The organism is Marinobacter iranensis, assembly GCF_029207565.1.
In the GTDB taxonomy this organism is placed as follows: Bacteria; Pseudomonadota; Gammaproteobacteria; order Pseudomonadales; family Oleiphilaceae; genus Marinobacter; species Marinobacter iranensis.
Genome location: NZ_JANCMW010000005.1, coordinates 57672 through 115090 on the forward strand (window position 1 = coordinate 57672; position 57419 = coordinate 115090).

At 57.2% G+C, this 57419-nt stretch carries 52 protein-coding genes (2 of these 52 cut by a window edge); 20 read left to right on the forward strand and 32 right to left on the reverse strand.

All coding sequences use genetic code 11. The annotated features are described in order from the left end of the window. On the reverse strand, positions 1-1095 hold the 5' portion of the coding sequence (locus NLU14_RS09770) for an MFS transporter (protein WP_275706050.1). Its footprint begins 111 nt before the window's first position; 1095 of the gene's 1206 nt are visible here — the first part of the coding sequence; it begins with the start codon at positions 1093-1095; the stop codon falls past the left edge of the window. 42 nt (positions 1096-1137) lie between these two features. Beyond that, entirely contained in the window at positions 1138-2592 is a 1455-nt protein-coding gene (locus NLU14_RS09775; protein WP_420845056.1) for a TrkH family potassium uptake protein, read from the reverse strand. A gap of 427 nt (positions 2593-3019) precedes the next feature. Between NLU14_RS09775 and NLU14_RS09780 the strand changes: the two genes are divergently transcribed. Next, positions 3020-3985 (forward strand): ABC transporter substrate-binding protein, encoded by a 966-nt coding sequence (locus NLU14_RS09780; protein ID WP_275706052.1) that lies wholly within the window; start codon positions 3020-3022, stop codon positions 3983-3985. Positions 3986-4062: 77 nt separating this feature from the next. Beyond that, positions 4063-6066, forward strand: coding sequence for a methyl-accepting chemotaxis protein (locus tag NLU14_RS09785; protein ID WP_275706053.1), 2004 nt, complete (start codon positions 4063-4065; stop codon positions 6064-6066). 37 nt (positions 6067-6103) lie between these two features. On the opposite strand, the gene NLU14_RS09790 is transcribed toward NLU14_RS09785, so the two are convergent. Further along, positions 6104-7222: an ABC transporter substrate-binding protein gene (locus tag NLU14_RS09790; protein ID WP_275706054.1), complete on the reverse strand. Its 1119-nt coding sequence runs from the start codon at positions 7220-7222 to the stop codon at positions 6104-6106. Positions 7223-7466: 244 nt separating this feature from the next. Here NLU14_RS09790 and NLU14_RS09795 point away from each other — a divergent pair, with 244 nt between their 5' ends. Next, positions 7467-8285: a peptidoglycan-binding domain-containing protein gene (locus tag NLU14_RS09795; RefSeq protein WP_275706055.1), complete on the forward strand. Its 819-nt coding sequence runs from the start codon at positions 7467-7469 to the stop codon at positions 8283-8285. Between the two features lie 124 nt (positions 8286-8409). Beyond that, positions 8410-9645, forward strand: coding sequence for an MFS transporter (locus NLU14_RS09800; protein ID WP_275706056.1), 1236 nt, complete (start codon positions 8410-8412; stop codon positions 9643-9645). On the opposite strand, the gene NLU14_RS09805 is transcribed toward NLU14_RS09800, so the two are convergent. Continuing rightward, the gene (locus tag NLU14_RS09805) at positions 9646-10959 is read right to left on the reverse strand and encodes a tetratricopeptide repeat protein (protein ID WP_275706057.1); all 1314 of its coding nucleotides are present in this window, start codon (positions 10957-10959) and stop codon (positions 9646-9648) included. A 158-nt stretch (positions 10960-11117) separates the two neighbouring features. Here NLU14_RS09805 and NLU14_RS09810 point away from each other — a divergent pair, with 158 nt between their 5' ends. Further along, a complete protein-coding gene (locus NLU14_RS09810) occupies positions 11118-12077 on the forward strand; it encodes an AraC family transcriptional regulator (RefSeq protein WP_275706058.1) in 960 nt (319 codons plus the stop codon). 58 nt (positions 12078-12135) lie between these two features. On the opposite strand, the gene NLU14_RS09815 is transcribed toward NLU14_RS09810, so the two are convergent. The 4 genes from NLU14_RS09815 to dctP all read right to left on the reverse strand — a co-directional run bounded on the left by NLU14_RS09815 (position 12136) and on the right by dctP (position 16389). Beyond that, positions 12136-13407 carry a hydroxymethylglutaryl-CoA reductase, degradative gene (locus NLU14_RS09815; RefSeq protein WP_275706059.1) on the reverse strand — a complete coding sequence of 424 codons (1272 nt, stop codon included), beginning with the start codon at positions 13405-13407 and terminating at the stop codon, positions 12136-12138. Between the two features lie 23 nt (positions 13408-13430). Next, positions 13431-14753, reverse strand: a complete 1323-nt coding sequence (locus NLU14_RS09820) for a TRAP transporter large permease (protein ID WP_275706060.1) — start codon at positions 14751-14753, stop codon at positions 13431-13433. Next, positions 14750-15265: a TRAP transporter small permease subunit gene (locus NLU14_RS09825; protein WP_275706061.1), complete on the reverse strand. Its 516-nt coding sequence runs from the start codon at positions 15263-15265 to the stop codon at positions 14750-14752. Before NLU14_RS09825 ends, NLU14_RS09820 begins: the two co-directional genes overlap by 4 nt. Positions 15266-15333: 68 nt before the next feature. Further along, positions 15334-16389 (reverse strand): TRAP transporter substrate-binding protein DctP, encoded by a 1056-nt coding sequence (gene dctP, locus NLU14_RS09830; RefSeq protein ID WP_275706062.1) that lies wholly within the window; start codon positions 16387-16389, stop codon positions 15334-15336. A gap of 202 nt (positions 16390-16591) precedes the next feature. On the opposite strand from dctP, the gene NLU14_RS09835 reads away from it, so the two are divergent. Beyond that, entirely contained in the window at positions 16592-17974 is a 1383-nt protein-coding gene (locus NLU14_RS09835) for an aminotransferase-like domain-containing protein (RefSeq protein ID WP_275706063.1), read from the forward strand. Positions 17975-18286: 312 nt separating this feature from the next. Here NLU14_RS09835 and NLU14_RS09840 read toward each other — a convergent pair whose 3' ends face one another. Then, positions 18287-18541: an HP1242/YdcH family protein gene (locus NLU14_RS09840; RefSeq protein ID WP_275706064.1), complete on the reverse strand. Its 255-nt coding sequence runs from the start codon at positions 18539-18541 to the stop codon at positions 18287-18289. Between the two features lie 92 nt (positions 18542-18633). Beyond that, positions 18634-19416 carry a hypothetical protein gene (locus tag NLU14_RS09845; protein ID WP_275706065.1) on the reverse strand — a complete coding sequence of 261 codons (783 nt, stop codon included), beginning with the start codon at positions 19414-19416 and terminating at the stop codon, positions 18634-18636. Positions 19417-19604: 188 nt separating this feature from the next. Between NLU14_RS09845 and NLU14_RS09850 the strand changes: the two genes are divergently transcribed. From NLU14_RS09850 to NLU14_RS09860, 3 genes are all read left to right on the forward strand, one after another. Further along, a complete protein-coding gene (locus tag NLU14_RS09850) occupies positions 19605-20573 on the forward strand; it encodes a beta-ketoacyl-ACP synthase III (RefSeq protein WP_275706066.1) in 969 nt (322 codons plus the stop codon). Positions 20574-20717: 144 nt separating this feature from the next. Continuing rightward, a complete protein-coding gene (locus NLU14_RS09855) occupies positions 20718-21398 on the forward strand; it encodes a FadR/GntR family transcriptional regulator (RefSeq protein WP_275706067.1) in 681 nt (226 codons plus the stop codon). Further along, on the forward strand, positions 21395-22399 hold the full coding sequence (locus NLU14_RS09860; protein WP_275706068.1) for a bile acid:sodium symporter family protein: 1005 nt from the start codon (positions 21395-21397) through the stop codon (positions 22397-22399). The genes NLU14_RS09855 and NLU14_RS09860 overlap by 4 nt, the downstream gene beginning before the upstream one ends. Here NLU14_RS09860 and NLU14_RS09865 read toward each other — a convergent pair. Further along, positions 22370-23065 (reverse strand): J domain-containing protein, encoded by a 696-nt coding sequence (locus NLU14_RS09865; protein ID WP_275706069.1) that lies wholly within the window; start codon positions 23063-23065, stop codon positions 22370-22372. The two genes, NLU14_RS09860 and NLU14_RS09865, sit on opposite strands and share 30 nt — an antisense overlap. Positions 23066-23194: 129 nt before the next feature. Between NLU14_RS09865 and NLU14_RS09870 the strand changes: the two genes are divergently transcribed. Genes NLU14_RS09870 through NLU14_RS09880 form a run of 3 tightly spaced genes read left to right on the forward strand, consistent with a single transcriptional unit; the run spans position 23195 to position 28333 of the window. Then, the gene (locus tag NLU14_RS09870) at positions 23195-25381 is read left to right on the forward strand and encodes a TonB-dependent receptor plug domain-containing protein (RefSeq protein ID WP_275706070.1); all 2187 of its coding nucleotides are present in this window, start codon (positions 23195-23197) and stop codon (positions 25379-25381) included. Between the two features lie 35 nt (positions 25382-25416). Further along, entirely contained in the window at positions 25417-26397 is a 981-nt protein-coding gene (locus NLU14_RS09875; RefSeq protein WP_275706071.1) for an ABC transporter substrate-binding protein, read from the forward strand. Further along, positions 26390-28333 (forward strand): HAMP domain-containing hybrid sensor histidine kinase/response regulator, encoded by a 1944-nt coding sequence (locus tag NLU14_RS09880; protein WP_275706072.1) that lies wholly within the window; start codon positions 26390-26392, stop codon positions 28331-28333. Before NLU14_RS09875 ends, NLU14_RS09880 begins: the two co-directional genes overlap by 8 nt. A 25-nt stretch (positions 28334-28358) precedes the next feature. On the opposite strand, the gene gorA is transcribed toward NLU14_RS09880, so the two are convergent. The 11 genes from gorA to gspE all read right to left on the reverse strand — a co-directional run bounded on the left by gorA (position 28359) and on the right by gspE (position 38291). After that, positions 28359-29720 carry a glutathione-disulfide reductase gene (gorA, locus tag NLU14_RS09885; RefSeq protein ID WP_275706073.1) on the reverse strand — a complete coding sequence of 454 codons (1362 nt, stop codon included), beginning with the start codon at positions 29718-29720 and terminating at the stop codon, positions 28359-28361. 33 nt (positions 29721-29753) lie between these two features. Next, a complete protein-coding gene (locus NLU14_RS09890) occupies positions 29754-30419 on the reverse strand; it encodes a GNAT family N-acetyltransferase (RefSeq protein WP_275706074.1) in 666 nt (221 codons plus the stop codon). Positions 30420-30441: 22 nt separating this feature from the next. Next, positions 30442-30972, reverse strand: a complete 531-nt coding sequence (locus NLU14_RS09895) for a type II secretion system protein M (protein ID WP_275706075.1) — start codon at positions 30970-30972, stop codon at positions 30442-30444. A 4-nt stretch (positions 30973-30976) separates the two neighbouring features. Then, complete coding sequence (gene gspL / locus NLU14_RS09900) at positions 30977-32281, reverse strand: type II secretion system protein GspL (RefSeq protein WP_275706076.1); 1305 nt, start codon at positions 32279-32281, stop codon at positions 30977-30979. A 77-nt stretch (positions 32282-32358) separates the two neighbouring features. Further along, entirely contained in the window at positions 32359-33378 is a 1020-nt protein-coding gene (gene gspK, locus NLU14_RS09905; protein WP_275706077.1) for a type II secretion system minor pseudopilin GspK, read from the reverse strand. Further along, positions 33371-34159, reverse strand: a complete 789-nt coding sequence (gspJ, locus tag NLU14_RS09910; protein ID WP_275706078.1) for a type II secretion system minor pseudopilin GspJ — start codon at positions 34157-34159, stop codon at positions 33371-33373. Before gspJ ends, gspK begins: the two co-directional genes overlap by 8 nt. Further along, a complete protein-coding gene (gspI, locus tag NLU14_RS09915) occupies positions 34159-34533 on the reverse strand; it encodes a type II secretion system minor pseudopilin GspI (protein WP_275706079.1) in 375 nt (124 codons plus the stop codon). Before gspI ends, gspJ begins: the two co-directional genes overlap by 1 nt. Further along, the gene (gspH, locus tag NLU14_RS09920) at positions 34530-35069 is read right to left on the reverse strand and encodes a type II secretion system minor pseudopilin GspH (RefSeq protein ID WP_420845057.1); all 540 of its coding nucleotides are present in this window, start codon (positions 35067-35069) and stop codon (positions 34530-34532) included. Before gspH ends, gspI begins: the two co-directional genes overlap by 4 nt. Then, on the reverse strand, positions 35066-35503 hold the full coding sequence (gene gspG / locus NLU14_RS09925) for a type II secretion system major pseudopilin GspG (RefSeq protein WP_275706081.1): 438 nt from the start codon (positions 35501-35503) through the stop codon (positions 35066-35068). Before gspG ends, gspH begins: the two co-directional genes overlap by 4 nt. Positions 35504-35567: 64 nt before the next feature. Next, positions 35568-36779: a type II secretion system inner membrane protein GspF gene (gspF, locus tag NLU14_RS09930; protein WP_275706082.1), complete on the reverse strand. Its 1212-nt coding sequence runs from the start codon at positions 36777-36779 to the stop codon at positions 35568-35570. A gap of 3 nt (positions 36780-36782) precedes the next feature. After that, positions 36783-38291 (reverse strand): type II secretion system ATPase GspE, encoded by a 1509-nt coding sequence (gene gspE / locus NLU14_RS09935; protein WP_275706083.1) that lies wholly within the window; start codon positions 38289-38291, stop codon positions 36783-36785. 194 nt (positions 38292-38485) lie between these two features. Between gspE and NLU14_RS09940 the strand changes: the two genes are divergently transcribed. From NLU14_RS09940 to NLU14_RS09970, 7 genes are all read left to right on the forward strand, one after another. Continuing rightward, entirely contained in the window at positions 38486-39148 is a 663-nt protein-coding gene (locus tag NLU14_RS09940) for a type II secretion system protein N (RefSeq protein ID WP_275706084.1), read from the forward strand. Between the two features lie 8 nt (positions 39149-39156). Beyond that, entirely contained in the window at positions 39157-39819 is a 663-nt protein-coding gene (locus NLU14_RS09945; protein ID WP_275706085.1) for a transglutaminase-like cysteine peptidase, read from the forward strand. Between the two features lie 148 nt (positions 39820-39967). Beyond that, positions 39968-41563: an FAD-binding oxidoreductase gene (locus tag NLU14_RS09950; protein ID WP_275706086.1), complete on the forward strand. Its 1596-nt coding sequence runs from the start codon at positions 39968-39970 to the stop codon at positions 41561-41563. Beyond that, positions 41563-43164, forward strand: a complete 1602-nt coding sequence (locus NLU14_RS09955) for a glycerol-3-phosphate dehydrogenase/oxidase (protein WP_275706087.1) — start codon at positions 41563-41565, stop codon at positions 43162-43164. The genes NLU14_RS09950 and NLU14_RS09955 overlap by 1 nt, the downstream gene beginning before the upstream one ends. Then, positions 43161-44723 carry an FGGY-family carbohydrate kinase gene (locus NLU14_RS09960; RefSeq protein ID WP_275706088.1) on the forward strand — a complete coding sequence of 521 codons (1563 nt, stop codon included), beginning with the start codon at positions 43161-43163 and terminating at the stop codon, positions 44721-44723. Before NLU14_RS09955 ends, NLU14_RS09960 begins: the two co-directional genes overlap by 4 nt. Positions 44724-44829: 106 nt before the next feature. Continuing rightward, complete coding sequence (locus NLU14_RS09965; RefSeq protein WP_275706089.1) at positions 44830-45672, forward strand: cytochrome c oxidase assembly protein; 843 nt, start codon at positions 44830-44832, stop codon at positions 45670-45672. Continuing rightward, positions 45669-46292: an SCO family protein gene (locus NLU14_RS09970; protein ID WP_420845054.1), complete on the forward strand. Its 624-nt coding sequence runs from the start codon at positions 45669-45671 to the stop codon at positions 46290-46292. The genes NLU14_RS09965 and NLU14_RS09970 overlap by 4 nt, the downstream gene beginning before the upstream one ends. A gap of 18 nt (positions 46293-46310) precedes the next feature. Here NLU14_RS09970 and NLU14_RS09975 read toward each other — a convergent pair whose 3' ends face one another. The 7 genes from NLU14_RS09975 to NLU14_RS10005 form a co-directional block, all read right to left on the reverse strand. Continuing rightward, positions 46311-47615 carry a TRAP transporter large permease gene (locus tag NLU14_RS09975; protein WP_275706090.1) on the reverse strand — a complete coding sequence of 435 codons (1305 nt, stop codon included), beginning with the start codon at positions 47613-47615 and terminating at the stop codon, positions 46311-46313. A gap of 4 nt (positions 47616-47619) precedes the next feature. Beyond that, complete coding sequence (locus tag NLU14_RS09980; RefSeq protein ID WP_275706091.1) at positions 47620-48159, reverse strand: TRAP transporter small permease; 540 nt, start codon at positions 48157-48159, stop codon at positions 47620-47622. Between the two features lie 38 nt (positions 48160-48197). Then, complete coding sequence (locus NLU14_RS09985; protein WP_275706092.1) at positions 48198-49172, reverse strand: TRAP transporter substrate-binding protein; 975 nt, start codon at positions 49170-49172, stop codon at positions 48198-48200. A 232-nt stretch (positions 49173-49404) separates the two neighbouring features. After that, positions 49405-50031 (reverse strand): condensin complex protein MksE, encoded by a 627-nt coding sequence (locus tag NLU14_RS09990; protein ID WP_275706093.1) that lies wholly within the window; start codon positions 50029-50031, stop codon positions 49405-49407. Next, positions 50024-51451 (reverse strand): hypothetical protein, encoded by a 1428-nt coding sequence (locus NLU14_RS09995; protein ID WP_275706094.1) that lies wholly within the window; start codon positions 51449-51451, stop codon positions 50024-50026. Before NLU14_RS09995 ends, NLU14_RS09990 begins: the two co-directional genes overlap by 8 nt. Further along, a complete protein-coding gene (locus NLU14_RS10000; RefSeq protein WP_275706095.1) occupies positions 51444-54389 on the reverse strand; it encodes a coiled-coil domain-containing protein in 2946 nt (981 codons plus the stop codon). The genes NLU14_RS09995 and NLU14_RS10000 overlap by 8 nt, the downstream gene beginning before the upstream one ends. Next, positions 54382-54981 carry a hypothetical protein gene (locus NLU14_RS10005; protein ID WP_275706096.1) on the reverse strand — a complete coding sequence of 200 codons (600 nt, stop codon included), beginning with the start codon at positions 54979-54981 and terminating at the stop codon, positions 54382-54384. Before NLU14_RS10005 ends, NLU14_RS10000 begins: the two co-directional genes overlap by 8 nt. A gap of 3 nt (positions 54982-54984) precedes the next feature. Between NLU14_RS10005 and NLU14_RS10010 the strand changes: the two genes are divergently transcribed. Continuing rightward, entirely contained in the window at positions 54985-55107 is a 123-nt protein-coding gene (locus NLU14_RS10010; RefSeq protein ID WP_275706097.1) for a hypothetical protein, read from the forward strand. A gap of 149 nt (positions 55108-55256) precedes the next feature. Here the strand turns inward: NLU14_RS10010 and NLU14_RS10015 are convergent, their stop codons facing one another. The 3 genes in view from NLU14_RS10015 to NLU14_RS10025 are tightly spaced (at most 43 nt apart) and all read right to left on the reverse strand, a layout consistent with a single transcriptional unit that may run on beyond the window. After that, the gene (locus NLU14_RS10015; protein WP_275706098.1) at positions 55257-55874 is read right to left on the reverse strand and encodes a DUF2931 family protein; all 618 of its coding nucleotides are present in this window, start codon (positions 55872-55874) and stop codon (positions 55257-55259) included. A 43-nt stretch (positions 55875-55917) separates the two neighbouring features. Then, a complete protein-coding gene (locus NLU14_RS10020; protein ID WP_275706099.1) occupies positions 55918-56535 on the reverse strand; it encodes a DUF2931 family protein in 618 nt (205 codons plus the stop codon). A 15-nt stretch (positions 56536-56550) separates the two neighbouring features. After that, positions 56551-57419 carry the 3' end of a phospholipase effector Tle1 domain-containing protein gene (locus NLU14_RS10025; RefSeq protein WP_275706245.1) on the reverse strand. 1036 nt of this gene lie beyond the right edge of the window, so 869 of the gene's 1905 nt are visible here — the last part of the coding sequence; its start codon lies off the right edge, out of view; its stop codon occupies positions 56551-56553.

Sequence of the window (57419 nt, forward strand, 5' to 3'; positions counted from 1 at the left end):
GGTCCATAACAGGCCAGCCGTTGTGCTGGCCAGGAACAGGCTGATACCGCTTACGAGATTGAAGAAACCGAACGCAGTTCCCCGTAACGCCTTGGGTGCGGTATCGGCCACCATGGTGGCTAACAGCCCCTGGGTCATTCCCATGTGGACTCCCCAGATAGCCACGCCAACCAGTGTCCAGAGCCAGTGACTGGCGACCGCCAGAATGACGTCCGCCACGATCAGGACCAGCAAGCCCATGATCAGGAGCTGGCGGTGACCCATTTGATCGGAAAGCTTTCCAAAGGGATAGGCACAAAGCGCATAGGCGATATTCATGACCACCAGCACCAGTGGTAGCAAGGCGACTTCCAGACCTCCATCTTCAGCGCGCAACAACAGGAAAGCTTCGCTGAACCTTGCCAGGGTGAACAGTGCCCCGATCACCACGACCATCCAATAGGCCCTGTTAAGCTGTTTAAGGCTTTCCCGGCTGATGGGATTGGTTCGCCGCTCCGTAATCGGCGCTTCCGGCTCTCGAATTCCTACAACCAGCAGGGCAACGCCCAGAAACGCTGGTATCACCGCCACCCAGAATACAGCCTGGTAGTCATTGTCCCAGAGCAGCATCAGGCCAATGGCCAGGAGCGGCCCAAGGAAGGCGCCAACCGTATCAAGGGATTGCCTTAGCCCGTAGGCCGCACCTCTCAGCGAAGCAGGCGCAAGATCTGCTACCAGCGCATCACGAGGTGCTCCGCGGATGCCCTTGCCCACCCGGTCGGTAAGCCTGGCGGCAATAATCCACCCGATACCCGTAGCCAACGCAAAAACGGGTTTGGTCAGTGCGCCCAAACCATAGCCCAGAACGGCCAGCCCCTTGCGCTTTCCGAGGTAGTCGCTCAGAGCGCCGGAGAATACCTTCACAATCTGCGCCGTGGCTTCTGCGGCTCCTTCAATGAGGCCAACAAGAAGTGCGCTGGCGCCCAGTACCGAGACCAGGTAAACCGGTAACAGGCTATGAATGATTTCAGAAGAAACATCCATCAACAGGCTGACAAAGCCCAGTACCCAGATACCCGTGGGCAGCTGTTTTTTCAAAGCGGCGGAGGTAGTCAACGTAGTCCCTTACTCATTGATTTCAGGTGGAGCGGCTAAAACTCAGTTGCGCCAGAACTGGGGCGAAAACATCACAAACACACTCAGGAGCTCCAGCCGACCAAGCAACATGGCGACCATCAATACCCATTTCGCTGCGTCAGGTATTGGCTCGAAGTTTCCTGCCGGTCCGATGGTTTCACCCAACCCTGGTCCGACATTTGCCAACGCGGTCACTGCACCGGTCAGGCTCGTCACCAGGTCGAGCCCCAGCAATGCCAGAATCGCTGCGACAACCGCAAGGGTCGCCAGGAAAATGAAGGAAAACGCCACGCTGGAAGCAACAATTTCATCGCTGATAATGCGGCCATTGTAGTGACGGGCGACCACAGCATTGGGATGAAGCAATCGGAGCACCTGCTCTCTTAGCAACAACATCGATAATTGAAAACGGAAGATCTTCATACCACCACTGGTGGATCCGGAACAACCGCCTACAAACGTCAGGAAAAAGAACAAGACAACAACAAAGGGGCCCCACAGCGAGTAATCCTGGGAGGCATAGCCTGTAGTAGTAACAACCGAAGTCACATTGAATAAGGCATGCACGAAGGCATCCAACGGAAAAGTCCCTTCATTGACTACCCGATAAACGGCAATCACTACGGCCAGAATCAATAGAAAACGGAGAAAGAAGTGAACCTGCTGATCCCTCAACAAGGGCTGGGCATGACCATTAAGCAGTCTGACAAACAGGAAAAACGGTATGCCACCCAACATCATGAATATGGATGAAGCGAAAAGTATGGATAACTGGTCGAACTGTCCCATGGAACTGTCCGACGTGGAGTACCCCCCTGTCGAAACGGTGGTCAGTGCGTGGTTCACCGCGTTGAAAAGGTCCATACCCAGCACCCAGTACACGGTGATGCAGCCAAAGGTTAATGCGAGATAACTGAACACCAGGCCACGAGCCAAGCGGCTGGTGCGGGGAACAGCCTTTTCGGTCCATTCCGACGATTCCGTCGCAAACAGGCGCATGCCACCGATTCTCAGGAAAGGCAGGATAGCGACCGCCATGCCAATAATCCCGATGCCGCCCATCCACTGCATGACCGAGCGCCAGAGCAGGATATCGCCAGGCATATGATCGAGGCCTGCCATGACCGTTGAGCCTGTGGTCGTAACGCCTGAAATACTCTCAAAGAATGCATCCGTAACCGAGAGCCCCAGGCCACTCAGTAATAGCGGCAGGCTGGAGAAAAGCGGAATAACAACCCAGGCCGAAACAGTCAGGATAAACATCTGCCTCTGCTTTAATGCGTGCCGTTCTCGCCCCGCGCTCAGGAAGCATGCCAGCCCCACACCAAAACAAATACAGGCCGACTTCACGAATGCAAGCCAGTCCGGGGTATCCCCAAACATCAAAAGGTTCACGGGAAGTGTCATCATGAAGCTAAGGAGAATGAGCAGGAAGCCCAGAATCTGGATCACGGGCAGTAGATTGAAAAGTGGCATCATCAGTAACGCCCGGACCTCTCGAAAGGGTTTATGTCAGTGTTCCGCGTCGACGCGGGCTGATTAAACAGCGCCAATCTTAGCAGCCGAACGGGCGCGAGCGTAGTGACTTTCTTTATTGCCTTAGCGACTTAGTGGATCCACTGGGAAATGTCCCCCTTCGGTTATGTCCGATTAACAGGACGCACCTGTCCGTAATTTCAGACATTCCTGCTTCAAAACGGGGAATAGTGCCCTGAAAGCCAGACACTTACCCCTGACCTAACGTAATACGATCATTCGGGCGCTATTAATATACAAATAAAACAAAGACCTACGAAACTGGCATGGTTTCTGTAGGTAGACCCGTCATAAAAACAAAACCAGGCGTCACCGACAAGATAGAACGAGTGTATTTCTGTCGCTCAGATAACAATAAGGTACATCCATGCGCTTCTTCCTCCTGGCCCTTTTGCTGGCAAGTCCCCTCTGTTTTGCGAAAACCGTTGTTGTCATTCAAAGCTACCACCTCGGATACAAATGGGATGCGGATTACATCGATGCCATCCAGTCAGTGCTCGGCGATGATCACGAGATCCATATTTTCGAGCTGGACACCAAACGTTTACCCAAATCCGAATGGCCCCGGAAAGTCACCAGCATCGAGCAATCCATTTCCGAAATTCAGCCTGACATCGCCATTCTGGGCGACGACAATTCGTTTTCGCTGATGGCCAGCCGCCTGGTCGAAAGACAGATTCCTGTCGTCTTTCTGGGTGTCAATGGCGGGCCCATCCAGCACCCTACCCTCAACCATGAGCTGGTTGCCGGCATTCTCGAGCGCCCTTTCTTCGCTGAAAGCATTCGTCACCTGCAGAAGGTTCTCAGAGTGGATGAGCGCTTTCTGGTACTGATGGACGATTCTCCTACCATGCGTAATGCGGTCAATGAATACTTTGGCGAGAAAAGAAGCGCCGAGGTGTATGGCTCGCAACTGGACATTGTCCTCACTAACGACAAAGACACCTGGTTGAAGTCCGTTTTTAATGCCCATGAACGGTACGACGCCATCGTTGTTGGTACCCACCACACGATCCGCGATGCGGAGGAAAACTATGTCGAGCCAAAAGACCTTATAGGCGAGGCGTTTAGGCGCACCCAGGTTCCCATCTTCTCGTTCTGGGATATTTTCATCGGCAAGCAACAGGCTATCGGCGGCTTCACCATTTCCGCCCACCAGGAAGGCCTTACCGCAGCACGGCTAGCATCCATGATCCTGAAAGGTGTCAAGCCAAATCGCATTCCAAAAATGAATTCCCTGAGCGGCCACTATGTCTACAGCCAAAGCGGCATGGATCACTGGAATCTGGAGCTTTCACCCATGATTGCCAGCCAATCCAATTTTGTTGAATAAAAACGGGCGACCAGCTCCAGATTATACCTGGCCAGTCGTTAACCAAGACATCGCGCACGTTTTAAAGGGGCAGAACAGTGGCTGTAAACAACTTCGAATCCATCGAACGCAGGCTTGGCGTAAGCGGAAAGCTCCTTATTGCGCCTGTTTTCATCCTGCTGCTCTTTGCCCTTGTGACTTTCTACAGTATCAGGGAATTCCAGAGCCTTGATGCTCGGATGAACACCGTCGCAAGGGACCTGGCGCCGGAAACGGCCGTTGCAACGGGTGTCCTTATCAATCTTTACAACATGAGGTTGGGCGTGCTCGATTATTACGCCACCGGCAATAACGAGATTCTGCCTCGGTTTGAGCAGCTCGAATCGGAGTTCTTCAGTGAGCTATCAGATGCGCAGGAGGCCATCCATAGCGACGATCGCACGCAGCTTGTTGGTGAAATTGAGCAAGCCACTTTGCAATACGTGAACGTTTTCAAAAATGAGTTGGTGCCCGCCAAACAACAGGTAAAAAGTATCATTGCCAATGAACTCGACCTGTACGGACCGAAGGCCTCCGAAGCGCTACGAAGAGCTATTGATGGCATCACCAACAGGGAGCCGGACAGCCGCTTGCGGGTGGTCCTGGAGCAGTTGATCCACGACACGCTGATGATGCGCATGGCGGCGCAACGCTTCTTCGCTGATGGTGATGAATCGTCTGAAACGGCCCTGGGCTATGCCATGGAGGATGTGGCGGATGCCCTGGAATTCCTGGACATGGATTCCGTTCCGGATTATGTCAGGGGGTATTTCGATACGGCCATTGAGGCGCTGGAGAACTACCAAGTATCGGTAGAAGAGCTTTTGGCCCAGCAAAAAGCGATGATTCAGACAAAGCAGAGCAAGCTCGACGTGCTGGGGCCACAAATCACCGCCCTGGCCCGGGACCTTGAGCAAAAGGTGTTCGCTTCACTCGAAACCGTTGCCGACGAAGCAGAAGCGGAAACAGAGACGGCGCTCAATCTGACACTCGCGGCCTTCGCCACGTCTGTCGTTCTCGGCCTCGTGGTTGCATTCTTCATGAGCCGAATGATGGGAGCCAGCGTTAAACGTGCCCGCACAGAAATTCTGAATTACCTGGAAAACATCGGTAATAACGAAGGCGATGTTTCCACCCGGCTGACCAAAGGCCGCCCGGACGAAATCGGCGACTTCATTTCAGCGGTAAACGCGTTCCTGGAAACCCTGGAAGACATCATTTCCCGGATTGTCACCTCATCGCGGCGGCTTAGCACCGAATCCGAGTCCTTGTCCGGCATTACCAGCAGCACAACCGCCAATGCAGAGCAGCAAAGGGATCAGGTGACCCAGGTATCAGCGGCCATGCAGGAAATGGTGTCCACGTCTGACGAAATTGCTTCCAATACCAGTGACACGGATGAGTCTGCGCGCCAGGCAGCGGCGCTTGCAGGTACAGGACAAGAGACAGTTACAACCGCGGTCAAATCCGTAAACCGGCTTGCGGAACAGGTTGAAGAGGGCTCAAAGCGTATCCAGCGGCTTGAGCAGGAATCCGGTGAAATCGGTAATGTACTGGGTGTTATTCAGGCCATCGCAGAACAAACCAACCTGCTGGCCCTGAACGCCGCCATCGAGGCAGCTCGTGCAGGTGACGCCGGACGGGGTTTCTCGGTAGTTGCCGACGAGGTCCGCGGGCTCGCCAAACGTGTTCAGGATTCAACCGTTGATATCGAGCGGATTGTGTCCAATCTCCAGAGCGGTGCTGCCGGCGCCGTGGTCGATATGAGCAAGGCCAAGCAGATGGCCGGCGAGGCCAGCGAGGAAGCCGGCAAGTCAGGCGCAGCCCTGTCGGAAATCAGCGCCGCCGTGAACCGCATAGTGGACATGACAACACAAATCGCGAGCGCCACCGAGCAGCAACGGGCAACAGCCGCTGAAATGACCCAGAACGTAGAAGCAAGCAGCAGTGCTATCGATAAGCTGACCGACGATATCGGCCACGTGAACCAGTCGAGCAAATCACTGGCGGATATGGCTGACGATCTTAACAACCTGGTGCGTCGCTTTAAGACATCGTCGTAATATTATGATTTATAGATAGAACCTAGTTTGCCAATAACTATTCGGGGGCATCCCTTGCGACAACCAACTGGCTGATGAATTGATCCATCAGCTGGTTGGCGCTCAGGCGGTTGTTTCTTATTGCCGGATTGTAAACCGGGCTCAGCCGACGAAAGTCCACTGTCCGCCAGTTCTCCGGCTTGAGGACCTTCTTTATTTGCGTCAGGTTTTCACGGGATGCAATTTCAAACTGATATCTGAGGGAGTTGTCTGGGCTGCCGGCAAAATCGTAACCGTTGTGATAATCGTGAAGCAGTAACAGGGTAAGCCCTCCACCCATGAAGTGCCGGCCCAGACTGACAGACAGCTTTCCTTCATGGATCGCTTCCAGGGCTCTCGGCTCCCAGTCTATGCCACCAACGACTACGTCAACGCCGGGAGTCAATCCACCTTTCTCAAGGGCTTCAATGGCGCCCAGGGCCATGCCGTCGCTGGTGCTCCAGACAATATCAGGGTTCGAGTAACGCTTGATCAGTCGACGTGTTTTGTCAGCGGCTTCCTGCTCATTCCAGTTCGCATACACCAGTTGGTACAGTTGAAGGGTGTTGTCGGCCAGGGCATCCTCCAGCCCCAAATCCCGGTCCTTGGCTGCTGAGGAATCATGGGTTCCGGACAACGCGATGGCGCCCCACCGCTCCTTTGTGGCGTCCCTGGAAAGGCTCTTCGCTGCCGCAAGCAGGAAATCAGCAAGCTGTTTACCCGCCAACCGATTGTCCGGAGCAACGTGCCCGATCCAGTGAGGCATGGTCACCCGTGGGTCGCCCAAGGCATCGGATTCGCTCTCGGGAATGTCGGTGTTAAAGGTGAGTACCTTTACGCCGGCCTGGCCGGCCATTTGCAACATATTCCCGGTCACCATCTCCTTGGCCATGAATATCACGTAGTCGGGCTTGTCGTCTCTGGCCAATACACTGGCAAGAAGCGTTCGATAACTGAAGCGGTTTCTCTTGTGATCGGTGTGGACGGTCAGTTCGATGCCCAGATCATCGGCAACGGCCTCCGAAAACCCTGCCACCATTTGCCAGAACTTCGAGTCATCGGGGGACAGCAGGGCTACTTTGATAGCAGCGCCATGGATAGAAGCACCATGCACATGATGCGGAAAAGAAAGCAGCACGAACAACATCAACAGCGGAAAACAACAGGTTCGAGAGCGATACATACAGGTCCAGTAGCCAGGGCGCGTTCGGGTAAGGCAACGGGCAATCTATCCGATGCCGCCACACCGGTAAAGCCGAATATTCGAGTAACCGGGTCAGATCATTTTCGCTTGTGTTAACTGCGTCATAGGCGACATGTTCAATTACTGATACTTTCAATACTCAACAAAAATGCGACGAGTATCAGGGAGCGATTCACCCATGAGCCATTCACGCTTTACCAGGATGTCAGGCCCTCTCGTAGTGGCTGTAGCATCCTTTTGTGCAGTTGCTCAAGCCGGCCCGGTGGAGACCATCTACGCCGCGGAAAACGCCCTGTACGGTGCGGGCTACAACATCGGCAAAGCCGATGGGTGGATGGACAACACCCTTCGCACCGCAATCCGAGAGTATCAATCCAGCAATGATAAGTTGCAGGCCACCGGTCGTCTTGACCCTCAAACACTCTCAGCACTGGGAATTGCCGTCACGGACAACGGCACTGTCAGTGACAATGTCGTGCCCAATCGCGAGGCCGCCATGGCCGCTTTGGGTATGGACGAACAGCGTATTGGTTCAGCCACTGCCCGGCGCCCCGTTGCGGAAGCACCCGAGCCGGAGGCACTGTCAGACCCGGAGCCAGAGCCAGAGCCAGTACAGGTTTCACAGGAAGAAGCTGAAGTCGAAATGGCCGTAGCAGATTCCCAAGTGCCCCCTGCCAGTGAGCCTGCCACGGAAAATCAGGAAACCGGCTCACCCACGGAAGATGAGGTGATTGTGGTGGAGGCGGAAGAGCCAGCCCCGGATCCGGTCGCGAATGAGGCAGCCGAACCGACGCCGAAGCCTGAACCGCAGCAGGCAACAACGTCTGAAGACGCCCCCGTCGAAATCGCCACCTTTGAGGAACCTGCGGAGGAGCCGGAACCCGCTCAGGTGGTCAGTTCCTCAACTCAAACTACCTCTGAGCCCAGCGCAGGCACAAAGAGCAGTGGTGGCTTTTTCAGTTCAATATTTGATTTCCTGTTCGGCTGGCTGATCTGACCATCAGTTGGTCATTCCCCGATTATTAATCGGGACAACCTCTTATTCCGAAATGTATCAGAATAGCTCACACTGGGCGGCCTTGTTTCAAATTCATTGACGTGTCACCAAGGCCAGCCATCCCATGCCCGCTCAAACGCAGGAAGCTCCCTACTCTCCCACCAGGATCATGCTGATCGTATTTTCCCTTGCCATGGGCGGATTCGGTATTGGCACGGGAGAGTTCGCCATCATGGGGCTGATGCCCGGTGTTGCGCAGGATCTGGGCGTTACCGAACCGCAGGTGGGTCACCTTATCAGTGCCTATGCGCTGGGCGTTGTTGTCGGCGCCCCATTGCTGGCCATCGGCGGGGCGCGCCTGTATCGCAGGCACCTGCTCATCGGGCTGATGGTTTTCTACGCGATTGGCAATATCGCCAGTGCCCTGGCGCCAGGCTATGGTTCGTTGCTGGTATTCCGCTTTATCGCCGGCCTGCCCCACGGCGCTTATTTTGGGGTTGCAGCGTTGGTGGCCGCGTCTTTGGTGCCGGTCAACCGGCGCGCGAAAGTGGTCAGCCTGGTGATGATGGGGCTTACCCTTGCCCTGTTGATTGGAAATCCCCTGGCAACGGTGCTTGGCCAAAGCCTTGACTGGCGTTATGCGTTCGGCTTTGTTGGTGCTATCGCGGCCCTGACCGGCGTGATGATCGTTCTGTTCCTGCCCCTGAACCGGAATGAAATACGGCAAAGCCCGTTCTCTGAAATCCGGGCTTTCAACCGCCCTGAAATCTGGTATCCCCTGGCTATCGGGTCCATCGGATTTGCCGGAATGTTCTGTGTCTTCAGCTACATGGCGCCGACATTGCTGGAGGTGACCGGTGTCAGTCCGTTCTGGATTCCCATTGCCCTCGCGGTATTCGGTTTGGGGGGCTTTGCAGGCAATATCCTTGGCGGCTGGCTGTTCGACAAGCTCCAGTTTCGCAGTATTGGCTGGATGTTGCTCTGGAGCATCAGCATGTTGCTGCTGTTCCCCTACGCCACTGAAACCATCTGGACGATGTTGCTGATATGCTTCCTGGTTGCATTGATGGTCGGCCTTGGGCCCGCCTTGCAGACTCATTTGATGGATGTGGCCGACGGCGCGCAAACATTGGCCGCGGCATCGCATCACGCTGCCTTCAATATCGCCAATGCGCTGGGACCATGGCTTGGTGGTATGGCCATCAGCGCCGGCCTGGGCTGGCAGTCCACGGGTTATGTGGGGGCCGCAATGGCCGTTGCCGGGTTTGCTATATTCCTGCTGGCATTGCGACAGCAGTCTGGTGCGGCGATACAACAAGGCCCCGTCGACGAGCCTGCAAACGCCACACAGGACTGCTGATCAAACCTTGCTGCGCGACAAAAGCCCCTGGTTGATAGCGCCACGTGGCCGGGTGTCTATCCGGCTGCTGGCCATGGCTTCAGCGAGTGAGCCCATACCACCGCGTATGGCCGCTTCCGTAAGGGTGACACTTATAATGTCCCGCTGTGCATGGCTTCCTCCAAAACGGTTGGAAATAAACATCGTCGGGTACAGCGCCTCCGCAGCTTCCCGGTATTGCCCCCGGCCAAAGGCAGCGAAACCTTTCGCCAGCGGGATTCCCAGGTTACGGGCCCATCCCGCCACTTCGCTTTCGCTCTTTGCCAGCGCCTGTAGGGAATTCATGGTGCGCACCAGACTGCCCTGTCTGTCGGCGCCAACGTAGGCCATGACGGCATGCCAGTCGTTGAAAGGATATTGACTGCCTTCCATATGAGCATCCCAGCATGTGGCAAGCTCCTCCCAACGGTCCCCCACCTCCGCACCCGCAAGGTCAAGACGCCACAGCAACGCGGACGCATCAACCAGATCAAGTGCCACTGTGCTCCGGGTTCCCCTGATGGATCGGTCATAGAGCGCCAGGGCCTTGCCGGTTTGACCAATATCCATATAGAACAGGCACTGGTGCCATACGTTGTGCACCTTGAAGAAGTTGTCATCGCCGGACCAGTGGGGGTATCGGGTAATCATCCAGCCAATACCGTCCTCCGCCCTTCCCTGCATCTCCATAACATGGGCCACCGCGTGGTGGGCCCAACAGTCGAGGGGCTCCATATCAACCGCCCGGCGCCCGGTCTCTTCGGCACGGCCGTAGTTGCCGGTCTCTTCCAGACCGAAGGCGTGCATTCCAAGAAGTATCGAATACCCCGGGATATCCGTTGTCCACTTCGACAGTACCCTGCCCAGGCGGTCCCTGAGGTTTTGCGCATTGGCCCGGTAGAAGTCCATCAAATGCCCCGTCTGGATTGCCAACAGGTCATGGGGGTACTCCATGTTGTGCCAATCAAGGACAATCGCGGCTTTCGTCCAGTGACCTTCCAGAAGCAATCGAAGGGCGGACAGGTGAGAGGCTTCCCTTTCCGTCAGCCGCTGCACCGCGAGCGAACTGACGATCTCCCTGGCTTCTTCATTGGCTTGAGGTTCAGTGGCCAGGCCAAGCACATAAGCCTTGAAAATCCGTGCCATGGCGAAGTCCGGCGAATGAGCGATGGCCTGATCGATCAGTGCAACCGGATCATTGCGGTACACATTGAATGCTTCAAGAGCCTGGCTGTAAAAATCAGCGGACTGCGCGTTTGCGCCCTGAAGCGCATTGCCCTGTCTGTCGGTGAGCATGGAGTGGTTCCCTCATAGACGTTGTTGTAGGTGTGCCTCTTCCGAAGGCGGTGCTATTATTAAGCTCCACCGGTCCCACCGACTATGTGCAAGACGCCGGAACCTTTGACCGATCCGCTTTTTTTGTTGCCGGAGCGCACGGCAAACGGAGGCGCCACATGAATGGCCACCTCGATATGCTTCGGGATACGCACCTGACCGGCGGTATTTTTCTCGACGCACGCTTTACCGCACCCTGGTGCATTACCGCGCAGGTCGGTCCCGAGGACTGCGCACCCTTTACGCCGCAACCCCGCCATATCATCGCCTATCACTTTGTCACCCTGGGGTGTATGCAGTTGCTCGTCTGTGGCCAGCCCCCCATGAATGTCCATGCCGGGGAACTGGTTGTGCTCCCCAGAAACGATAGCCACCTCCTCGGTAGCGACATGAACATTGAACCGGCCGACATCTCCGGCCTCATCCAGCCGGGCCGCGACGGCGGCATCGCACAGATTGTCTATGGGAACCATGGGGAACCGACACATGTACTTTGCGGTTTCCTGGGCAGTGACCAGCCAAGGAATGCGGTGATGGCCATGCTGCCCAGCGTGCTGAAGCTGGATGTGGCTGATGCTATTTCCGGCACCTGGATTGAGAGCACCTTTCGTTTCGGGGCGCAGGAACTGGCACACAATGGCGCCCAATCCAGCGCCGTGCTGGCGCGGCTGGCAGAGCTGCTTTTCATGGACGCCGTCACCCGTTACCTGGCGACCGACCACGGCAGTGGAGGCAGCTGGGCGGCCGGTCTCGGCGACGTGTTGATTGGCAAGGCCCTGAAGCTGATTCACGGGCGAATGGCAGAACACTGGACCACCGAACGACTGGCCCGGGAGGTCGGGCTGTCACGCTCCGCCTTTGCAGAGCGCTTTACGAAGGCCGTTGGGGAGCCGCCAATGACTTACCTTAGTCACCAGCGGCTTGAGAAAGCATCGATACAGTTGCGGGAAAGCGCGACCGCGATACCAAAGATCGCCGCTGCTATCGGTTATGAGTCCGAGGCAGCCTTCAGCCGTGCGTTCAAGCGAATGTACGGCCTGCCACCCGCAGCCTGGCGCAAGGGAAACCCGCGTCCCTGATTTGTCGGCCTTGTTTAATGGCTCTCTGCGGACGGGCTTCGGGTGTTTGGAGCCAGGGCTATCCTCTCAGGCGCGCCAGGATCTCTTCTGCAATATCCACTCGTACCTTGCCCCCTTCAACCAGCTCCCTGGCCACCGTATCAATCTCAGGGCCTGTAGCTCCGGCCATGACAGCAATGTTCTTGGCGTGAAGTGCCATATGTCCTTTCTGGATGCCGGTGGTCGCCAGTGCTTTCAACGCCGAGAAATTTTGCGCCAGGCCCACGGCTGCTATAACCCTGGCCAGTTTTTCCGCTGTCCGGGTGTTCATGACATCCAGGGCAACACGGGCGGTGGGGTGGGATTTTGTCGCGCCACCTATCAGCCCGACCGCCATGGGCATCTCGATCATTCCCGTGAGATTGCCCTCCTGGTCCACTTCCCAGCGCGTCAGCGACCGATACTGCCCCGACCTTGCTGCGTAGGCGTGAGCGCCAGCTTCAACCGCGCGCGTGTCATTACCGGTGGCAAGCACTACGGCACTGACACCGTTCATGACACCCTTGTTGTGTGTCGCTGCCCGGTAGGGGTCAATATCAGCGAAATCGAAGGCGGAGAGAATACCGTCCCGCACCGACTCTCCACCAATGGCGTCCAGCGACCAGGTCGCCCTTGCCCGGGCAAGGCGCCGGTCCGCCAGGTTTGACAGTATCCGCAGGTAAGTCCTGCCGCCGGTCCATTGCGCAATCAGCGGAGCCACCGCTTCCGCCATGGAGTTCACGGCGTTGGCGCCCATGGCGTCCCGGGTATCCACGATCAGGTGGGTAATCACCATGGAGCCGGTGCGCCCGCCTTCGAGCACCCGCACTTCGATGTCCCGATACCCACCGCCGTGCTTCAGCAGCACAGGATCGGTCTCGTCACAGACTTCCCTGATCCTGTCCTTGTTTTCAAGAATCTGCAGGCGAGCGAACTCCGGATTTTTTACGTCAATGAGCTGGACCTGGGCGATCATCAGCGAGCCGGATAAGGACGTAATAAACCCGCCGGAGTCACGACATTGCCGTGCAGCATTGCAAACCGCGGCCACCACGGATGATTCTTCCGTTGCCATTGGAATCAGGACATCTTCGCCGTCCACAATCATGTTGGTGGCTATGCCCAGGGGTATGTTCATGGTGCCAATGGCATTTTCGATCATGGAGTCGACAACGGCAGCATCCAGGTTTCCGGTGTTCGACAGTTGCGCCTCCACTGCACTGTCCAGGCCAGCCACTTCGATTACTTTCGCGAGGCGGTCTGGCATCGAGAGCTTGTGAAAGCCGGATATGCGGGAGCTTTGAATAGGCATTTAGAATATCTCCATCAGGATTGTCAGGACGCCAGGCGCTGGGAAAGCTGGTTGGGCAGCCACGTCACCAGGTCCGGGAATATCATGAACAGCACCAGGGCAATCATCTGCAGCGCAAGGAAAGGAACGATGGCCCGGTAGACGGTTTCCATGCCGATTCCCGCTGGCAATACGCCCTTTATGTAGAACAGCGTGTATCCGAACGGCGGGGTTATATAGGCCATCTGCGCCGTAATCAGGAACAGAACACCGAACCAGATCGGGTCGAAATCAAACGCGTTGATGATCGGCAGGAACACCGGCACACAGAGCAGGATGATGCCGATCTCATCGAGGAACAGTCCCAGCAGCACAAGGATTCCCATCATCGCCAGCAACACCAGCCAGCGGTTCAGTTCCAGGTCCTGGATGAACATCAGCAGGGAGTCGGCTCCGCCGGTTCCGGTGAAGATCGACACAAAGATCTTCGCCCCGATGGTGATCCACATGATCATGGTGGTCACCCGCAGGGTGTCCATTGCGGCATCACTGAGGTTGGCAGGGGTGAACTTGCCCTGTAGCGCAGCGGAAAGCATCGCGCCCACCACCCCGACCGCTGCGGCCTCGGTAGGCGTTGCAATGCCGGCGTAGATACTGCCGAGCACACTGAAAACAATCAGGGTTGGAAGGATCAGGGACTTCAGGGACGCGAACATGTCCCGGAACGAGACATCCACCTGCTCCGGCCGTGGTGCAACACTGGGCTTTAACAGCGTACGAATAACCACATAGGCGATATACAGCCCCGCCAGCACCATTCCCGGCACAATACCGGCGGCAAACATCTTGCCCACCGACACCTGGGCAGTTGCGGCATACACGATGGTAATGATGGAAGGCGGAATCAGGATGCCCAGGGTGCCGCCGGCACAAATAGTGCCCAGGGCCAGCTTTTCATCATAGCCACGGCGGAGCATGGATGGCAGCGCCAGGATCCCCATGGCAGCGACCGCTGCGCCCACGATGCCCGTCATCGCCGCCATCACGGTACAGATGGCGATGGTTCCCACTGCCAGGCCACCGGGCAGCCGACGGAACCATAGCTCCATGGCTTTGTACAACGCCTCAATAATTCCCGAGCGCTGCAGGATACTGGCCATCAGCACATAGAGCGGTATCGCGAGCAATACATCCGATGTCATCACATCAAAGGTCTGCAGCACAGACAGTACCAGCGCATCCGTACCCCAAAGGGTGACGGTAAACAGAACCGCCAGTGAGATGAGCACGAAAGCGAGGGGCATCCCGCTGAGCAAAAGCACCAGCAGGGAAATGAACATGGCGGACAGAACGAAGGTCGAGCTCATGCAGCACTCTCCCCGCTGGTCCGGATGCGTACGATTGCCTGTAGCGTTTCGGCAATCGACTGGAGCAACAACAGGGTGAAGGCGACCGGTATCAGGGTCTTCGCCGGCCATATCGCCGGGTTCCAGGAGGAAAACGAGGTCTCCCCGGACTCAATGGAGTTCATGGCAACGGGAATGCTCTGGTAGATCAGTACGCAGGCGATCACCCCGATTACGGGATAGATAGCCGTGTCCACCATGGCAGCGGTTCTCGCAGACAACTTGCCGTAGACAATATCGACATTGACATGGCCGGCGGTGTGAAGAAGGTAAGGGCCGGCGAGCATAAAATATGGCCCCAGCAGGAGCGTGGACAACTCCAGCGCCCAGACGGTGGGGGCATCGAAAAAGTACCGGGCCACGACTTCATAGGAAATAACGGCGACCATGATGAACACCAACAGGGATGCCATCACCGCAAGCCATCGATTCAAACCGGTTACGGCCTTGCAGTAGCCCTGGACAATAGACATAGACTCTCCTCACGCTGCGGTCTCAGCCCGGCTGACCGGGCTGGTTATGATTTTTGGCAGGGTGGGTACTATTCCAGCAATCCCAGTTCCTTCATGAACTCGATCTGGCTGTCCAGGACCTTGTTGGCGAGCTCGTCGTCGCCAGCGGCCTTCTCCCAGGCTTTCATCGCTGTCGGGCGGGCTTCCGCCACCATATTGGCGTCCAGGTGGATGATCTCGGCGCCTTGCTCTTCAAGCTTCCTGAGGGCGACGGCGTCCTGTGCCACGTTGTGCTGCCTGAGAGCAGCCGAAATCTCACGGGCGGCGCTTTCCAGGGCCGCTTTATAGGAATCCGGCAACTGGTCGTAGGCACGCTGGTTGGCTACGTAGCTGGTGGCAGTCGTTGGCTGATGGAACCCGGGCACAATGACGTACTTGGCCACTTCGCCCAGTCCAGCTTCCAGGTTGGCGGTCAGGTCACCCCGATCGGCAAAGTCGATCACACCTTTTTCGAGAGCCTGGTACACCTCTGCGGTCGGCAATGGTGTTGTCGATACACCAAATTCAGCCATGACCGTGCTGGCGAGACCAACAAAGCGCCCTTTCTTGCCTTCTACATCTTCAAGGGTGTTGATCGGAAACTTGGAATGGATGGGTTCCTGTCCGTACACCGTTGGTGCAATGTAGAAAAGCCCTGCCTTTGCATAGGCTTCACGGGCGAGTTCCAGGCCTCCCCGCTCATAGAACCAGGCTTCGTACTGGTCGGATTCAGGGAAACCAAAGGGAATGGTGCTGGTGAACGCGAAGGCGGGAATGGAGCCGGCCTCATAACCGTCAAAGGTTTTCATCATTTCAAACGCACCGCCCCGGACCGCTTCAAACGCCTGCGCTGACGGGGCCAGTTGGCCGCCTGCGAAAAGCCGGATGGTAAATTTGCCGTCGGTCAGTTCAGAGACCCGGTTAACGAAGCGTTTTTCGAATTCATAAGGGGTGGTCCCGCCATCCCAGAGAGCCTGCATGCGCCAGTTTACTTCCGGCAGTTCCGCTGCTGAACTCACGCTGGTAAAAATCGCAGCCGCTGCAACCAGGCTCTTGCAGGTATGACGAAGACCGACAATGGCCTTTTGGCTTATCGTTTTTTTCATAGTGTTCTCCATCGTACTGGTGGTTGTTCTTGTGTTTGTTAGTGCCCCGTACACCGGAAGTCACGCAATCAGGCAGGCGTCTTTGTCCTGTACGGCATACCTGTACAAATTAGGACAGTCCACTAGAATGAACAAGTGACACTTAACGGATGTGTACCACGGACTGTACCAGTCATTATGGTGGTACAATTTTGGAGTTAGTATGGCGGATAACGTCTCCCGGGCGCAGCAAATCGCAAACAGCCTGATCCAGCAGATAGAATCTGGTCAGCTAATGCCGGGAGCGCGGCTGCCCTCTATCCGGGTGGCCGCTGAGGGGCATGGCGTCTCAAAGAACACGGTAACCGATGCCTATGATCGTTTGGTGGCAACCGGCTATATCAGTCCGCGCCGGGGGTCTGGTTTCTACGTGCAGGCGGCAAACCCAACACAACCCATCCCCTATTCCGAGCACGTGACAGAAGCCCTGGACCTGGTCTCGCTGCTACGCGAACAACTGAACCAGCATTATGAGATCCGTGCCGGTGATGGGCGCTTGCCCGCAACCTGGATGGAAAGCTCCGAGATAGGGCGCTACCTGAAACGACACTCCAGCGTATCCGACAATGCCGACGACTTCGAGTACGGCCGGCCACAGGGGTTTCAGGCTCTGAGAGAGGATATCGCCCGGGCATTAACCGACCGGGCCATCAGCACCAGCCCGGATCAGGTTCTTATGACGTTTGGCGCCAACCATGCACTTGATCTGATCGTTCGCCATTTCGTCCAGCCCAATGATCCGGTGCTGGTGGAAACGCCTGGCTATTACCCCATGTTTGGCAAGCTCAAACTTCAAAAAGCCAACGTAATCGGTGTGAAACGGGAAAGGGATGGGCCGGACCTGGACATGCTGGAGGAGAAGATACGCCAGTTCAGGCCGAAGCTGTTTTTTGTACAGCCTATGGCGCATAACCCCACAGGCACATCCATGTCGCTGCAGAAGATGCATCGGCTGCTGACTCTGGCGGAGCGTTATGATCTGGTGCTGATCGAGGACGATCCCTTTGCAGACATCCTGCCAAAGGCCGCACCCCACCTGGCGTCCCTGGACGCACTGAACCGGGTCATCTACGTGGGAACCTTTTCGAAAACCCTGTCGGCTAGCCTGCGTTGCGGGTACATCGCCGCGAACCCTGCCCTGATAACGTCGCTGACAGACATCAAGATGCTGACCATCGTGAACAGTTCCAGCACTACGGAACGGATTGTCCACGAAATGATCGTCCGGGGCCGCTATCGTCGCCATCTGAAGCGGCTTCGTGATCGGGTAGCCAATGCCAGCGTGGACGCGGTGTCCGCCTTGCGCGGCATCGGCCTGGACAACATCGAGAGCCCAACGGGAGGTTACTATCTTTGGTGCCCGCTTCCCCAGGGCGTGGACGTCATGGCATTAACCCGCCAGGCCGCCGGAGAAGGGATATTCCTGGCACCGAGTCAGCTCTTTGAGCTGGCCGATCAACATGGCGAGTCGGCTCTGAGGATCAACATCGCCCATGCGAACAATCACAAGCTCCTGCGATTTTTGCAGGAGGCCGTATTGAGGTAATCTCCGCTGCTCAGAACTTCCAGAACGGCGTTCTTAAACGCTGCTCGACAACTTCGGGCGGATAACCCACATCCTTGAGGAGGCGTGGATCCATGTTCAGAACCAGGTGGAGGAAGTTACGCTTCATTCTCCACCCTTTGTAAAGTGACGCTGCTCGTTTCATTTCAATCATCCATTCATGGGTAACAACAAAGGGGAAACCGTAACCGGTTTTAAGTAGTTACCTATTTTATGGATGATCCATGCCCGGCCCCATACTTGGAAACCACTACGCAGCCTCATTCCGGGGCCGGAGGGGCTAATGACTTGTACCTATGTGGTGCCGTTTGATTTCTTCACGAGCGTTTTGTAGAGATCGTCTTTCAACTGCAGACGCTGCTGTTTCATCTGGTGCAATGTGTCGTCACCGACTGGGGCATCTCTACGTTCCAGTCCTTCAATCTCCTGGTCCAGCTCCGAGTACTGCCGGAAATGCTCCTGGAACTTCGGGTCGTTATTTTTCAACTCGTCGATCAGTTCGCCGAATTGGGGAAATTCGTTGTGAAGCTCGTGGTTGGAAATGCCCATTACCTCGTCTCCTTCTTATCGCAGCGTGTCTGGTCAGGATGCCATTCCTGCTCGGGACTTGTGAATAGCTGAATGACTATCAGGCCGCAAACCTACAAATCCGAATCCAGTTGTTCCAGTCCCAGGGAGGCCTTGAATTCCCGGTACTCGTCGCGGTAGACAATTGCACCCAGCGCCATGGCGGCCTTGGTGGCCATGCGATCAAAGCTGTCCCGGATCAGCCGGGGGATGTTTGTCTTGAGTCTCACACTGGCCGTTTCAATCAGCACAGCCCCCATTACGAGCAAGGCATCAATTCTTCGGTTGTCGCGGTCACCGTCCATTATGTGCCGGGCAATGACTTTCGCGTCATCCAGTATTACTTTTTCATCATCGTTCAGGCTCGCGCCATCAAACGCCATAAAGCTCTGGTAGCGCCGTGCCCGCTTCAACATAAAGGCTTCCTTTACCGCCGGGTCGGGCTCATCAGCCCTGGGCCGGGTGTTGAGAAGGCCATGGAGGCGAAAGTCGACCTCCCCGTCGGCACGTTTCTGTTCAAAAACCTGCTTTATGTCCGCCCGTGCAATATCGGAGGTGGTCTCCATGGCCTCGGCGATCACCGCATCGAACGTGGTTTTCTCCACCACATCCAGCACCCTTCGAATTGTGTGGATAGACTTCATAAGGTCCGGCCATAGTCTTGGGTCGGCTTGTCCCGGCTCGTCCGGCAGACGGGCTTCTATGGCACGAGCGCTGAAGAACGCCTTCTCCACATCGCGGAAAGCGACGCCGGGTTCGTTCGCAACCCATTTGACGCCATAGTCATTGAGGTCTTCAATCAGGCTTGAGGTGAGGATAAGCAAGTAGTACTTCATACCGAGGGGGAGGTCTGTCATCAGCAACACTCCATCACAACAGGGGTTCCTATGTACAGGTATAGCTGATTCCAGGCTGAGTACCAGCATTTTTGGGAGGCGCACTGCCCTCGCCTTTGACAAAACGCTAATAGCTACGGGCGATCAATAGGGTATAGGATGATTGAAAGAATCTGAGTATTGATCCGTTTATCTGAGGAAAAAAGCACATGACGTACGCGCGAATTGTCGGCACGGGTTCTTACCTGCCCGAGAATGTCATGACAAACGAAGACATGGAAAAGATCGTCGACACCAGCGACCAGTGGATTCGTGAGCGTACCGGAATCGAACAGCGCCATATCGCCGTGGAAGGCGAAACCACCGTTGATCTTGCCGAAAAGGCATCGCGCCTGGCCATTGAAGCGGCCGGCCTGAAACCGGATGACATTGACCTGATCATCTTCGCCACGTCTACGCCTGACAAGATTTTTCCCAGCTCGGCGTGCATTCTCCAGGCGCGGCTTGATATCCATGGCTGCCCGGCCTTTGATATTCAGGCGGTGTGTAGCGGCTTTGTTTACGCTCTGTCGGTAGCCGACAAATTCATCAAAACCGGCAGCAGCAAGCGGGCCCTGGTGGTGGGTGCGGAGCTGTTTTCCCGCATCCTGGACTGGGAAGATCGCGGTACATGCGTACTGTTTGGCGACGGTGCCGGCGCGGTTGTACTGGAAGCCAGCGAGGAAACCGGCATTCTCTCCACACACATCCACGCAGACGGCAAATACGAAGACCTGCTTCATGTTCCCTTCGGCATCGGTGACGGCTTCGACCAGGTGCGCGCCGGCAAAGGGCACGTGCACATGAAAGGTAATGAGGTCTTCAAGATTGCGGTGAACACCCTCGGCAGGATTGTGGACGAAACCCTGGAGGCCAACCAGATGAAGAAGTCCGACGTGGACTGGCTGGTGCCGCATCAGGCGAACCTGAGAATTATTGCTGCTACGGCCCGCAAGCTGAATATGTCCATGGACCAGGTGGTGGTAACCGTCAACAAGCATGGCAACACCTCCGCAGCCTCTATTCCCCTTGCCCTGGACGTGGCTGTGCGCGACGGTCGTATCCAGAGAAACGAAGTCCTCCTGCTGGAGGCCTTTGGCGGTGGCTTTACCTGGGGCTCGGCCCTGATCCGCTTCTAACCCCAAAGGGAATCTCCCATGGCCAGTGCCGCGACCGGCACTATTATTGGCGCCGGTTAACGCTAAGGCGCTCAGGCCCGCAAGATTTGACAGTTGAAAACAATTCATAGGATGATTGGATCATCAGCTGTCAGGATCTTAAACATGAAACTCGCAAGAATCACCAAAGGCTCCCTGGTGGAAACCGCCATAGAAAGTCTTCGCCAAGCCATTGAACAGGGGCACTGGGCCATTGGCGACCGCCTGCCCGTGGAGGCGGAGCTGTCGGAATCCCTGGGTGTCAGCCGTAACACGGTTCGGGAAGCTGTCAGGGTACTGGTTCATGTGGGCATGCTGGAAACGCGCCAGGGTGATGGCACCTATGTCCGCGCCACCAGGGATGCCGGAGAAACCCTACGCAGAATCAGCCGCTCCCAGCTTCGCGACAAGCTGGAAGTGCGCATCATGCTGGAAACCGAAGCGGCGAAGCTGGCCGCTAAACGGCGCGACGCAAGGGATGTGGAGAGAATGACCCTTGCGCTGGATAACCGGGGAAAGGCGGGTAACGATATTGTGGAGCGCATCCGCCACGACCAGGCGTTCCATACGGCGCTGGTCGCCGCGTCTCACAACCCTGCCCTGTCCGAGCTGTATGATTATTTTGCGCATTCAATAGCACTGACCATAGAACAGACTGAGCTGGACTCGGAACTTCCGGAGCCGTCCCAGGAGGACCATGAATTGCTGCTGGCGGCCATCCGGCGGCAGGACGAGGCAAAAGCGGAATCACTGGCCAGGGCCCTGCTCCAGCCAAGCCTGGACGCGCTCGGGGGCAAACCCGCATGAAGTTCCGGCTCGACACCTTCACCTGCCTGTTGCTGGGCGCCATTGTCCTGGCAACCGTTCTCCCGGTACGCGGCGAAGTCGCCGAGTCCCTGGCAACCGCTGGTACACTGGCCGTCGCCCTGCTGTTCTTTCTGCACGGCGCTGCGCTGTCCCGCGAGCAGATCGTTGCCGGCGCTACCCACTGGCGGCTGCACATCATTATTACCGCATTCACCTTTGTGTTCTTTCCGCTGGTGGCACTACCCATTAATGAAATCAGCCGCTTTGCACCGGAATGGATGCCGCCGGACCTGGGCCTGGGCTTTCTCTATCTCGGGGTACTGCCTTCGGCGGTGTCCTCCTCAATTGCCTACACCGCCATGGCAAAGGGCAATGTGCCCGCTGCCATCTGCAGTGCGGCCGCCTCCAACGTCTTCGGTATGATGCTGACGCCGTTCCTGCTGCTGTTATTGGTGAGCACATCCGGTGATGGCAGTTTCTCGGTGGGCGAAGCGTTGCGGGACATTGTGCTTCAGTTGCTATTGCCGTTTGCGGTGGGGCATGGCCTGCGCCCCTGGCTAGGCGGTTTCCTGGCACGCCACGAGACCCTCACCTCCCGCTACGATCAGTGCGTCATCTGGTTGATCGTCTATTCCGCCTTTTCCCACTCGGTTGCCAGCGGGCTTTGGCAAAACCTGCCATTGAACGCGATTCTGCTGGCCATCGCGCTGTGTTTTGCGCTTCTGGGGTTCTTTATGGTGATGGCAATGTTCGTGGTTCGCAGGCTTGGTTTCAGCCTGGAAGATGAAGCCGCCGTGGTGTTTTGCGGCTCCAAGAAAAGTCTGGCGTCGGGGCTGCCCATGGCAAAGGTACTGTTTTCCGGGCACCCCGGCTTTGGCATGATCGTACTGCCGATTATGTGCTACAACCAGATTCAGGTAATTGTAGGGGCCATGCTGGCGCAGAAGTATCGTGCCCGGATAGAGGAGGCGTCAGCCGCCGCCTCCCATTCCACCAAATAAGGTCGCCAGGATGGCCAGGCCCACGATCCAGCCAATAACCGCCGGCCAGAAGTTGACCATCTGCGGTGGCAACTCTTCCTGGGGCTCCTGGTCAGCAGCCTTGCTCGCCTGAACGTCATCTTCAGCTTCTTCTTCAGGCGCATCCCGCAGGTTGTACCAGTCAAACCAGCCAGCGAGAAACTGCACGACCGCTGGGGAAAAGCTGCCATTTTCAGCCATCGGCCGAACCTGTGGCTCCAGCGCGCTGGCAATCTCCCTGCGAACGTGTGGTTGATCCGCCGGCGGCTCACCGAGTATGGCCTTCCAGATTTGTGCGTCGTTGCTACGGCCGGAATCATTCAGCAGGGCCCGAACCTGGATCACCACCTCACGAACGACCTGTCGCTCTGATGCATCCAGCTCTGCTGGCTCCTGCTCCGGCGAGGCGGTGGCACCTTCCATTTCTTCCGTTGCTTCCGTGGCTTCCGGATCAGGATTCTGCACATTGCTCCGAACTTCGGGCTGGCCCTGCGCAGTCATTGGCTCGCCACCAGTCGCTTCCCTGAAAGCCCGGCGCAACTGTTCAAGCTCCTCACCGGAAGCAAACTTTTCCTGCTGTTCATAAGCGGCCTGTATCCGGGCCTGGTCACGGGTGGGTTCAATACCCAGTACTTCCCAACAATTCATAGGGTTACAACTCATTCATCGGATATTCATTACATTTTTGAGAGACAAACGTAATAGAGTCACTTAGGATAAGAACCAAGCGTTTACTATAAAAAAATCCCACACTCGGCGAAGTATAAAACGACTCTCATGTCCGTTACGAACTATCTCGTTAAGATTCCGGGGCCTTATCGCCTTGAACCCACCCCGCTACGCCTGTTTTTGTCGGCGTTGGCAGGCACATTCATCACCCTGGCCCCGGTAAGCGCCGCAGAAATCGACGACGAATCATTCGAACTGGCCGCCCTTGGCGATGCACCGGAAACCTTCGAAATGGGATCCGCCATCCCAGAAGTGCTGACCACGACCCGGTTAAGACAGCCCAAGTCACGGGTACCTGGCACAACCACCATTATTACCGGCGAGATGATCCGCGACCTCGGCATTATGAACCTGGTGGAGGTGTTCCGCCTGGTTCCGGGAATGACAGTCGCCGAGGTTGGCAGCAACAACCCGGTCACCAGCTACCACGGCACTGTACATTATGAGCAGCGCCGGTTGCAGGTACAGGTGGATGGCCGTACGTCCTACCGCCCTAACCTGTCGGACATGGACTGGAACACCATGCCGGTGCCCCTGGAGCTGATCGAACGCATCGAGATCAGTCGCGGCCCCAACAGCGCGGCCTATGGCATTAATGCGTTTCTCGGTACCATCAATATTATAACCCGTGCACCTGAAGACACCGCGGGATTTGAAGTAAGGGCGATTTCAGGTTCCAGGGGCTACAAACGTGTGTTCGGCTCGGCGGGCAACGCCAGTGACAACTATAACTGGCGCCTGGCCTATGAGAAACGCAAGTCAGATGGCTTTGATGAACAGGAAGATGACGACGTCTACTACCCGTTTCACGACGGCTATGATATCAACACCTTCACGTACGACAGCACGCTGTCCCTGGATAGCAACTACAGCCTGGACCTACGGGCCGGCGTAGTGGACGGGATTGATGAAGAGGACGAGATCAAGAACGGCAAGCTGGGCGCTGACGACCATCCGGATATTATCGTTGACGACTATTATCTACAAACCCGCCTGAACGTATCGACCTCTGAAAACCATTTCTACCATGTGCAGGCAAGCTTCCAGAATTATGACCGCAGGCAGCGCTGGAGTATCTGCATTCCCGGCGACACTTTTGACGACATTCTCCAGGGCAACAGCTTTGATCTGGAACCTTGCACGGCCAACGAGGTAGATCCTTTCAGAGCCAACCTCAATGAAGACATCGAAGAGTCCCGCCTGGAATTTGAAATCCAGGACACCCTGCTGTTCAATCCTGACCTGAAACTGGTTTCGGGCCTTGGCTATCGTAAGGACACCTACCGTTCTGAAACCTATTTCAACGGCCGCGGCAACAACTATCAGTCGCGTGTTTTCGCCAATCTTGAGTACTCACCTTTCCGCTGGCTTACCCTTAACTCAGGGGGTAACTGGGAGAAGACCACAACCACTGACGAGGGCTACTTTTCACCACGGGTTGCCGCCAACTTCATTCTCGCCAACAACCACACGCTCCGTTTTGTGTACTCCCAGGCGGTTCGAACACCGGATGCCTTCGAACAGAATCCGGATTGGTCCTATCGCCCCAGGAATGTACAACCTCCTTATGCTTTTCTTGAAGGGCAACGTTTTCTGGTGTCAGACCTGGTTGATCCTGCCACATCAACCTTTGGCAAATCACTTGAAGAAGAACGCATAATATCCCGGGAAATAAGCTATTTTGGCCAGTACTATATGGACAGATCCGTATTGTCCCTGGAAGTACGCTATTTCAATGACAAGCTTCGCGACATGATCAGTGGTGTCATCAATGAAGAAGACTGGACCATCGACAACAATGTGGCCCTGGACCAGAAAGGTTTCGAAGTTGAGGCATCGTTGGACTTCCCGGGTACAAAGCTGAGGATGAGCTATGCTTACCTGGATCAGGACGGCCGTTATACCGGCGCCGATGACCGCGACGCAGGGGATAAGCAATACGCCATCGACCTGCTCGGTCGCTTGTCGGTAAGGCATTCGGGAAGTTTTGCGTGGATACAGGATTTGCCCTTCAACCTGACTTCATCAACGGCTTTCTATTTTGCCGATGAGTTCCGGCGCTCGCAGTTCGAGCGTCTCGACCTGCGGCTTGCAAGGCGCATATTCAAAACCGGCTACAGCTATGAATTTGCTGTTACCATGCAGCATTATCTGAACCGGGATGTGGACTTGAGCCCTGATAATGTTATCAAGGACCATAACCAGTTCTTCGCTGAAGTAGGCGTAAGATTCTGAAGGCATCACACGGACGATTCCAGACCCCGGACGGTATGAAACCAACGAACGAAACAAGATCGCGGATAAGGCCAGGCAACTACGCAAGCCGGTGGGTTCCGCTGACCATTGCCCTGTTCATGTTCGTTGCTCTGTCTGTTCAACCCGTCGCCGCACAATCGACCGCAGGGTCCCTGGTTTATCTGGCCGGCTCCGAGAACTCCGCGCTTAACCGTCGTATGCTGTCCCTGCTTGAAAGCACGCTGGGCAGCACCACCACTATCCGCTCGTTCAGTAGCGGGCAAACGTCCCAGGACAGCACCACTCCGGTCATAACACTCGGCCCGGAGGCCTTTACCCGGGTCCGGCAGGAAAATCGCAACGTTCCTATCCTGGCACTGCTCGTGGATCAGTCGTTTATCGACGGCTATGCCGAACGCTCAGAAGGTTCGGTGTCAGCTGTCCTGTATAACCCACCACTGATCAGGCAGGCTATAACCGGCCAGGTTATTTTACCTCACGCCACTCATGTGGCGATGCTTGCCCGCCCGGACACAGCAGAGCTTTACGAGTCGCTGATAGAAAAACTCCCCGCTTACGGGCTCAATGGCCGGGTATTTGTTGTAAGCTCCGATGAAGATCTGATACCAACGCTCATCCATGCCCTCAACTACGGCGACTTTATTCTTGCCGCGCCGGACAACAGCATTTACAACCCCCGCACCATCAAACATATCCTGCTGACGGCGTACCGGCGTAACCGGATTGTCATAGGGCCGAGTCAGGCTTATGTGAAGGCAGGCTCCCTGGCATCCACCTACACACCATTGACCGAGATTGCCTCCCTGGCAGCCGAGTACGTTGAGCACTACCGGGCTCAAGGGCGATTTCCAACGCCCGCCTACCCCGATACGTTCAGGATCGAACTCAACCAGCAGGTTGCACGTTCCCTGAATATTCCGCTACCTGACCGCCAGGAAATTATCGACTCTGTGAGAGAACGGCTTGCCGATCCCGAGGAGGCTACTGATGAGTAAGCGCATGGGCAGGCCGGCTCCTCTCACCAGAAAATTGCTGCTATTGGGCGCAGCGCCGGCGATTGTGATGTTCGTGGTACTGATGGTGTTCTTTACCTCTGCGCGCCTGGACGACGCCCGCAAGGATCTAGCGGATAGCAGCCAGATGCTTGCAGACAGCCTGGCGCCGGCCGTCGAGTACGCGGTTGTTTCCGGGAACACCGTTGCCCTTGAACAGATTCTGTCGCAATCGCTGCGCCGAAGCCGTGCCCAGTGGATTCGGGTCTCCAACGTGGTGGGTGACGAGGTGGGGTTCGTATCCACGGACGATCCGGGTGATATCAGTGCCGAGGACACTTTCGATGTTTTCGAGTCTGAAATCCTGCAGCAGCCGCTCGACCTGGGCGAAGATCGCCAGACCGAATGGTTCGAGCCAAACTACGGGTTCGGGACTGGTGCCCTGCGTGTTGGTACGGTTGAGGTAGGTGTCAACAAGGCTCAACTTGCTGCCCGCCGACAGGACATCCTGTGGACATCGTTAGCGGTCGGGTTTTCATTGCTGCTGTTTACCCTGTTAATCGTCAACCATTCCCTGAACAGCATCATTTCACCGATCCACGCCCTGTCCCGCCGGGTGTCAAAGCTGACAAACCGCGAATACGAGGACGTTCCGGTCAGCAGCACCGGCACTGCCCGTGAGATCAGGGAGTTGGAAGAGAGCCTTAACGACCTGTCCAGACACCTCAGGAGCCTGAAGGCATCCAGGGATGAAACACTGGCTTCGTCCGAAAAGGCACGGGAGAGGGCGGAACAGGCAAATCGTGCGAAGTCCGAATTTCTCGCCACCATGAGCCACGAACTACGGACTCCCCTCAATGGCGTTCTGGGGATGATTGAGCTGGTCACCGAAGAAACCCTGAGTGCCCGGCAAAAGGATTACCTGCAGACAGCACGCCAGTCGACCGAAGACTTGCTGACGGTCATCAACGACATACTGGATTACTCCCATATTGATCGGGGCACGCTGGAACTGGATAACCGGGAGTTTGATCTGAAGGAACTGATTGCAAACTGCACCGCCAGTTACCGCCACATTGCCGAGCAACAGGGGCTGGCGCTGTCTACCCAGTTTATCGGGGAATGGCCGGACCACCCGATTGTTCTGGGGGATTCGCCAAGGCTGCGCCAGATCCTTGCCGGCCTTATCGACAATGCCATCAAGTTCACCGGTGACGGCTTTATAAAAATCCACGCTGGCTGGTTTTCCCTGGAGGAAAACTGCATGGTGCTTAACTGCACCGTCAGCGATTCAGGCTGCGGCATCCCGGTCGAACGCATTCACGACATCTTCAACTCGTTCGAACAGCTCGAAACCGGAGACGCCCGTCGCTACGGTGGCACCGGAATGGGGCTCTCCCTGGTCCAACGATTGGTTGAGTTGATGGGTGGGCACGTCAAGGTTGAAACGGATATTGGCAAAGGATCATCGTTCCGCTTCGAGCTGCCTTTTGAGCTGGCGGCGCCGTCTGAACATCCTGAAACAAACAATCAGGGACCCATTAAAACCAGCAGCGAAAATGCCCGCGCCCTGGTGGTGGAGGACAATGTTGTGAACCAGCGGGTTGCCACGGCCCTGCTCAAACGGCTGGGCTTCAGTACCGACTCAGCGGCCAATGGCGAGGAGGCCCTGCAACTGGTGCAAAACAACCATACCGGCTACGACGTTATCCTGATGGACTGCCAGATGCCGGTTATGGATGGCTATGAAACCACCCGCTGTATCCGGGAATGGGAGCAAAGCAACGGCCAGGGCGGAACCCCTATCATTGCACTCACGGCGGACGCCCTACCGGGAACCGAATCCAGTTGCCGCGAGGCGGGCATGAATGATTATCTGGCCAAGCCAGTGAGAAAGGAGAACCTGAGGGCGGTACTCAGCCGCTGGATACGGGTGTAACCAGCGGCTCAACAGAAGCAGCGAACTAAGCCACCGGCTCCCGCATGGTCACGAACTCTTCCGCGGAAGTCGGATGAATACCAATGGTGCTGTCGAACTGCGCCTTGGTGGCACCGGCTTTCAGGGCAACCGCAATGCCCTGGGTAATTTCCCCGGCGTCCGGCCCGACCATATGCGCCCCCAGAACCCGGTCTGATGCGTCATCCACCACCAGCTTCATCAATGACCGCTCATCCCGCCCGCTCAGGGTATGTTTCATGGGCTTGAATTCCGAACGGTAGATTCGCAGCGTGTGGCCGGCCTCCCGCGCCTGGGCCTCGGTCAGGCCCACCGTTCCGATATTGGGCTGGCAGAAAACAGCCGTGGGAATACAGGTGTAATCCATGTCCCCCTTACCATCACCAAACAGGCGATTGGACAGTACCATCCCCTGGGCGAGCGCTACCGGTGTCAGTTGTGGTGTGCCGATCACATCCCCCAAGGCGGTTATGGAAGGAACTGCGGTCTGGAAATGGTCATCAACAACCACATGACCGGATGCGCTGAGCTGGACGCCAAGTTCTTCAAGGCCCAGCCCATCCACCAGGGCCCTGCGACCAGTTGCTGCCATCACCAGCCCGGTATTCAGCCGCGTGCCATCGGTCAGGTTAACGTTGTAGCGGGTATCATCGCTTTCAATGGATTCAATGTTGACCCCAAAGCGCAGGTTGACACCTTTCTTGCGTATTTCCTCGGCGGTGAACTTGCGAACATCGTCATCGAAGCCACGCAGGAACAGATCGCCCCGATACAGCAAGGTGGTTTCCACGCCCAACCCGGCGAGGATCCCCGCAAACTCAACGGCAATATAGCCACCACCCCAGACTACGGCCTGCCTCGGCAGTTGTGGCAGATAGAACATCTCGTTCGAGGTGAGAACGCACTCCTTGCCAGGTACATCCGGAATCACCGGCCAGCTTCCAGTGGCAACCGTGATGTGTTTTGCGGTATACACCTGGTCCCCGACGACCACGGTATGTGCGTCGGTCAGTGAAGCCGTCCCCCGGATAACGGTAACACCGGCATTGTCGAGCATACGCCCGTAGATACCGTTTAGCCGTTCAATCTCGGCGTTCTTGTTGGCAACCAGCCTGGTCCAATCGAAACTGACCTGATCACCCGGCACGTTCCAGCCGTACCCTGCCGCATCCTCAATGTCTTCACCGGCGTGGGCGCCATACACAAACAGTTTCTTGGGCACGCAGCCAACATTGACACAGGTACCACCAAGATAGCGCGATTCCACCACAGCCACACGGGCGCCCCTGGCAGCCGACATGCGTGCCAGCCGGACTCCGCCGGACCCGGCACCAATGATAATCAGATCAAAATCCTGTTTGTCAGACACAGCGTCTCCTGTAGTTTTAGACAGCCTGTTCGGTCAACCCGGAGCTGCCGCCTCTTCACCGGGGCGGACCTCACGGAACAATACGTGATCCTCAAAGTCGCCCAGGCGGATGGTACCCAGGCTACGGAACCCTTCAGATTCATAGAACGGGAGATAGCGGCTATTGCCAGTGTCGAGAACCAGACCACTGCCCCGGGGGTTCTCGGCGCAGAGCTTTTCGACGGTGGAAAGCAGCAATCGTCCGTATCCCTTATTCTGGTAGTTCGGGTTCACTCCCATCAACGGCAACTGGTGGGCCAATGGTTGCGGCAGCATTTCCCGGATTTTCTCATGGTAATCCAGGTAGCGCCGGGTGCATGCGAAACCGGCGGTCAACACCATGCGAATGCGCCAGCTTATCTGTTCGGCAAGGTTGAGCCTGAGTTCAGGCTCGCCAATAAAGGCAACGGCAACCAGCGTGTCATTGGCCAGGACTCCAATGGCGTCCTGGTCCAGCTCCAGGTAGAGGTCGATCAGTTCCCTGACTGTCGCCCGAACACGCTGTTCGTAACCGGGGCGGCGGTGATCGAACAGGTACTGGAATGTCGGTTCATCCCGGTAGGCATGGACCAGTATGGATATCGCCTCATTGCGGGCGCTCGCATCAAGACGGACAATCGCCGGCTCCGGATTGTTCTTGTTGTCTGTGCCGTCATTCATCACATGCTCTCCAGTATCTGCCTCAGATCGTCAGGGTTAGACGTACGGATACAATGCCCGGATCGTTTTGTCGATCCATGGACGCCTGGTCTATCAGAACACCGTGCCCGGTGTTAAGTTGCTCCAGCCAGCTGGCCACCTCCGTGAAGCGGGCCCCTTCCAGCCAGACCCGAATGGCATCTTCCCCGCTGGGTTCAAAACGCTGGAGAGAGAGGCCTGCTTCACTGGCGCTGCGCGTTACCAGTGCCATCAGTGCACGCCCATCCTCCGGAGTATCAGCGCCAGCGCTGCCCTGCCCGGCGCCCGCGCTGGACAGCCGCTCCAGCGACTGGCGGTTCGCTTCCAGCCAGGCCAGCAGTTCCGTGGCATTCTCCCGCGCAGCTGCGGCATTATCATGAAAGCTCGTGGCGGGGCGCCAGATCCCGAAGTAAAGGATACCCAGAAGAACCGCCACTGCAAGAACGGCCAACGCCTGCTGATCCCTGCGCGGCAACTGGTCATACTGGGCAATCAGTTTGCCGACAGCAGGCTGTTCCTTGATCCTGTTCCACATGACGCTATCCTCCTGAAACCGTCAGGCGACCACGAGCGCCACCTGGTTCATTGACGACCGAACCAATCTGGGCTTCCAGTCCGCGAGTGGTCAGGCCGTTCCTTAAGGTACTGAGTTTGTCGTAACTGTCTGCCCGCACGTCCACCACAAGCTCTCCACGATTCCGGCTGTAATTCACCGAATTGAACGTGACGGAACCTGAATCGGGAATTCTGGAGTACTGTTCACCGGTGTATTTCATCAGCGTGATAAAACTGGCATTCGGCCCTTCGGCCTGGAGCTGGCGTAGCTGGCCTTCCACAACCCTGCGCACGTTACCGGCGTGGGTCCTGGCGTCATTGGGAAACGCCTGCCGATAAACTGCCATCGCCTGTTCCCGGATCTCATCGGCCTTCTGCTGGTGATAGAACCCCAGGCCCACTTCAACACCGATCTGGATCACGAACCAGACGCAGGCCACCGCGACCAATGGTTTCCAGGCCCCGAGTGCACTGGATTTACCAGAACGGATGCTGTAAGCACCCTGGCACAGGTTGATCGGCTGGCAAAGGTGGTGGTGATGAGAATGAGCCAGCAGCTCCAGGGGCATCAACTCCAGGGTTTCTTCCCTGACCACGAGGCGCCCCGATGCCTTGAGTTCCGCCAGATCCGACTGCTGGTGCTCGAACTCCTGTCCAGTGCCGTAAACCGTCACCGGTACTTCTGCGACAACGTCGTCCGACGGCGGCAGTGCCAGTGTCTGGGCAAACATTGCAAGGTTACGGGCGTGGACACTGAGCCACTCCCCCTGATCGCTGGCGAGCATGGCCGATTCGCCATCCAGGCAGATCGACCACCCGACTTCGGTGAGTGGAAGCAAGCCGGCATCCGGGTAAATGGCTTCCAGTTTGAGGTGTTCCCAGCCACTGAACATGACAACCCATTCCGCCATTTGTCCGTGGTCTATGGCGGCAACCCGGAAGCCCTTTTCCGTCCGGTTACCCAGGGCCAGATGAACGCTCTCAATATCCTGGGCGATCTGCTCCTCAACGGCATAAGGCAGGGCCTGATGAACAAACCGCGTTTGTTTGGCAGGGATATCCGCGACACAGAACAGTGCTTCGTCTCCGGGAATCAGCCCGACCAACAGCACATTCTCGAGATCATTCTGCGCCAGTGTCTGTTCAATGGCATCTCTTGGGTCCGCTGTTCCCCGGGCCTGTGCGTCTCCGCTGGCATCAACCAGCACCCAGTTAAACAGCTGGGCTTCCGGATTGGCGTCAGGGTCGGCAAACGGAGGCCGGGGTCTGACGTAGAGGCGATATGACATTCTGAACAGTTTCCTTTTTCAAACCCCTGCGGGTTATCAGTGCTTGTTATCGACGACTTTCTGTCCCGGCGCCTTCCCTATTGCTCCGAGATACTGAACGGTTCCTTGGTAATACGGTTCTTCTGCCCGGTGTCGCGGCTGACAGTCTGCATTTCACCCTCGGGGCTGCGGTAAACCGTACTGACAAGATTCGCAACCCGGTTATCGTAGGTAATCCGCGACACCACTTCAAAGAAACGGGTTTGCAGCCCAAGCCCAGTGGACTTGAGCCCACGGCCAGCGAACTCCGGCAGTGCCAGGAAGTCCTGGATGTTCTCGAAACGCTCTTCGAGGCGCTTCTCAAGAATAGCGTCTGCCTCGGCCTGTGTCAGTTCCTCGTGCAGGGACCGCAATACCGGTGCCGTGGCGGTGTTGACGTTGATGCCCAGCCCTGCCACCGGTAAGGCCGCCACATGGGGCCTCAGGGCCCGGTAGGCTTCCTCGGTCATGCCATCGATCAGACGCAATTCGGATACATCAACAAAGGGCTGATTACCCGCCCGATAAGCCGGATCCGCAGACAGGTACATACCGTCTTCGGCGCCATAGGCACTGACCGTCTGGTCGTCAGGGTCAATCCAGTCAACCAGCGCATCGACATTGACCGTAGTGATTTCCAGAACCTGGAGCAGACGGCTTATCCGTTCGCGGGTAATGGGATCCACCTGCCCGTTGCCCTGCACCAGGTCGTTGAGATTGATCTTCCCGCCGAGGTCGTCAATCTGCACTTCCGCCACGCCATTGTCGTCCAGGGGCAGGATGGCCGCGTTCTTGGCCCAGAACTCATCCAGGCTGTCCACCATCAGGTTGTTTTCCTTGTCGTCCTCGAAGTCCCGCACCAGAATCTGACGTGCAAAGGCTTCAGCGCCCAGGGCAACGCTGTGGCCCTGTTGCTGGGCAAGGTAGTGGCTGGCCCGGAACACCCGCACGCTCTGTTGCTGGGTCATGCCCGTGGCCAGCATGACCACCAGGGCCATGGCGAGCAGCACCATGATCAGGGCCACACCGCCCTGGCGATGACCGGGTATCATTCTGCTTCGCACGGGGATATCAGCCACCGGTTCCCCCTCCCCCGGTCTGATCCTGGCTTTGATCCTGGTCCTGATCAGACGGCTGATCGTCGTCCTGATCATCCGCGGCATCGTTAACGGTATTGATCACACCCTGGGCGACATCGTTATCGAAATCCGGAAGGGAAAAGGTTCTTACCAGTTCACCGAATCGCTCATGCTCTATGGTGATTTCGATACCCAGCGGCAGCGGGATCTCGGGTCGGGTACCCTGCGTCATATTCGCCATGCTGTTTTCATCCGGCCAGTTATCCCGCCAGTTGCGCTGATCGTCCAGGAAACGCACGGTAAAATCGGTCACATCGGACAGCAGGAGGAGGTCCTGGCTGTTATCTTCCTGGCCCCGATCAACCGTTGTCCAGTAGCGCCGGTGCAACTCGTCACCGGTGTATTCCCAGCCCACCCGCTGCAGCCTGCTACGGCGAGTGCCAAGCGGGTTACGCCAGCCCTGGCGTGTGAGCATCAATACAAAATCCTCTTGCCGGCTGGTGAGCGCAGGGTTGAAGTCACCGTAGATATCCCGTGCGGGACGATTGACAACCTGCGTAATATCCCGCTCCAACAAAAGCATGGTACGTTGCAGCTGATCGAATTGCTCGGCAACCTCATTCACCCTGTCCCTGGAGGAAATCACGTTTCCCAATACCTGCCATACACCAAGCCCGATCACGGCGGTGATGGTGACCGCGATCAGTACTTCCATAAGAGTGAAGCCAGCCTGGGCGGTGGGTCGCGGCTGTTGGGTGATCATGGTCAGCGGTGCCGGCATCAGTTCTCACCAATGAATGCAGACAGCGTATGGATCGGGGCGGGTTCGGCTTCGTTTCCCCGGTATCGTGCCACGGTCACCTCCACCCGCAGGATGGAGGGGTCTTCGGTGCCAAGGACAGCGGTTGTTACCCGCCATCGGAAAGGCCCATACTCGATGTCATCCGAGTTCTCTGAAATATCCGGAAGGCTTTCCTGTAACCTGATTTCGTTGATGCGGTTGTCCGCCACCCAACCAGCAAAGGTCTTGTCGCGGATTCGCTCGTAACTGGAAATATACTGGCTGCCGACTTCAGCCGCTGCCGTCGCGATAAGGCCAAACACCAACAGCGCAACCAGAACTTCAATCAGTGTAAAGCCACGCTGCTTCGTCATTCGTCTTCGCCCCTCTCGCTTCCCGGGTGGTGCCACTCAAGTGGAGAAAATCCATCGGAAGCAATGGTGTGCATGCGGGAATCGTCCCTGCCCACCAGGAACTCCAGTTCGAAAGGGGTGGTTTCACCACTGGAGAAGAACACCACATCCGGCCTCAGCTCGTCCTCTTCAGACGCCAGCCTGGGCGTGTCACTTTCAATGTACTCGGTCACCGTGATCCACTCCGGAAAACTTCGCATCCGGAACATGTGTTCGGCCGGCTCTTTCCATTCACCACTGCGATCTTCCCAGGCAACAAAGCGATAACCCTCGTCTTCGAGGATCAGGCCCAGTTCGGTGTTATTCAGGATCGCCTGCTCCGCCGCGGTTTGCATCAGCAGGTAGAGCTCGCGTACCTCGTTCTCCATTTCACGCTCCCGCGAGCTACCTCCCATGGTCATGACAGCGAGCGCCGCAAGCAGACCAACCACCACCAGGACAACGAGAATTTCGATCAGCGTGAAGCCTGAATGTCGTGTCCTGGCGTGCACAATCAGTCCCTGACCTGCCACACACTGATGTCGGCGTTGTCACCCTCGCCGCCTTCACGGCCGTCGGCACCGTAGGAATAGAGGTCGTAGGGGCCTTCGGTGCCGGGATTGACGTACTGGTATTTCGCCCCCCAGGGGTCCTCGGGAACGCTGTTCAGATAGCCCTCCGGGTTCCAGTTCCTGGGCTCCGGGCTGCCGCTGGGTTTGGCCACCAGCGCCTCAAGCCCCTGCTGGGTGGACGGGTAATGGCTGTTGTCGAGGCGGTACAGATCCAGGGCGTTTGCGATGTTACTCATCTGCGTTTCGGCGACCGTCACCCGTGCCTGGTCGCTACGGCCCATGATATTCGGTGCCACAATCGCCACCAGCAGGCCCAGGATGACCATGACAACCATGATTTCGATCAGGGTAAACCCCCTTTGTGCCGCTTGATGTTTCATTGTTTCGCTCTTCATCTGTCCCTATCTCTGGGTTTGGAAATGGGGCTGGTTTGCCTTTCATGGCCTAACCAACCAGGTTACTCATGTTGAGGATCGGGAGCATGATTGCCAGCACAATAATGAGAACAACCACGCCCATTAACAGCAACATCATGGGCTCGAACAGGCCCACGATGGCTGCGATTTTTGACTGCAGGGTGTTCTCCTGCATCGTTGCAGTCCGCTCCAGCATGCTGTCCAGTTCGCCACTGGCCTCACCGCTGGCAATCATGTGCAACATCATCGGCGGGAAGTACCCCGTCTGGTCCAGCGAGCGGTGCAGTGAGCCGCCTTCGCTCACTTTTCTCGCCGCGTCCCGCAGCTCCTGGCGCAAGTGGTCATTGGACAGCACCTCACCAGCGATGCGCATGGCCTCAACGAGCGGAACACCACTGGTTGTAAGGATGCTCAACGTACTGGCATAACGCGCCGTATTCACACCCCGCACCATGCCGGAAAACAACGGCATGTTAAGCAGACTTTTATGGAACCGGAGCCGGAACGCGGGCTTTTTCAAGGACCACCGGAACGCCATCAGCCCGGCAATAATGAGTATCAGCAGGTAGACACCGTAACTGCCCAAAAATTCCGACACCGCCAGCATGGCAGCTGTCAGGGTCGGAAGCTCCTGGCCCTGTTTGACGAACACTTCGATTATGTCCGGAACCACATAGGTCAGCAGGAACACAACAATGGCAATTGCAACAACACTGAGAATGATCGGATAGATAGCCGCCAGTTGGATCTTCTGGCGTGCCTCCTGCCGGGCCTCGGTATAGTCCGCCAGCCGGTTGAGCACCAGGTCCAGGTGCCCGGCATGCTCGCCAGCCGCGACGGTGGAGCGATAGAGCCGGGGAAACGCCCGGGGAAACTCACCGAGACTGTCCGCCAGGCTATAACCCTCCATCACCTTGGCGCGGATGGCAATCAACATGCTGCGCATTCGTGGTTTGGAAGACTGCTGCGCGGCCGCCGACAATGCCTGTTCAATGGGTATGCCCGACTGGATCAGCGTAGCGAGCTGACGGGTTACCAGCGCCAGATCCGCCGTTGCAAGACCACCACGGCTACTGAGTGGATTGCTGCGGGTCTGCTTTTCCGAAGCGGCTTCCACAGCCAGGGGCGTCAGACCTCGTTCGCGCAATAACTGACGAACCGCCCTTGGTGCATCCGCCTCAATAACGCCCTGCTTTTGTTTGCCACGGCTATCAAGTGCCTTGTAGTCAAATGCTGGCATGGATTACCTGCTCCGGTGGGTCACGCGAAGGACCTCTTCAACCGTGGTTACCCCATCCAGTATTTTCTGAACGCCATCGGCATGTATGCTCGGGCCATGGAGCCTGGCTTCGTGTTCCAGATCCAGCTCCCCGGCCCGTTTGTGTATCAATGAACTGATTTCTTCGTTGACCTCGACCACCTCGTAGATACCGATTCGGCCGCGGTAACCCAGTTGGTTACAGTGTTCACAGCCTTTGGCTCGGTAAATGGTAGGCGGATTGGCCGGGTCCTGCTGCAGAAACTCGCAATGTTCCTCGGTTGGGGTATAGGGTTCGCGACAATCCTTGCAGAGCACCCTGACCAGTCGCTGGGCAACAATACCCACCAGGCTTGAGGAAATCAGGAACGGCTCGATACCCATATCCATCAGCCGGGTAATGGCACCCACGGCCGTGTTGGTGTGCAGGGTCGACAACACCAGGTGGCCGGTCAGGCTGGCCTGTACCGCGATTTCGGCGGTTTCAAGGTCGCGGATCTCACCAATCATCACCACGTCCGGGTCCTGGCGCAGGATCGCCCGCAACCCCCGGGCGAAGGTCATATCCACCTTGGTGTTGACCTGGGTCTGGCCGATGCCCGGCAGGTTGTATTCGATGGGGTCCTCAACGGTGAGTATGTTCCGGCTGCGATCGTTAATTTCCTGCAGCGATGCATAGAGCGTTGTCGATTTACCGGAACCGGTTGGGCCGGTAACCAGCAGGATGCCATAAGGCCGGTAAATCAGCCGGCGCAGTACTTTCAGGTCATTGCCGGCCATGCCCAGGGATTCAAGGCGAATGGTGCCTGCCTGCTTGTCCAGAAGACGCAGCACCACCCGCTCACCGCTGGACGACGGCATGGTTGAAACCCGGATATCCACTTCCCGGCCGGCAACCCGCAAGGCAATACGGCCATCCTGGGGAACCCGTTTTTCCGCAATATCCAGCTTGGCCATAACCTTGATCCGCGACACCAGCAGCGGCGCCAGTGCGCGTTTGGGCTGTACCACTTCCCGCAGCACACCATCCACGCGGAAGCGAACCACCAGCCGTGTTTCATAGGTTTCGATATGCACGTCCGAGGCGCTGGTCTTGACCGCCTCAGTCAGGATCGCGTTAATAAGCCGGATGATCGGAGCGTCGTCTTCCTGCTCCAGCAGGTCTTCCGTCTCCGGTACCGAATCCGCCAGGGATGCCAGATCCATGTCATCGCCGATGCCTTCCACCATCTGCATGGCTTCGGCGGAATCGTTCTGGTAGGCCGCGTTCAGCGCCGAGTCGAACCGCGCGGGATCGATGGTGGAAAATCGTGCCCGGCCGCCGCTGATGCGGTTGGCTTCCGCCAGGGCGGAATGACCCGCGCCCGGGCGCACCAGGATCACCGGATCGCCTTCGTCGTCACGAGTCAGGATCACACCGTTGCGTTTGGCGAACGTGAAAGGTAGACGGCCCAGCGGAGTATCCTGCGGCTGAAGTTCTGTGTCTGTGTCCACGATCGTCCTCGCTTTGTTGCCGGGGCGGGAAGGAGAATGTTCCAGAATCCCTTTTTATTCAATTAATTCAGAGAGGCTACCATAGGATATGGAACCGCTGAATAACTCTATACACTATACTGCCAATAAATCGTTGCAGTCTGATAACCTGTGAGCCTTTTGCCGGCTCTCACCTGCTCTTTTCGGGACATTCAATGCTTTTAACCAGTTCGAGGTTACCACTGATACTCGCCACCGTCGCAGGCATTGCCATGGCTACTGTGACAGCGTGGCAGGGCGTTCGTTTCTGGCAGGACGAAACCGGTACCGGTGATGCCGCCTCCACATCGGACCAAGCCATGGCTGCAACCGAAGCCAGGCAGGAGCCGGAAGTCAATCTGGCCTCACTTGACCTGTTTGGCGTACCCGGTGCAGAAGCACCGGAAGCGGAGCCGGATACCGAGAACCTGCCGGAAACCAACCTGAGGCTGTTCCTCCGGGGAGTACTGGCGGCCTCCGGCGACTTCCCCGGCAGCGCGCTGATTGAAGACGACAAAAGCAATACCGAAGCCTACCTTGTGGGCGACGAACTGCCGGGCGATGCCACGTTACGCTCCGTCCGCGCCAACCGCGTGATTATCGAACGGCGCGGAAAACTGGAAAATCTCTACTTCCCGGAGAACGAAGACCGGTCCGGCCTCTCCATGGCGTCCACGGAAACATCCGGCCAGCAACAGGAACCCGGTGGCACGCGAATTCGTCCTGCAGGTACGGAGCAACGTTCATCATCCGTCAATACAGAATCCAGCGAACAACGCCGGGAGGAAATCCGCCGGCGCCTGGAACAGCTTCGTGAACGCCTGAGAACCAACAACTGAGGACGCCCATGGAGACGGCCGCATCGATTCCTCGCCGCAGCGGCTCCCTGCTTTCCATGTTACTTATGGTCACCACATTAACCGTGGCTGCCTTCGAGCTCAGTGAACGACTGATGAACTATGTTCGCTCCGAATTCGGTGACGAGGCCCATGGCCGGCTTGAAACCTGGCAAAATCTTCACAATATGGCTTCCCGGGCCGCTGTCGATCGTCAGTTACGGCTCGTCAATTCCTTCTTCAACCGGGTCCGGTTTGTCAGTGACATCGCCCACTGGGGTGAGGAGGACTATTGGGCCACGCCCGTTGAACTGCTGACCACCAACGGCGGCGATTGCGAGGATTTCTCCATCGCCAAATACCTTACCCTGAAGTCCATGGGCGTTCCCGATGAGCAATTGCGTATCGTCTACGTCAAGGCCCTGGAGCTGAACCAGGCCCATATGGTGTTGGCCTGGTATCCCGAGCCGGATGCCGACCCCCTCATCCTTGACAACCTCATCAACGAAATCAAACCCGCCTCCCAGCGGCCCGACCTGGAACCCGTCTACAGTTTCAACGGCGATGGCCTGTGGCTGAATCAGTCCGGCGGCGATTCCAAGCGTATCGGCGAAGCGCAGAAGCTGGCCCACTGGCAAAGCCTGAATAATCGCCTTGTCGATAGCCTGCGTTAGCACCCCAACCCAGCCGGGCATGTCTGTGGCGGCATAAGACACAACACTTGTCGTCAGGCGACACTGCATTGGCGGTAACCAACGGTACAATCGGTTCCACAGGCTATCTACGCACCTTTACCAAATCGACCAACGAGGAACGGCCAACATGCGACGCTGGAACGGCTGGGGCGATGACCAGTTCAATCTTGAATTACCCAACGAAGGGCAGCAATTCCTGGATGAACGTATAGGAAGCGCCTCTCCCCTGGCCGATGTATCGCTGGAGTTCGCCTGTGCGCAGGTGCCGCCAGGAAGACTTCCGCCGCACCCCACCGTCATCGACTCAGCAGAGGATCGTGTTCGCCATGCCCGAGGCCAGAGCCTGGCTGACTGGCTTGCCATGCGCAGCGGCGACTTTGGCGTATTCCCGGACGGTGTTGCCTATCCCGAATCGTCAAAAGATGCCCGGGCCCTGCTCCGGTACGCCGGCGAACATGGCATTGCCCTGATCCCCTACGGCGGTGGCACCAGCGTGGCCGGGCATATCAACCCGGTTGCCAGCGACCAACCCGTGCTGACGGTGGACATGGGCCGCATGAACCGGTTGATTGACCTGGACCGGGAAAGCCAGGTTGCCACCTTTGGCGCGGGCACCCCGGGCCCGTTGGTGGAATCCCAGTTGCGGGCGCTTGGTTACACATTGGGGCATTTCCCACAATCTTTCGAGCTTTCCACCATAGGTGGCTGGATAGCCAGCCGATCCAGCGGGCAGCAGTCGCTCCGCTATGGTCGCATCGAGCAGCTATTTGCCGGTGGCCGGATTGAAACCCTCCAGGGCACGCTGGAGATCCCGACGTTTCCCGCCTCCAGCGCCGGCCCCGACATACGGGAGATGATCCTGGGGTCCGAGGGCCGAATCGGGTTGATCACAGAGGTAAAAGTAAGGGTCACGCCCCTGCCTGCCCGCGAAAGCTTCCACGTGGTGTTCTTCCCTTCATGGGACAAGACCCGGACAGCCTGCCGCAAGCTGGTGCAAAACCGCACCCAGCTGTCCATGCTGCGCCTGAGCAACGCCACCGAAACCGAGACCCAGCTTGCCCTGGCCGGCCACCCAGGACTCATTGGTCTGCTCGAGTCTTACCTCTCGCTACGGGGTGCGGGAGATGGCAAATGCATGATGACGTTTGGCGTCACCGGCAGCAAACGCCAGTGCCGGAACGCCCTCAGGGAAACCCGCGAACTCTGCCGTGAGTTTGGTGGCATCTACACCGGTAAAAAGCTTGGCGACAAATGGGCCGCCAAACGCTTCACCATGCCTTACCTGCGGGAAGCCCTCTGGGAAATCGGTTACGCCGTGGATACCCTGGAGACAGCCACCGACTGGGACAACGTGGACAATCTCTTAAACCAGATTGAAGAAAACCTTCGTAACCAACTGACTGAAAAGAAAGAGTCAGTTCACGTTTTCACCCATCTCTCTCATTTTTACACCCAGGGCTGCAGCATTTACACCACCTACGTCTTCCGGGTGGCCGACAGTTATGAGGAAACCCTGGCGCGCTGGAAAACCCTTAAGCACAGCACCTCTGCCATTATCGTCAATAACCGGGGCACCATCAGCCACCAGCACGGGGTTGGCAAGGACCACGCGCCCTTCCTGCCCGTGGAAAAAGGGGAACTGGGTATGCTGGCTATCCGGTCCCTGTGCCAGACCTTCGACCCCGCTGGCCTGCTGAACCCGCAAACACTGGTTGAGAAATAATGCCACTGACCCGCGAGCAGAAGCTCGACCAACTGAGCCGAGGCAGCCGTGATTTCGATGTGGTGATCATCGGTGGTGGCATTACCGGTGCCGGTATCGCCCGTGAAGCCGCCGGCAGTGGCCTGAGTACATTGCTGGTGGAGCAACGGGATTTTGCCTGGGGCACGTCCAGCCGCTCCTCGAAAATGGTTCACGGAGGCCTGCGCTACCTCGCCAGCAGGCATTTCCGCCTGACCCGTGATGCGGTACGTGAACGGGAACGCCTGATGGCGGAAGCGCCGGGCCTGGTCGACCCCCTGCGCTTCGTTATGCCCCACTACCGCAAGCAGTTTCCCGGCCCACGGCTGTTCCAGATACTGCTGCGGGTATACGACCGCATCGCCGGCACCCGGTCCCGGCAAAGACTGACCACCACCGAGACCCTGCAATGGGTGCCGGGCCTGGCAACGGAAAATCTGACCGCGGCCAGCGGTTTTACCGATGCAGTCACCGACGACGCCCGCCTGGTGCAAAGGGTCATCGAAGAGGCGGAGGCGGATGGCGCCATCTGCCTGAATTACCTGCAGGCGGATACCGTACTCAGGAACAGCGAGACAGCCCATGTAACTGGCCTCCGGCTTCTGGACACCAGCACCGATAGCGAGGGGCCGGAAGTGACTGTGAACACCCCCCTGGTCATCAATGCCACCGGCGCCTGGGCCCGGCAGCTTCAACAGGCTGAAGCGGGCAACGCGCGGATACGGCCTCTCAGGGGAAGCCACCTGGTGCTACCGTTCCGGCGGTTGCCTGTGTCCTGCTCGGTATCCCTGTTCCACCCCCAGGACCGCCGGCCAGTCTTTGCCTTCCCCTGGCAGGGCACAACCGTACTGGGCACGACAGACCTGGATCACTCCGAAAACCTTTCCCGGGAACCGGCCATCACCCGCAACGAAGTGGACTACCTGCTGCAAATCTCCGCCAGGCTGTTTCCCGGCAGCACTGTCAGCGAACAGGACATCATAGCCACCTGGGCCGGTGTACGACCGGTGGTTACCGAGGGGAAAACCCGCAAACCCTCCCAGGAAAACCGCGAACATGTCATCTGGGCCGATAACGGGCTGATCAGCATCGCCGGCGGCAAGCTGACCACCTTCCGGCTGATCGCGCGGGAAGTTCTGGAGCGCGGCCAAAGCCTGATGCCCGGTTTCACCCTGAGGAGCGACTCCGCACCGGTATTTTCTCCGCCCCCGTCCCTTGAACGCCCTGCAACCATCAGCCACCGTAACTGGCTAAGGCTGCAGGGCTTCTACGGGCCATCGCTGGAAGGAGTGCTTGAGGCCGGCGCCCATGAAACCATTGCCGCTACCGATACCCTCTGGGCGGAGCTGTCCTGGGCTGGCGCCAACACCGGCGTCGTCCACCTCGATGATCTGATGCTGCGCCGTACCCGGCTGGGGCTGATCCTGCCCCGTGGCGGTGAAGAGCTGCTCGCGGAAATACGCCAGGTATGCCAGCCCCTGCTCGAATGGGACGATGCCACCTGGGACCGTGAACAGACACGCTACCTGGAAATATGGAAGGCCTGCTACTCGCTTCCGGCCGGAACAGGAGCGCCGGAATGAAGGCAACGGAACCCCTTATCCTTGCAATCGACAACGGCACCCAGAGTGTTCGTGCGCTGCTGTTCGATACCCATGGCAACCTCGTAGGCAAGGGCAAGCAGGACATCGAGCCCTATTTCTCGGAACAGCCGGGTTGGGCGGAGCAGCACCCCGAGTACTTCTGGGAAAGCCTGGGCAAGGCCTGCAATCTGCTGTGGCAAAGCACCACCGCAAACCCGAACCAGGTGGCGGGTGTAACGGTCACCACCCAGCGCGGCACGGTGATCAATCTCGATGAGAACGGAAACCCCCTGAGGCCGGCGATTATCTGGCTCGACCAGCGTCACGCCAGGGTGGACGGCCGCGTTCCCGGCCTCTGGGGCTGGGCATTCAAACTGCTTCGGCTGGAGCCGACCGTTGACCGCTTCCGGGAGAAAACCCAGGCCAACTGGATTGCCCAGAACCAGCCCGACATCTGGTCTGCCACCCGCCACTTCCTGTTGCTGTCTGGCTATCTGAACTACCGCCTGACCGGCCAGTTCCGGGATTCCATAGGCAGCCAGGTGGGCTATATCCCTTTCGACTACAAACGGCACCGCTGGGCTGGCCGGCGCGATTTCAAGTGGCGAACCATGCCGATCACCCCGGATATACTGCCGGAGCTGGTCAAACCCGGCGAGGAAATTGGTGAACTCACCAACGAAGCCGCCGAACACCTGGGTTTACCGGGCCCGTTACCGGTGATTGCGGCCGCCTCGGACAAAGCCTGCGAGATTCTCGGCTCTGGCGGCCTGAGCCCGGACATTGGCTGTATGAGTTACGGCACCACGGCTACCATCAACACCACCAGCAAACGCTATGTCGAGCCGGTACGCATGATGCCGCCCTATCCGTCCGCCCTGCCCGGCCACTATTCCACCGAAGTGATGATCTACCGCGGCTTCTGGATGGTGAGCTGGTTCAAACGGGAATTCGGGCTACGGGAACAGAAACTGGCAGAACAGAAAGGCGTGGAACCCGAAGCCCTGTTCGATGAACTGGTCCGGGCTGCTCCACCCGGCTCCATGGGGCTGATGTTGCAGCCCTATTGGTCGCCAGGCGTACGCCAGCCGGGGCCGGAGGCCAAGGGATCCATCATTGGCTTTGGGGACGTGCACACCCGCTCCCACATCTACCGCGCCATTCTGGAGGGCCTGGCCTATGCCCTGCGTGAAGGTAAGGAGCGTATCGAGAAACGCAGCGGAGTCGCCATTCGCAGGCTGAGAGTGGCCGGTGGCGGCTCGCAAAGTGATGCCGCCATGCAACTGACCGCCGATGTCTTCGGGCTGCCGGCAGAGCGGCCACACACCTACGAAACCTCTGGCCTTGGCGCTGCCATTGATGCCGCCGTCGGCCTGGGATTGCACCCCGATTTCGAAACAGCCGTTGGCGCGATGACCCGTGTAGGCGATGTCTTCCACCCGCAACCCGACACCCAGCAACTCTATGAGCGGCTGTACCGCGAGGTTTACCTGAAAATGTACCCCCAACTACAGCCCCTGTATCGGAAAATCCGGGAGATCACCGGCTATCCGGAATAACGCCGGGAACTGAACAATCTCTTGAATTTAACCGTCACTCCGGTAAAACTCTGGATCAGCCACAACAATCACCCGGTTCCGTCCCCAGAGCACAAAGGCAAGCCCGATGTCGGCCGTAGACTACCTATTACCCTATGACTTCTCGCCGCTAACGATACTGAGTTTCGTGCTCGTTCTGGCGTTCTACGGATACGGTCTGGTCAGGATGCCGGCCGAGGATCGTCCCGGAAGCGGCCGGATCCTGGTGTTTGTGGTGGGCGTCATGCTCTGTTACGCCGTGATGCAAACCCGGTTTGATTACTACTCCCAGTACATGTTCTTCGTTCACCGGGGCCAACACCTGATCCTGCACCACCTGGGCCCGATCCTGATTGCGCTGTCCAACCCCCTGCCCGTGATGCGCTTCCTCTACAGCCTTATCAGCCCCGGCGTACGGCGGGCGTTGATACCACTGGGATGGGTGTATCGGTTCCTGCAGCACCCGGCGATTGCTTCATTCCTGTTTGTGGGGCTGATTTATTTCTGGCTCTGGCCGCCGATCCACTTCGACGCCATGCTCAGCCGTGACCTTTACTGGGTCATGAACTGGAGCATGCTACTGGACGGCATGCTGTTCTGGTGGCTGATCTTTGATCCACGCTCGCCGGTGATCAGCGACGCCCTCGGTTACGGTAAGCGTATCCTTCTGCTGGCCCTGGTGGCGATCCCCCAGATGGTTCTGGGCGCCACCATCGTATTCTCACGAGGCATGGTGTACGACGTTTACGAAGTGTGCGGGCGCGCCTGGCCCATGCCGCCGGAGACAGACCAGCTCCTCGGCGGCCTGCTGACCTGGATTCCGCCAGCCATGATGAGCATCCTCGGTATCCTGATCATCCTTCGCCGCGCCATGCGGGAAGACGGCAAGGTGTCCCCTAATTCTGCAAACCTGAAGGCAACCCATTCATGACTAACCGGTTTTATCCAAACCCGCTGAAAACACTCTCGATCGCCACCCTGCTGGCAGCAGCCGCGATGCTTGGCGGCTGCTTTGGCGACGACCCGGCCTGGAACGGCAAGGACATCAGCGGCCTGATGCCGAAGCTTGCCTTCGAGCTGACAGACACCTCCGGCGACACAGTGACTGCCGAGCAAACCGACGGCGAGATCCGAATGCTGTTCTTCGGCTTCACCTCCTGCCCCGACATCTGCCCGGCCACACTCCAGAAGCTCTCGAAGGCCGTGAAGGATTTGCCAGCGGAATTACAGGCAGACACCCGAATCGTCTTCGTCAGTGTCGACCCACAGCGGGACACCCCGGAACGCATCGACAGCTACGTCAGTTTTTTCAGCGACCGGGCCATCGGCCTGACCGGTGAAGAACCGGCTCTGAGGGAACTGAGCAAGCGCTATCGCACCACCTTTGGCTACGACGAACCGGATGCGGAAGGCAACTACAATGTCTCACACAGCGGGGCCGTGTATGTGTTCGATCGGGATGGGAATGCTCGCCTCCTGTTGAGGCCTGAGCTAAGTGCCGAAGACATTCGGGCAGACCTGATTGCGTTGGCCGAGGAAACCAGTAGCTGACGCTACGACTGGAGGCAGTTAGTTTCCCATTTTACCGGGTAGATAGGTCACAATCTCCGGGAAAACAGTGATCAAAAACACCCCTGCCAACAGCAGCAGAAAATAAGGCAATGCGGCCAGCGCAATCCGGATAATGTTGTCACCGGTAAGTCCCTGGATCACGAACAGGTTGAACCCTACCGGAGGCGTTATCTGGCTCATTTCCACCACGATCACCAGATAGATTCCAAACCACAGCAGGTCGATCCCGGCAGCCTGTACCATTGGCAAGATCACCGAGGTCGTCAGCACCACTACGGAAATACCATCGAGAAAGCAGCCCAAAAGAATGAAAAAGGCCGTTAGTGCCAGGAGCAGCATGTAAGGGGACAGCGACAGTGTATTGATCCAGGCTGCCAGGTTCCGGGGAATGCCGGTAAATCCCATGGATACGGTCAGAAAGTGGGCGCCTACGAGAATGAAAGCGATCATGGTGGAGGTTTTCACCGTGCCCATTATGGCCTCTAGACACTTAGCCCGGCTCAGGGAACCGCCACGCCAGGACAGCAGGTGCGCCAGGGCAACGCCTACCGCCGCCGACTCCGTTGGTGATGCCAGCCCGGCATAGATAGAGCCGATAATACCAATAATCAGCAACACCACCGGGATCAGTGGCCTGCTACGCCGAAACTTCTCTGCCAGCGGCAGGGATTCTTCCTCGTCAACTGGAACACCGGAGGGATTAATCCTGGACCAGATGCCCACATAGCCAGCGAACATCACCATCAGTAGCAAGCCTGGCAGAATGCCCGCCACAAATAACCTGGCGATGGATTGCTCAGTAGCAACGCCGTAAACAATAAGAATGATAGATGGAGGAATCAGCAGGCCGAGGGTGGCGGAGCCGGCCAGAGTGCCCAGAATCTGCTTGCGATCGTAGCCTCGTTGGGTAAGTTCCGGTATCGACATCTTCCCGATGGTCGCCGCGGTCGCCGCCGACGAACCCGAAATCGCAGCGAAGATACCACAACCAATGATGTTGGTATGAAGCAATCGGCCTGGAATGCGGCCAACCCATGGGGCAATACCGTTGAACATTTCCTCCGAGAGCCGTGAACGAAAAAGCACCTCGCCCATCCAGATAAACATGGGCAGCGCAGCCAGCTCCCAGGACGCGCTGGCTCCGTAAAACGAGGTCGACAGGCTCTGGCCTACCGGAATGTTGCTGAGGAAATGCAGTGCAGCCAGGCCGGTTGCCGTCAGAGCGAAGGCCACCCAAAGCCCTGCTGCGAGCAGAAGCAGAAGCCCGACCAGGAGCACCAGGCTCATCCAGATCATGTCCATGGGTCTACTCCACCGGGGCCTGGTCTTTGATATGGGGAATGCGGCCAGTGATCAGCCCGACCAATACATCAAGCAAGGCAACCAGAAGCCAGATGAGCCCGACCACCATCACTGCTTGCGGGAACCAGAGTGGAACCGGAACCATGCCAATGGAAAGATCACCGTAGTCATAGCTGTCATAGGCCAGCAGAATACAGTACCAGGTGGCGAATCCGGTGATCGCCAAAGCGGTTACTGTCACCAGAACGTCCAGGGCTTTCTGAATACTCCCCGGAAGCACCCTGTGCAACAGATCAACCCGGATATGCCCGCCAACCATCAATGTATAGGCCAGCCCGGTGAAGGTGGCCCCGAGCAACAGAAAACCCGCGAGTTCCGCCAGACCCGGTATCTGCAGGCCCAGAGATTTCATTCCCAGGGCCTGCAGGGCTTCGTCGAGAACCCGCCCGGACACCTGGAGCACCACCATCGCCATGATAGCCGCCAGCTGCAGTGCCGAGAGGTACCCGCCGAATCGATACAGAGAGTCCAGAAACCTGCGCATGGATATGCTCCGGGTTGTTTTTCCTGACTATCCGACAACTAGCGGGCGCGATAGGCTTCCAGCAGCTCCTTACCGTCGTCACCGGCACGCTCCAGCCATTCCTGCTCCATTGTCTCACCAACTTCCTTCAGGCGCTCGACCAGTGCGTCGCTGGGTTCGGTCACGACAATACCATTTTCTTCCATGATTTTGATTTTGGCATCGGTCTCGGCCTTGCTGGCCTCCCATCCCCGCTTCTCGGCTTCAGCGGCGGCCGTTTCAATAGCTTTTTGAGCGGACTCGGGAAGCGCATCGAAACTCTTGGCGTTGACGATAACCATGTTTTTCGGCAACCACAGTTGAGCATGGTTGAAGTGGCTCAGATAATCCCAGGCCCGCGTATTAGCCCCGGTTGACGGGGATGTGATCATGGCGTCGACCCGACCAGTGCCAAACGCCACCGGAATATCCGGCACTTCCACCTGAGTCGGGACGGCACCGAAGAGCTCAGCCAGGCGTTCGCTTGATTTGTTGTAGGCGCGCATCTTCACACCCTCAAGTTCGTCGCCGGTTTCCACCGGGAACTCTGTATAAATGCCCTGCGGCGGCCAGGGCACGGCAAACAGCAATTTCAGGCGCTGGCGTTCAAGGCGCTCTGCCAGCATATCCCGGGATGCCTGCCAGAGTTCCCAGGCTTCATCGTAGTCGCTGGCCAGATAGGGAACCGAATCCGCTTCGAACAACGGATCCTCATTTGCCAGCCGGGACATGATCAGCTCGCCGATGGGTACAAGGCCACGGCGAACAGAGTTCTTGATTTCAGGATGCTTGATAAGGGAACCACTGCTGTGAACCGTTATATTGAGCTCACCATTGGTGGCCTCTTTCACGTCTTCAGCAAACTCGCGAATGTTGACGGTGTGGAAGTTGGAATCACCGTAAGGCGTTGGCATATCCCAATTCGTCTCCGCCTGGGCGTTCCCGATCACCACAGAGAGCATAAATGCAGCCAGGTATTTTGCGCTTATCTTCATGTTTCCTCCTTTTGGCGCCGGAAAATGCTGCTCCGGGCCACTCATTTATGGTTGTTGTTGTGGCCATTTTCAGGGACACCAGCCGCACATTATTACGCTTCGATACTGTGCTCTAATTGATCAAATTAGTGGCCAATAAAGTTAGCGTCAAAATTTTTACCAAACTTCCCTTCCCACCTCGTTTTAATTATTTCCGAAAGTTAGTCCCATTTCCCTCATTGGCGGCCTGCGCCTACCCCTGCTCATACTCCCGAACCAGTTCCTGCAAGAAATAGAGACCGGCGGTACTCAGGAAACAGCGGCCGGCGCCGGCGCGAAACAGCAGATTGCGTTTATCCAGGTAATCCAGGGCCTCGGAAAAGCCTTTCTCAAAGCGCGCAGCCCTCAGAATGTCCTGATACTCCTCATCGTCCGCCAGGGCGGTCAAATCCTGCTCATTCAAGCCGGCATCAGGGCGGCCAAGGTACTCCAGGTCCCGGCCGCTGCGTGCGAAATAACGACCGATCAGCAGCAGTATCACCTGAACCCGGAAAGCATTCTCATCGTGCTCCTCGTTCTCGTCGTCACTGCTCTCCTTGAGAAAAAAGAAGGCACCGATGTCGTTGAACACCAGTTCGCTGCCCAGGTGCTCATAAAGCGCCCGGAAATGGGACAGGTGGTTGTACAGCAGATTGTAGAGCGGATTGGCACGCAGCTCGGAGCGGTTGCTATCCCAGACATCACGCACAATCACCCGTCCAGCCTGGAATTCCCGGTAGATGGCAGCACTGTGGGCAGGCAGGATCTGATCGAAGCCGTTCGGGGTTTGTGACGTGTCCACGGTGTCGGTGGTGTCCTTCGCGTCAGAGAATTCAGGCATGTTGTCTCTCTTGTTGGTTGTCCGGCGCGTCGGTTTCAAGGCGACGTTTGCGGTACACAAACTGCTCGCTGTCCGATGACTGTTCCAGGGTTCTGAAGCGGTTGGTGGTAACCACCTGCATGCCCTCCGGCGGCGAGTTTACCAGCCGGTTCAGGGCCGCCAGCAAATCCGGAAAGCGGTAGCCGGGAATAAAGCCATCCAGGCGGCCGTGCAGCTCCCGCACCAGATCAGTCGTGGGCCGCAGCTCCAGGGTTTCCAACCATTGATAGAGCTGGTTGATACGCTTAACGTCAATGCGGGTGTGGCGGCCGCTGCCATCCACTTCCTGCAGAACCGGCACCTCGGCCTTCCGGCGTAGATCGTTCAGTCGCAATTCCAGTTCGCTGAACAGCAGTTGGTAGTAGCTGGACGAGTTGCCGAAGGCATAGTGTTTCGGGCGCTGCTGGGCCCGCAGGCCCACCAGGAAACCGGTACTTCGGGCAAAGTCGCCCCCTTCGAGCCACTTGCGGCGCAGGCTCAGGGTTTCGGTTTCGCCCTTGAGCGCCTGCAACTGGCCGTAGAAGTGCTCCATGGCGTTGTACTGGACCATGCCCTGGCGGGTCTTGCGCAGGAAATGCTCTACCTCCTGGGCCACCGCCTGAATGGGCTTGTACAAAGCGTTGAGGCTGAGTGAAGAGCGGAACAGCTGGTCCGCCAGGCTAAGGTCGCCATGGGTCTCCAACAGCCGCACAATCGCTTCCAGCGTCTCAAACAGGTTACTGCCGTCGGGCAGCCGGGTGTCCGGGTTAAGGAACACGAGGGTGGGCTTGATGTGGCGCTCGTACAGATTGACGATCTGCTCGAACAGGTTCTGGCGGAATTCCAGGTATTTCTCAGGCGCCCGGCTGGCGTCGCCGGAGAGGTCCGCAAGCTGGGCGCTGATGGTCTGCATGCGCAGGACATTCTGCCTCAGCAGGCCAATGAGCTGGCTGACCCGCTCGTTCAGATCGTCCCGCAGTTCGGTGTAATCCGGGTCCGCGTCACTGAAACTGCTGGTTTCCAGGCGGTTGCGCACATCCCGCAGGGTAACCAGGTGCCCCCTCAGGCGGGCGTCAGTCAGTTCCTGGTACAGCGAGGCGTTGCAGGCCCGCATCAGGTTGATCAGCGCATCCTGGAACACCAGCCGCCTCTCGCCTTCCGCCTTGATGATGTCGATAATCAGGCCACCGCGGAACAGGTTATCGGTCGTCAGCGCCAGCCTGACCCGGTCCCGGTCCGCCTTGCCCAGGGCGCTGGTGTAGTCCATCACCTCCGCCACCAGGTCGCTTTCGCGGATATACCGCGTCTCGTTACGGTCCATCCGCTCGATCATCCGGAACAGGATTTTCGGGTGATCGAACAGCAGCCGGGTGGTATCCAGGGTGCTGAAACGTTTACTCATCTGCCTGCTCCAGCAGACTGTTCTGGGTCTGGTCGGCCCAGTGGTTCAGGGATTCGCCACTGGTGAAGCCCTCGGCGCCACCCCAGAACACCAGGGTGCGATGCGGACTGTAAGGCTGTGCCGTGCGCATCTGCCCCACTTCCAGATGCCGGCCGATCAGGTAAATCACTTCCGCGCTGGCACTGTGGGTGGCGGCAGAGAACAGGTTGAATCCCTGATTACGCAGCCGCTCCAGCAGCGAGGGCATCTGGCTGATATCCACGCTCGCCAGTTCGTCCAGCACCATGGGGAACGACAGCTGCACGCCGGGATACAGCACCCGCTTGAGAAGGCGATACACCAATTCCAGATTGATGAGTGCAGTTGTCGAGGTGGACTGGCCTTTCTTGTCCAGATTTGCGGTATTTTCCTTGCGGGTGCGGTAGGAAATGCCGGTAATCACCCTCTCCATGGTCAGGCGCTTGCTCTCGCCCTGCTCCCCGAAGAAATCCGCTACAAATACCCGCAGCCGATCGTAGAACGCATCGGACTGCAGTTGGTTGCCATAGGGGTCAATGTTATTGGCTTCTTCCACCAGGTTACGGAATTTCGGGTCGGTATGGATATCCACCCGGATTTCCACCAGATCGTTGATGCGCACGCCATCCAGCTCGCGGTTGAGCTGCGCCTCGAAACGGGCAATGTGCTCGTGGTTGGACTTCAGGGCCTGTCGGTAGCTGGCTACGGTTTCGTTGTGGATGCCCACCTGCTGCTCCAGGACGTTCCAGCGCTCGGCCATACCGGCAAACAGGTCCGACAGGCTCTTGAAGGTCTCACGGATAACCGATGACGCAGGGCCGTCTTTCTGCAACTCGCCGTCGGCATCTTCATGAATACCCAGGTACACAAACTGGCGCAGGTGGTCGAGAATGTTGCGACGGCGCTCTTCCAGGTCGTCCAGTTGGGTTTGCAGGTCATCGAAAGCAGCCGCGGAGACCTTTTCCATGGCCAGCGGCTGCTCCGCTTCAACTGCTCTCAGATGGGGGAAGCGGTGTTCCACAGTGCCCACGCTTCGGCTGAGCCCTGCCAGCTCCCGCTCCCGTTCTTCAATGCGTTCTTTCTCGGCTTTGGCCCTGGCCACTTTTTGCTGCACGGCGTCCTGCTTTTCGTGCTCCAGCCTGGCCTGCTCTTCCAGTTTGGCCAATTGCTCCTCGGCGGCCTGCTTTTCCTCGGTGGCATCCCGCAGGGTGGTGGCCGCGGCCGGGTAACGGCTCAGGGTGTCCAGGTCTTTCTCAATGGCGCGAATTTCCTTTTCCGTGCGCTCAATCAGCTGGGGCCGGTCGTGTTCCTGATTGGCAGTGTCTGCCAGTTCCGCTCGTTCCTTTTCCAGGCCATTGAGTTCACCTTCAATATTCCTGCGCTGCTCCGCGAAGTTGGTCTGCCGCGCCGGTTGCGCGGGGTATTCGGTGTCGAACCAGTCAAAGCCCTGCTCATTGGGCGCAAACAGGCGGGCAAAGGCATCGATGGTGGCCTTGCTGGCCGCATCCAGATCCTCGCCCGGGCTGGCCATCATCAATTTGGAATCCACTGCCCGCAGTGGCGCGGCGGTGGATTCATCCAACTGGTTCTGCAGTTGCCACTGCTGTTTACTCTCGCGTTCCTTCAGGGCGTCCAGTTTCCGGGCCAGGTCCTGCTTCTGCCGCTGTAATTGCTCCAAACGGATTTCAGCCTGGGCGGCGCTCTTCAAGGCGGCCAGGTGCCCTTTCTTGCTCTGGAGTTCCTCTTTCTGGATGTCCTCGATTTCCTGCAGGGTATTGTCACCATACTGGGACACCAGCAGATCACCGTCCTTCTGGCTTTGCTCGGCCTGCTTGATGCGCCGGTCGGCGGAGCGGATCTCGCCTTTCAGGCCGCTGGATTCCTGCTCCAGTTTTTTCAGGGTCTGCAGCACATGGCGCAGGGTATCGTTCTGTTCGTTGAACGTTGCCACGGCAGCCGTGCGCTTCGCGGCAATGTCCTGCAAAGCATTCGTCACACCATCCCGGAAGGCAGCAAAGTCATGCAGACTGCCGAGCAGAGTCTGGTAGGCCTGGTAATCCCGGTACAGCTTTTCAAACCGGGGGCGCTCTTTTTCGATACGGTTCAGTTGGGTCTGTTGCTGTTTCAACTGGTCGTGACGGTTGAGGAATTCGTCGATATTGAAATCAAAGGCATCATCAGCAAACTTCTTGTCCGCCTCTATGATGCTGGCCACCGCGTTGGCCATGGCCTGGTCATCGGCCTTCATCTCAAACAGCAGCAGGATCAACGTGCGCAAAGACTGCACCCGCCGCTCATCGGACTCACCCAGCGGCAGCACGGAATAGCGCACGGCATCCGCGTTCATCAGCTCGCTGCTGTAGAGCATGGACTTGAGTCTGGCCGGGTCATTCACCAGCCGGGTCTCTTTGGAGAGCTTCTTCAGCGTTTCCGACAACCGGCTGAACGACAGCTCAGGTACCGCCTTGCCAATGCCATCCTCACCCTCACCGTTCCAGAACAAAGGCCGCAATTGGTCATAGCTGACCGGCACAAAGGCGCGGTCGTAGCTAAGCTGACTGGCGCTGTCCCGGTACAGAATCTGGCAATGCACCCCGGCCGGGTTTTCGGCTTCCATGATCAGGAAACTGAACTGGCTGGGAAAATAATGCTGGTAGCTTTCTTCGTTGCTGTAAAAGCTGCCGGCGCTGGCATTGCGGAAGGCGAATTTCTTGCGACTGTTCTTGAAGTTGTTTTCCGGCAACAGAAACAGGCGCAGGCTATTTAAAAGGCTGGACTTGCCCAGGTTGCCCGGGCCCAGGATCAGCCCGTGGTTGTCCACCGGGATTTCCACGTAACAGAAGCCAGCCGAGTCCACCAATACCAGGCGGCGTACGCCAAAGGTGAAATTGCCTGGGCTGCTCCCCTGGGAATCACTCATCCAGAATCATCTCCTGTTCCATAAATTTGCCGGTGGCCCGAAACGCCTCTGCCAGCGACACAAACCCAAGCCCCTCCGCCAGCGCGATGGCTTTCGTAAATCGTTCGGTGCTGTCCGGTATCTTGCAGAAATGGCCCTGCCACGGCTGCCAGTCGGTGGGCTGCACAAATCTGGCTTTGTCACCCAGAGAGGCCGAGATCGTCGAGAACATCTGCAGGCCACCCGCATCATAATCGAATGCGCAGAATACGTCTTTGTAGCCGGCCAACCAATCAAGGATCGCGGCTCGGGTAACACGGTTGCCACCGCCCAACACCACGTCGCACTGCGACAGCGCCAGGCGCCGGCCCAGAGCAGCACCGGTAAAGTTCAACATGTCTCGATATTGGTAGAAATTGCGTTCGTTCTCAACGATCAGAACAGAGCTTGCGCGGTGAAAACCGCTATCAACGGAATCGTTACCGATAACCACCACATCCGGCCGGCTGGAGCTTAGTCCCTGGTGATAGACGAGCAGAAAACTGACCTCGGTCTGATGGCGGTGGGAGTTACCCTTCTTGGCGGCGTCTACTCTGTTTGCAGGAGCCTCCATTACATGCTGCAACTCCGCGAAAGCGGTTTCATCCAGGACCGTGACCATCCAACGATTGGCCTGGACTTTTTCCGTGGCAAACAGCTCTCTGTGGCGGCGGCGGAACTGTTCCGGAAGCTTCTTTAGAAAGGCCTCATAATTTATTGGCTGGGCTTGGAGGATTTTCTGTAGGTAGTCGTTCAAAGGCGCACCGCAGTTGTTCTTGGAGTTATGTATTAAGATGCAGATTCCGGGATTGGGCTGTAATAAACTCCCACGGTCTCAGGTCTATAACCCTACCAGCCATCCAGCCTTACCCCGTTCTCTTGGAGATAATCACCTTCTCTATCCAGATATTCATTGACCCACTGAGTGTAGTCTGATTCTTTGTCGTCATAAGGTTTGGCTTTATAACGCCCGACTTCAATAGCATTCTCACCCCGGTTCATGATCCACACCACAACGGTTCCGCCTGGCGCCAAACCCAGAACCAGCACGTCTCGCGGGCGCTCTACGATCTTGCCATAGGCTTCAAAAGGAGCAACCTCTTTCATTCTTTCCTCAATCTCACCTGGATTTTCCAGTTGGATCAGAGCTTCATAGGATTGCTGCTCTGCGAAGGAGAACCAGCGAATCAAAAACACCTCTGGCATGGTTTGCCAATCCGCCATCGCACCAAACGGCTTGTTCCAGCAACAGGATACGATACCAATAGGTGCCCGCCATCCAATGTCTTCGGAAAGGGACTCAACGAAAAATTTATCCACCCAGACATCGTAGTGTTTCGGTGCTACCACACCGATACTTCGATGGGTGCCATTCGGTCCATATTTTTGTCCTTCCGATTCCGTTTGTTCCGAACACCCGACCAGAGCCAGAATACAGATACTAGTCATCCAACGCTTGATACTCATGGTAGTTTTCATCCAGTCAGTCGTAGCTGACTCACAATCAGGATTACCAGCCTTCAAACTCGATGCCGCTTTTTTCCAAGAATTCGCCATGATCGCGATTGTAGCGCTCTGTTATCTCACGGTAGTGCTCTGGATGGGTTTCTATTTTTTTCCCTTGATACCGCCCAACTTCAATAGCATTCTCGCCCCGGTTCATAATCCACACTACGACAGTTCCACCTGGCGCCAAACCAAGAACCAAAACATCACGCGGGCGTTTTTTGATCTTTCCATAGGCTTCAAAAGGAGCAATCTCTTTCATTCTTTCCTCAATCTCACCTGGATTTTCCAGTCGGATAAGAGCTTCATAGGATTGCTGCTCTGCGAAGGAGAACCAGCGAATTAAAAATACCTCTGGCATGGTTTGCCAGTCCGCCATCGCCCCAAACGGCTTGTTCCAGCAACAGGACACGATACCAATAGGTGCCCGCCACCCAATGTCTTCGGAAAGGGATTCAACGAAAAATTTATCCACCCAGACATCGTAGTGTTTCGGTGCCACCACACCGATACTTCGGTGGGTCCCGTTGGGGCCATATTTTTGCCCCTCCGATTCCGTTGATTCCGAACACCCGACCAGTACCAGAATACAGAGACTGATCATCCAACCCTTAATACTCATAGTAGTCTCCGTTATTCACTGGCTTTTGTTGGGGTAAACAGCCCGACGACCACCCTTTGCGGGCCTGAAAGGGTATAAAAGCCCAATTTCCAGATAGTGGTCAGAATGATGGATGTATCGTTGCTTGAGCAGGGCTTTGGATTCAGGAGACAATACCAAGTCTTGGCCATGCCAGACGTGAGCAGCAAGATTTCGGGCAACAGTCATTAGCTTGTCGGGTAGCACAAACTGAGGGTTGTCTGTGGGGATTGGCTCAAATGGTACACCAGCATCAATAGCCTGCTTATGCATCAGATACAAGGGAATTCTGGAGTATTCGCCCCGAACTTCCCGGTCAAGCCACAGGTGCAAAGCCACGTTGTTCCCACTCAGGCTCGGCTGAGTAGGCAGCATTGGCAGGCGCTTTTGTTCAATCTCCAGGCTTGCCAGCGGGTTGAGGGGACCAATCCAACCCTCAGACTTGATCAGGGCCCGCTCCTGCAACATGCGTGAAAACTCAAAGCTGGCCTCGGGATTCCGTCGGTCTTTACCCGTAATCACTTTCGGAGGACAAACTTCAATTCGCTCATGAAACCGCACTGAATACCCTCCGCCAATGTCCGAGTGAGCGCCAGGCAAAACCCATTCGCTAAAATTCCCGGGCAAATTGCCTGATTCACTTCGCAGGCTGTTTAACGAGAAGTTGTGCCGACGCTCATCCCGTGCCACAAACTGAACGGCCCGCTGAGCATGCTCCGGCTTTACATTGACGTTGATGCGTCCGGTTTCAGCATCGTGAGCGGAAAAATCCAGATTGCCCACATCGGCGATTCCGGCCACGGTATCGAACAATCCCAGAAACCGAACCGTTACCTTTTCAGGCCATGGGATGCCTTCCCGCTCGA

Excerpts from the sequence above, each read along its gene's own strand:
- NLU14_RS09775 (WP_420845056.1), bottom strand. The coding sequence starts at position 2,592 with ATGCCACTTTTCAATCTACTGCCCGTGATCCAGATTCTGGGCTTCCTG.
- NLU14_RS09780 (WP_275706052.1), top strand. The coding sequence starts at position 3,020 with ATGCGCTTCTTCCTCCTGGCCCTTTTGCTGGCAAGTCCCCTCTGTTTT.
- NLU14_RS09795 (WP_275706055.1), top strand. The coding sequence starts at position 7,467 with ATGAGCCATTCACGCTTTACCAGGATGTCAGGCCCTCTCGTAGTGGCT.
- NLU14_RS09800 (WP_275706056.1), top strand. The coding sequence starts at position 8,410 with ATGCCCGCTCAAACGCAGGAAGCTCCCTACTCTCCCACCAGGATCATG.
- NLU14_RS09805 (WP_275706057.1), bottom strand. The coding sequence starts at position 10,959 with ATGCTCACCGACAGACAGGGCAATGCGCTTCAGGGCGCAAACGCGCAG.
- NLU14_RS09810 (WP_275706058.1), top strand. The coding sequence starts at position 11,118 with ATGAATGGCCACCTCGATATGCTTCGGGATACGCACCTGACCGGCGGT.
- NLU14_RS09815 (WP_275706059.1), bottom strand. The coding sequence starts at position 13,407 with ATGCCTATTCAAAGCTCCCGCATATCCGGCTTTCACAAGCTCTCGATG.
- NLU14_RS09820 (WP_275706060.1), bottom strand. The coding sequence starts at position 14,753 with ATGAGCTCGACCTTCGTTCTGTCCGCCATGTTCATTTCCCTGCTGGTG.
- NLU14_RS09825 (WP_275706061.1), bottom strand. The coding sequence starts at position 15,265 with ATGTCTATTGTCCAGGGCTACTGCAAGGCCGTAACCGGTTTGAATCGA.
- dctP (WP_275706062.1), bottom strand. The coding sequence starts at position 16,389 with ATGAAAAAAACGATAAGCCAAAAGGCCATTGTCGGTCTTCGTCATACC.
- NLU14_RS09835 (WP_275706063.1), top strand. The coding sequence starts at position 16,592 with ATGGCGGATAACGTCTCCCGGGCGCAGCAAATCGCAAACAGCCTGATC.
- NLU14_RS09840 (WP_275706064.1), bottom strand. The coding sequence starts at position 18,541 with ATGGGCATTTCCAACCACGAGCTTCACAACGAATTTCCCCAATTCGGC.
- NLU14_RS09845 (WP_275706065.1), bottom strand. The coding sequence starts at position 19,416 with ATGACAGACCTCCCCCTCGGTATGAAGTACTACTTGCTTATCCTCACC.
- NLU14_RS09850 (WP_275706066.1), top strand. The coding sequence starts at position 19,605 with ATGACGTACGCGCGAATTGTCGGCACGGGTTCTTACCTGCCCGAGAAT.
- NLU14_RS09855 (WP_275706067.1), top strand. The coding sequence starts at position 20,718 with ATGAAACTCGCAAGAATCACCAAAGGCTCCCTGGTGGAAACCGCCATA.
- NLU14_RS09860 (WP_275706068.1), top strand. The coding sequence starts at position 21,395 with ATGAAGTTCCGGCTCGACACCTTCACCTGCCTGTTGCTGGGCGCCATT.
- NLU14_RS09865 (WP_275706069.1), bottom strand. The coding sequence starts at position 23,065 with ATGAATTGTTGGGAAGTACTGGGTATTGAACCCACCCGTGACCAGGCC.
- NLU14_RS09870 (WP_275706070.1), top strand. The coding sequence starts at position 23,195 with ATGTCCGTTACGAACTATCTCGTTAAGATTCCGGGGCCTTATCGCCTT.
- NLU14_RS09875 (WP_275706071.1), top strand. The coding sequence starts at position 25,417 with ATGAAACCAACGAACGAAACAAGATCGCGGATAAGGCCAGGCAACTAC.
- NLU14_RS09880 (WP_275706072.1), top strand. The coding sequence starts at position 26,390 with ATGAGTAAGCGCATGGGCAGGCCGGCTCCTCTCACCAGAAAATTGCTG.
- NLU14_RS09890 (WP_275706074.1), bottom strand. The coding sequence starts at position 30,419 with ATGAATGACGGCACAGACAACAAGAACAATCCGGAGCCGGCGATTGTC.
- NLU14_RS09895 (WP_275706075.1), bottom strand. The coding sequence starts at position 30,972 with ATGTGGAACAGGATCAAGGAACAGCCTGCTGTCGGCAAACTGATTGCC.
- gspL (WP_275706076.1), bottom strand. The coding sequence starts at position 32,281 with ATGTCATATCGCCTCTACGTCAGACCCCGGCCTCCGTTTGCCGACCCT.
- gspJ (WP_275706078.1), bottom strand. The coding sequence starts at position 34,159 with ATGCCGGCACCGCTGACCATGATCACCCAACAGCCGCGACCCACCGCC.
- gspI (WP_275706079.1), bottom strand. The coding sequence starts at position 34,533 with ATGACGAAGCAGCGTGGCTTTACACTGATTGAAGTTCTGGTTGCGCTG.
- gspG (WP_275706081.1), bottom strand. The coding sequence starts at position 35,503 with ATGAAACATCAAGCGGCACAAAGGGGGTTTACCCTGATCGAAATCATG.
- gspF (WP_275706082.1), bottom strand. The coding sequence starts at position 36,779 with ATGCCAGCATTTGACTACAAGGCACTTGATAGCCGTGGCAAACAAAAG.
- NLU14_RS09940 (WP_275706084.1), top strand. The coding sequence starts at position 38,486 with ATGCTTTTAACCAGTTCGAGGTTACCACTGATACTCGCCACCGTCGCA.
- NLU14_RS09945 (WP_275706085.1), top strand. The coding sequence starts at position 39,157 with ATGGAGACGGCCGCATCGATTCCTCGCCGCAGCGGCTCCCTGCTTTCC.
- NLU14_RS09950 (WP_275706086.1), top strand. The coding sequence starts at position 39,968 with ATGCGACGCTGGAACGGCTGGGGCGATGACCAGTTCAATCTTGAATTA.
- NLU14_RS09955 (WP_275706087.1), top strand. The coding sequence starts at position 41,563 with ATGCCACTGACCCGCGAGCAGAAGCTCGACCAACTGAGCCGAGGCAGC.
- NLU14_RS09960 (WP_275706088.1), top strand. The coding sequence starts at position 43,161 with ATGAAGGCAACGGAACCCCTTATCCTTGCAATCGACAACGGCACCCAG.
- NLU14_RS09965 (WP_275706089.1), top strand. The coding sequence starts at position 44,830 with ATGTCGGCCGTAGACTACCTATTACCCTATGACTTCTCGCCGCTAACG.
- NLU14_RS09970 (WP_420845054.1), top strand. The coding sequence starts at position 45,669 with ATGACTAACCGGTTTTATCCAAACCCGCTGAAAACACTCTCGATCGCC.
- NLU14_RS09975 (WP_275706090.1), bottom strand. The coding sequence starts at position 47,615 with ATGGACATGATCTGGATGAGCCTGGTGCTCCTGGTCGGGCTTCTGCTT.
- NLU14_RS09980 (WP_275706091.1), bottom strand. The coding sequence starts at position 48,159 with ATGCGCAGGTTTCTGGACTCTCTGTATCGATTCGGCGGGTACCTCTCG.
- NLU14_RS09985 (WP_275706092.1), bottom strand. The coding sequence starts at position 49,172 with ATGAAGATAAGCGCAAAATACCTGGCTGCATTTATGCTCTCTGTGGTG.
- NLU14_RS09990 (WP_275706093.1), bottom strand. The coding sequence starts at position 50,031 with ATGCCTGAATTCTCTGACGCGAAGGACACCACCGACACCGTGGACACG.
- NLU14_RS09995 (WP_275706094.1), bottom strand. The coding sequence starts at position 51,451 with ATGAGTAAACGTTTCAGCACCCTGGATACCACCCGGCTGCTGTTCGAT.
- NLU14_RS10000 (WP_275706095.1), bottom strand. The coding sequence starts at position 54,389 with ATGAGTGATTCCCAGGGGAGCAGCCCAGGCAATTTCACCTTTGGCGTA.
- NLU14_RS10005 (WP_275706096.1), bottom strand. The coding sequence starts at position 54,981 with ATGGAGGCTCCTGCAAACAGAGTAGACGCCGCCAAGAAGGGTAACTCC.
- NLU14_RS10010 (WP_275706097.1), top strand. The coding sequence starts at position 54,985 with ATGCTGCAACTCCGCGAAAGCGGTTTCATCCAGGACCGTGACCATCCA.
- NLU14_RS10015 (WP_275706098.1), bottom strand. The coding sequence starts at position 55,874 with ATGAGTATCAAGCGTTGGATGACTAGTATCTGTATTCTGGCTCTGGTC.
- NLU14_RS10020 (WP_275706099.1), bottom strand. The coding sequence starts at position 56,535 with ATGAGTATTAAGGGTTGGATGATCAGTCTCTGTATTCTGGTACTGGTC.